Annotated in this window: 54 protein-coding genes and 1 other RNA gene (2 of these 55 cut by a window edge); 9 read left to right on the top strand and 46 right to left on the bottom strand. The window is 63.1% G+C overall.

The features are described from left to right. From OYT13_RS09165 to OYT13_RS09155, 3 genes are all read left to right on the top strand, one after another. On the top strand, positions 1-96 hold the 3' portion of the coding sequence (locus tag OYT13_RS09165; protein ID WP_157211311.1) for a hypothetical protein. It extends 48 nt beyond the left edge of the window; 96 of the gene's 144 nt are visible here — the last part of the coding sequence; its start codon lies beyond the left edge, outside the window; its stop codon occupies positions 94-96. Between the two features lie 91 nt (positions 97-187). Next, positions 188-1042, top strand: a complete 855-nt coding sequence (folD, locus tag OYT13_RS09160; protein ID WP_017231574.1) for a bifunctional methylenetetrahydrofolate dehydrogenase/methenyltetrahydrofolate cyclohydrolase FolD — start codon at positions 188-190, stop codon at positions 1040-1042. A gap of 235 nt (positions 1043-1277) precedes the next feature. After that, positions 1278-3356 carry a M3 family metallopeptidase gene (locus OYT13_RS09155; protein WP_268567614.1) on the top strand — a complete coding sequence of 693 codons (2079 nt, stop codon included), beginning with the start codon at positions 1278-1280 and terminating at the stop codon, positions 3354-3356. A gap of 81 nt (positions 3357-3437) precedes the next feature. Here the strand turns inward: OYT13_RS09155 and OYT13_RS09150 are convergent, their stop codons facing one another. The 17 genes from OYT13_RS09150 to ndk form a co-directional block, all read right to left on the bottom strand. After that, the gene (locus OYT13_RS09150; RefSeq protein WP_017231572.1) at positions 3438-4115 is read right to left on the bottom strand and encodes a DUF4189 domain-containing protein; all 678 of its coding nucleotides are present in this window, start codon (positions 4113-4115) and stop codon (positions 3438-3440) included. Between the two features lie 234 nt (positions 4116-4349). Further along, complete coding sequence (locus OYT13_RS09145; protein ID WP_017231571.1) at positions 4350-4886, bottom strand: phosphoribosyltransferase; 537 nt, start codon at positions 4884-4886, stop codon at positions 4350-4352. 27 nt (positions 4887-4913) lie between these two features. After that, the gene (locus OYT13_RS09140; protein ID WP_017231570.1) at positions 4914-6254 is read right to left on the bottom strand and encodes an adenylosuccinate synthase; all 1341 of its coding nucleotides are present in this window, start codon (positions 6252-6254) and stop codon (positions 4914-4916) included. 74 nt (positions 6255-6328) lie between these two features. Further along, a complete protein-coding gene (locus OYT13_RS09135) occupies positions 6329-7489 on the bottom strand; it encodes an ATP phosphoribosyltransferase regulatory subunit (RefSeq protein ID WP_017231569.1) in 1161 nt (386 codons plus the stop codon). A gap of 38 nt (positions 7490-7527) precedes the next feature. Next, entirely contained in the window at positions 7528-7683 is a 156-nt protein-coding gene (locus tag OYT13_RS09130; protein WP_150553354.1) for a DUF2065 domain-containing protein, read from the bottom strand. 107 nt (positions 7684-7790) lie between these two features. Next, positions 7791-8693, bottom strand: a complete 903-nt coding sequence (hflC, locus tag OYT13_RS09125) for a protease modulator HflC (RefSeq protein ID WP_017231567.1) — start codon at positions 8691-8693, stop codon at positions 7791-7793. A 12-nt stretch (positions 8694-8705) separates the two neighbouring features. Next, entirely contained in the window at positions 8706-10058 is a 1353-nt protein-coding gene (hflK, locus tag OYT13_RS09120) for an FtsH protease activity modulator HflK (protein ID WP_026131523.1), read from the bottom strand. A 221-nt stretch (positions 10059-10279) separates the two neighbouring features. Beyond that, positions 10280-11449: a GTPase HflX gene (gene hflX, locus OYT13_RS09115; RefSeq protein WP_268567613.1), complete on the bottom strand. Its 1170-nt coding sequence runs from the start codon at positions 11447-11449 to the stop codon at positions 10280-10282. Between the two features lie 99 nt (positions 11450-11548). Beyond that, the gene (gene hfq, locus OYT13_RS09110; protein ID WP_010807283.1) at positions 11549-11785 is read right to left on the bottom strand and encodes an RNA chaperone Hfq; all 237 of its coding nucleotides are present in this window, start codon (positions 11783-11785) and stop codon (positions 11549-11551) included. A 126-nt stretch (positions 11786-11911) separates the two neighbouring features. After that, positions 11912-13249 (bottom strand): ribosome biogenesis GTPase Der, encoded by a 1338-nt coding sequence (gene der / locus OYT13_RS09105; protein ID WP_017231564.1) that lies wholly within the window; start codon positions 13247-13249, stop codon positions 11912-11914. Between the two features lie 77 nt (positions 13250-13326). Continuing rightward, positions 13327-14502 (bottom strand): outer membrane protein assembly factor BamB, encoded by a 1176-nt coding sequence (gene bamB / locus OYT13_RS09100; RefSeq protein ID WP_026131521.1) that lies wholly within the window; start codon positions 14500-14502, stop codon positions 13327-13329. A gap of 98 nt (positions 14503-14600) precedes the next feature. After that, on the bottom strand, positions 14601-15230 hold the full coding sequence (locus OYT13_RS09095; protein ID WP_268567612.1) for a tetratricopeptide repeat protein: 630 nt from the start codon (positions 15228-15230) through the stop codon (positions 14601-14603). Positions 15231-15262: 32 nt separating this feature from the next. Then, complete coding sequence (hisS, locus tag OYT13_RS09090) at positions 15263-16639, bottom strand: histidine--tRNA ligase (protein WP_130025657.1); 1377 nt, start codon at positions 16637-16639, stop codon at positions 15263-15265. Positions 16640-16660: 21 nt separating this feature from the next. After that, positions 16661-17941 (bottom strand): flavodoxin-dependent (E)-4-hydroxy-3-methylbut-2-enyl-diphosphate synthase, encoded by a 1281-nt coding sequence (gene ispG / locus OYT13_RS09085; protein WP_039829649.1) that lies wholly within the window; start codon positions 17939-17941, stop codon positions 16661-16663. A gap of 18 nt (positions 17942-17959) precedes the next feature. Then, the gene (locus OYT13_RS09080; RefSeq protein ID WP_261938741.1) at positions 17960-18988 is read right to left on the bottom strand and encodes a RodZ domain-containing protein; all 1029 of its coding nucleotides are present in this window, start codon (positions 18986-18988) and stop codon (positions 17960-17962) included. Between the two features lie 261 nt (positions 18989-19249). Continuing rightward, on the bottom strand, positions 19250-20371 hold the full coding sequence (gene rlmN / locus OYT13_RS09075) for a 23S rRNA (adenine(2503)-C(2))-methyltransferase RlmN (RefSeq protein WP_261938742.1): 1122 nt from the start codon (positions 20369-20371) through the stop codon (positions 19250-19252). Positions 20372-20430: 59 nt separating this feature from the next. Further along, positions 20431-20856, bottom strand: coding sequence for a nucleoside-diphosphate kinase (ndk, locus tag OYT13_RS09070; protein WP_017231638.1), 426 nt, complete (start codon positions 20854-20856; stop codon positions 20431-20433). A gap of 444 nt (positions 20857-21300) precedes the next feature. Here ndk and OYT13_RS09065 point away from each other — a divergent pair, with 444 nt between their 5' ends. After that, positions 21301-21966, top strand: a complete 666-nt coding sequence (locus OYT13_RS09065; protein ID WP_369751541.1) for a Bax inhibitor-1/YccA family protein — start codon at positions 21301-21303, stop codon at positions 21964-21966. Positions 21967-22197: 231 nt separating this feature from the next. Here the strand turns inward: OYT13_RS09065 and rlmD are convergent, their stop codons facing one another. From rlmD to OYT13_RS09005, 12 genes are all read right to left on the bottom strand, one after another. Further along, complete coding sequence (gene rlmD / locus OYT13_RS09060; protein WP_410007599.1) at positions 22198-23658, bottom strand: 23S rRNA (uracil(1939)-C(5))-methyltransferase RlmD; 1461 nt, start codon at positions 23656-23658, stop codon at positions 22198-22200. 188 nt (positions 23659-23846) lie between these two features. Continuing rightward, on the bottom strand, positions 23847-24623 hold the full coding sequence (locus tag OYT13_RS09055; protein ID WP_017231641.1) for a 3'-5' exonuclease: 777 nt from the start codon (positions 24621-24623) through the stop codon (positions 23847-23849). A 114-nt stretch (positions 24624-24737) separates the two neighbouring features. Then, on the bottom strand, positions 24738-25823 hold the full coding sequence (gene rpoS / locus OYT13_RS09050) for an RNA polymerase sigma factor RpoS (protein WP_017231642.1): 1086 nt from the start codon (positions 25821-25823) through the stop codon (positions 24738-24740). A gap of 15 nt (positions 25824-25838) precedes the next feature. Beyond that, entirely contained in the window at positions 25839-26612 is a 774-nt protein-coding gene (locus tag OYT13_RS09045) for a peptidoglycan DD-metalloendopeptidase family protein (protein WP_083902151.1), read from the bottom strand. A gap of 86 nt (positions 26613-26698) precedes the next feature. Further along, complete coding sequence (locus OYT13_RS09040) at positions 26699-27847, bottom strand: protein-L-isoaspartate(D-aspartate) O-methyltransferase (protein WP_261938743.1); 1149 nt, start codon at positions 27845-27847, stop codon at positions 26699-26701. Then, positions 27844-28605: a 5'/3'-nucleotidase SurE gene (surE, locus tag OYT13_RS09035; protein ID WP_017231423.1), complete on the bottom strand. Its 762-nt coding sequence runs from the start codon at positions 28603-28605 to the stop codon at positions 27844-27846. Before surE ends, OYT13_RS09040 begins: the two co-directional genes overlap by 4 nt. Positions 28606-28769: 164 nt before the next feature. After that, on the bottom strand, positions 28770-29588 hold the full coding sequence (locus tag OYT13_RS09030) for an ABC transporter permease (protein WP_017231422.1): 819 nt from the start codon (positions 29586-29588) through the stop codon (positions 28770-28772). A gap of 21 nt (positions 29589-29609) precedes the next feature. Further along, positions 29610-29744, bottom strand: coding sequence for a hypothetical protein (locus OYT13_RS09025; RefSeq protein ID WP_268567611.1), 135 nt, complete (start codon positions 29742-29744; stop codon positions 29610-29612). 6 nt (positions 29745-29750) lie between these two features. Then, positions 29751-30563: an ABC transporter ATP-binding protein gene (locus OYT13_RS09020; protein ID WP_026131493.1), complete on the bottom strand. Its 813-nt coding sequence runs from the start codon at positions 30561-30563 to the stop codon at positions 29751-29753. Then, entirely contained in the window at positions 30563-31594 is a 1032-nt protein-coding gene (locus OYT13_RS09015) for an ABC transporter substrate-binding protein (protein ID WP_017231419.1), read from the bottom strand. Before OYT13_RS09015 ends, OYT13_RS09020 begins: the two co-directional genes overlap by 1 nt. Positions 31595-31698: 104 nt before the next feature. Continuing rightward, a complete protein-coding gene (locus OYT13_RS09010) occupies positions 31699-32901 on the bottom strand; it encodes a CaiB/BaiF CoA transferase family protein (protein ID WP_261939883.1) in 1203 nt (400 codons plus the stop codon). 327 nt (positions 32902-33228) lie between these two features. Further along, complete coding sequence (locus OYT13_RS09005) at positions 33229-34026, bottom strand: helix-turn-helix transcriptional regulator (protein WP_268567610.1); 798 nt, start codon at positions 34024-34026, stop codon at positions 33229-33231. A 132-nt stretch (positions 34027-34158) separates the two neighbouring features. Here OYT13_RS09005 and OYT13_RS09000 point away from each other — a divergent pair, with 132 nt between their 5' ends. Continuing rightward, positions 34159-34788 carry a hypothetical protein gene (locus OYT13_RS09000; RefSeq protein ID WP_157211301.1) on the top strand — a complete coding sequence of 210 codons (630 nt, stop codon included), beginning with the start codon at positions 34159-34161 and terminating at the stop codon, positions 34786-34788. A gap of 138 nt (positions 34789-34926) precedes the next feature. On the opposite strand, the gene OYT13_RS08995 is transcribed toward OYT13_RS09000, so the two are convergent. From OYT13_RS08995 to ffs, 12 genes are all read right to left on the bottom strand, one after another. Next, positions 34927-36258 carry a hypothetical protein gene (locus OYT13_RS08995; protein ID WP_026131491.1) on the bottom strand — a complete coding sequence of 444 codons (1332 nt, stop codon included), beginning with the start codon at positions 36256-36258 and terminating at the stop codon, positions 34927-34929. 362 nt (positions 36259-36620) lie between these two features. Continuing rightward, positions 36621-37382, bottom strand: coding sequence for a hypothetical protein (locus OYT13_RS08990; protein ID WP_268567609.1), 762 nt, complete (start codon positions 37380-37382; stop codon positions 36621-36623). A gap of 12 nt (positions 37383-37394) precedes the next feature. Next, positions 37395-38105: a C39 family peptidase gene (locus OYT13_RS08985; protein WP_051060032.1), complete on the bottom strand. Its 711-nt coding sequence runs from the start codon at positions 38103-38105 to the stop codon at positions 37395-37397. Positions 38106-38157: 52 nt separating this feature from the next. Beyond that, positions 38158-39540 (bottom strand): hypothetical protein, encoded by a 1383-nt coding sequence (locus OYT13_RS08980; RefSeq protein ID WP_268567608.1) that lies wholly within the window; start codon positions 39538-39540, stop codon positions 38158-38160. 30 nt (positions 39541-39570) lie between these two features. Further along, the gene (locus tag OYT13_RS08975) at positions 39571-40221 is read right to left on the bottom strand and encodes a hypothetical protein (RefSeq protein WP_017231411.1); all 651 of its coding nucleotides are present in this window, start codon (positions 40219-40221) and stop codon (positions 39571-39573) included. Further along, a complete protein-coding gene (locus OYT13_RS08970; protein WP_268567607.1) occupies positions 40218-40730 on the bottom strand; it encodes a hypothetical protein in 513 nt (170 codons plus the stop codon). Before OYT13_RS08970 ends, OYT13_RS08975 begins: the two co-directional genes overlap by 4 nt. Positions 40731-40735: 5 nt before the next feature. Continuing rightward, positions 40736-41308, bottom strand: a complete 573-nt coding sequence (locus OYT13_RS08965) for a hypothetical protein (protein ID WP_017231409.1) — start codon at positions 41306-41308, stop codon at positions 40736-40738. Positions 41309-42060: 752 nt separating this feature from the next. Beyond that, the gene (locus tag OYT13_RS08960; protein WP_017231407.1) at positions 42061-43419 is read right to left on the bottom strand and encodes a sigma-54 dependent transcriptional regulator; all 1359 of its coding nucleotides are present in this window, start codon (positions 43417-43419) and stop codon (positions 42061-42063) included. Between the two features lie 249 nt (positions 43420-43668). Then, positions 43669-44265, bottom strand: coding sequence for a recombination mediator RecR (recR, locus tag OYT13_RS08955; RefSeq protein WP_017231406.1), 597 nt, complete (start codon positions 44263-44265; stop codon positions 43669-43671). A gap of 35 nt (positions 44266-44300) precedes the next feature. Beyond that, a complete protein-coding gene (locus OYT13_RS08950) occupies positions 44301-44627 on the bottom strand; it encodes a YbaB/EbfC family nucleoid-associated protein (RefSeq protein WP_017231405.1) in 327 nt (108 codons plus the stop codon). Between the two features lie 148 nt (positions 44628-44775). Further along, on the bottom strand, positions 44776-46737 hold the full coding sequence (dnaX, locus tag OYT13_RS08945; RefSeq protein ID WP_268567606.1) for a DNA polymerase III subunit gamma/tau: 1962 nt from the start codon (positions 46735-46737) through the stop codon (positions 44776-44778). A gap of 323 nt (positions 46738-47060) precedes the next feature. Beyond that, positions 47061-47159, bottom strand: an RNA gene (ffs, locus tag OYT13_RS08940) — signal recognition particle sRNA small type. Positions 47160-47451: 292 nt separating this feature from the next. Here ffs and trxA point away from each other — a divergent pair. The 3 genes from trxA (at position 47452) to OYT13_RS08925 (ending at position 50408) form a co-directional block, all read left to right on the top strand. Continuing rightward, on the top strand, positions 47452-47778 hold the full coding sequence (trxA, locus tag OYT13_RS08935; RefSeq protein ID WP_010807316.1) for a thioredoxin TrxA: 327 nt from the start codon (positions 47452-47454) through the stop codon (positions 47776-47778). Positions 47779-47971: 193 nt separating this feature from the next. After that, positions 47972-49234: a transcription termination factor Rho gene (rho, locus tag OYT13_RS08930; protein ID WP_026132103.1), complete on the top strand. Its 1263-nt coding sequence runs from the start codon at positions 47972-47974 to the stop codon at positions 49232-49234. Positions 49235-49406: 172 nt separating this feature from the next. After that, on the top strand, positions 49407-50408 hold the full coding sequence (locus OYT13_RS08925) for a tetratricopeptide repeat protein (RefSeq protein WP_150563010.1): 1002 nt from the start codon (positions 49407-49409) through the stop codon (positions 50406-50408). Positions 50409-50607: 199 nt separating this feature from the next. On the opposite strand, the gene OYT13_RS08920 is transcribed toward OYT13_RS08925, so the two are convergent. Next, positions 50608-51663, bottom strand: a complete 1056-nt coding sequence (locus OYT13_RS08920) for an extracellular solute-binding protein (RefSeq protein WP_442796467.1) — start codon at positions 51661-51663, stop codon at positions 50608-50610. A 597-nt stretch (positions 51664-52260) separates the two neighbouring features. On the opposite strand from OYT13_RS08920, the gene OYT13_RS08915 reads away from it, so the two are divergent. Then, entirely contained in the window at positions 52261-53211 is a 951-nt protein-coding gene (locus OYT13_RS08915; RefSeq protein WP_268567868.1) for a patatin-like phospholipase family protein, read from the top strand. Between the two features lie 141 nt (positions 53212-53352). Here OYT13_RS08915 and OYT13_RS08910 read toward each other — a convergent pair whose 3' ends face one another. From OYT13_RS08910 to OYT13_RS08895, 4 genes are all read right to left on the bottom strand, one after another. Next, positions 53353-54060 carry a C40 family peptidase gene (locus OYT13_RS08910; RefSeq protein WP_150551515.1) on the bottom strand — a complete coding sequence of 236 codons (708 nt, stop codon included), beginning with the start codon at positions 54058-54060 and terminating at the stop codon, positions 53353-53355. Between the two features lie 311 nt (positions 54061-54371). Then, the gene (locus tag OYT13_RS08905) at positions 54372-55967 is read right to left on the bottom strand and encodes an ABC transporter ATP-binding protein (protein ID WP_268567605.1); all 1596 of its coding nucleotides are present in this window, start codon (positions 55965-55967) and stop codon (positions 54372-54374) included. Continuing rightward, positions 55964-57058, bottom strand: coding sequence for an ABC transporter permease (locus OYT13_RS08900; RefSeq protein WP_026132100.1), 1095 nt, complete (start codon positions 57056-57058; stop codon positions 55964-55966). Before OYT13_RS08900 ends, OYT13_RS08905 begins: the two co-directional genes overlap by 4 nt. 1 nt (position 57059) lies before the next feature. After that, a protein-coding gene (locus OYT13_RS08895) for a microcin C ABC transporter permease YejB (protein ID WP_017234711.1) crosses the window boundary here: on the bottom strand, positions 57060-57334 show its final stretch. Its footprint extends 781 nt past the window's final position; the window shows 275 of its 1056 coding nt (coding positions 782-1056); the start codon falls outside the window, past its right edge; its stop codon occupies positions 57060-57062.

Genomic DNA, 57334 nt, shown 5'->3' with positions numbered 1-57334 from the left:
AAGGAGACGCGGCGAGCAGCGTCAGCCGTGCAGCGCCGTAGCTCGCTCGAAGCCGCCGCCGCGCCCCCTCCCGCGCGTTGCGGCGCGCCGCTATAATACGGTCTTTGCGCCTGTCACCTGCCTGACCGGCGCGGCCGTATCCGGCCCCTCGGGCCAGCCCCCATCCTTCCTACGATATCCACGCATCATGACCGCCACCCTCATCGACGGCAACGCCCTCGCCAAACGTATTCGCGCCGAAGTTGCCACCCGTGCCGCCGTTCTGACCGCCCGCGGCCACCAACCCGGGCTTGCCGTGGTGCTGGTCGGCGAGGATTCGGCCAGTCAGGTCTACGTGCGCAACAAGGTCAAGGCCTGCGAAGACAACGGCCTGTATTCCTCGCTCGACCGCTATCCGGCCGATCTGACGGAAAGCGCCCTGCTTGCCCGCATCGATGAACTCAACCGCGATCCTAAGATCAACGGCATCCTCGTTCAACTGCCCCTGCCTAAGCACATCGACAGCCACAAGGTGCTCGAAGCCATTGCGCCGGAAAAGGACGTCGACGGTTTTCACGTGTCGAATGCGGGCGCCCTGATGACGGGGGCACCGCTGTTCCGCCCGTGCACGCCCTATGGCTGCATGAAGATGCTCGAGTCCGTCGATTTCCCGCTGCGCGGGGCGGTGGCCGTGGTAATCGGCGCGTCGAACATCGTTGGCAAGCCGATGGCGATGATGCTGCTCCAGGCAGGCGCCACCGTCACGATCTGCAACAGCAAGACGCGAGATCTGGCCGCGCACACCCGCAACGCTGACGTCATTGTCGCGGCCGTGGGCAAGCGCAATATCGTCACGGCCGATATGGTCAAACCGGGTGCGGCAGTCATCGACGTCGGCATGAACCGTGACGACGCGGGCAAGTTGTGCGGCGACGTCGATTTCAACGGCGTCAAGGATGTGGCCGGCTATATCACGCCGGTACCGGGCGGCGTGGGACCGATGACGATCACCATGCTCCTCGTCAACACGCTTGAGGCCGCCGAGCGCGCCCTCGACGCCTGATCGTCAGCACCGCGCGTCACGCCGGGCGTGCTCGACCTCTCGGTCGCGCGCGCCCTTGTTGCTTTTGGGCCCGTGGTCGAATCGCCGGCGTAAGCCGTTGAATGCCGGCCGGGCGTCGCACTCCAGGGATTCCGCCGCCAACACGCCCAATCGGACCGGTTGAAAAAAACGACTGGAAAATTGCCCGGGATGCCCCCACACTCTTCGTAAGCCCCTCCCCGTGGACAACGAACGCATGAATACGCCACAAACCAACCCTCTGCTCGATATCCAGGGACTTCCCCGTTTTGCCGAGATCCGCCCCGAACACGTAACGCCCGCCGTCGACGTGCTCCTGGCACAAGCGCGTGCGGCTGTGGACAAGGCTGCAGATCCCTCCACGCCGCCGACGTGGGCCAACATTCTCGACGCCGTAGAAGACGGCACCGAAGGTTTGGGCCGGGCCTGGGAAATCGTTGGACACCTGAACGCCGTCGCCGACACCCCGGCGCTTCGCGCGGCATACGGCGATAACCTGCCGCGCGTCACCGAATTCTCCGCCAGCGTCGGCCAGAATCTGGCGCTGTTCGAAAAGTACAAGGCCATTGCAGCCGGCCAGGAATTCGCAGACCTCTCTCCGGCTCGCAAGAAAATTCTCGACAACGAGATGCGCGGCTTCCGATTGGGCGGCGCCGAACTTCCTGAAGACCAGAAACCGCGATTCGCCGACATTCAGGAAGCACAGGCGGACCTCGCCAAGCGCTTCTCGGATCACGTGCTCGACGCGACCAACAAATTCTCGCTTGTCGTGACCGACGAGCAGGACCTCGCCGGCCTGCCCGACGACGACAAGGCCGCGGCACGTGCCGCCGCACAGCGAGACGGCCTGGACGGCTGGAAATTCACGCTACATTTCCCCTCGTACTTCCCGGTGCTGCAATACGCCGACAATCGCGCGCTTCGCGAAACGCTGTACCGGGCCAACGTGACCCGGGCTTCCGAACTCGGCCCGCAATTCGGCAACGGCGAGGCGGACTGGGACAACACCGAGATCGTTGTCGAGCAACTCGCGCTGCGCCGCGAGGAAGCACACATGCTCGGCTTCAAGAACTACGCCGAGGTATCGCTCGAGCCCAAAATGGCGGAATCGCCCGCGCAAGTCCTCGAGTTCCTCGAAGACCTCGCCCGCCGCGCGCGTCCGTACGCCGAGCAAGACTGGGCCGAACTGCAAGCGTTTGCCGCCGAGTCGCTGGGCATCGAGAAGCTGCAACCCTGGGACACGACCTACGCATCGGAGAAGCTGCGCCAGCAACGCTACGATTTCTCGGAGTCGGAAGTCCGTCAGTATTTTCCGTTGCCCAAGGTGCTCGACGGTCTGTTTCGCGTGGCCGGCACGTTGTTCGGCGTGACGATTCGCCCGCAGGATGCCGAAACGTGGCATCCGGATGTTCGCTTCTTCCGCATCGAGCGCGATGGCGAACTCGTGGCGCAGTTCTACATCGATCTGTTCGCCCGCGAAGGCAAGCGCGGCGGTGCCTGGATGGACAGTGCCCGCACACGCAAGCGCCTGCGCAACGGCACGCTGCAAACGCCGGTGGCGTACCTCGTGTGCAACTTCCCTGCCCCCGTCGGCGACAAGCCGGCGTTGCTGCCGCATGACGACGTCATCACGCTGTTCCACGAGTTCGGGCACGGCCTGCATCACATGCTCACGCAAGTGGAAGATGCCGGCGTGGCGGGCATCAATGGCGTCGAGTGGGATGCTGTCGAGTTGCCGTCCCAGTTCATGGAGAACTTCTGTTGGGAGTGGGATGTGCTTGAGCACATGACCGCTCATGTGGAGACGGGTGCCCCGCTGCCGCGAGCCCTGTTCGACAAGATGCTGGCCGCCCGCAACTTCCAAAGCGGTTTGATGATGCTGCGTCAGTTGGTCTTCTCCGACTTCGACATGCACCTGCATTACGATTTCGATCCGCACGGCAACGAGTCGGTGCTGTCGCTTTCGCAACGCATCAACGATCGATTGCACGTTACGCCTCAGGCGGATTTTTCGCGTTGGCCGAATACTTTCAGCCACATCTTTGCAGGCGGCTACGCGGCCGGATATTACAGCTACAAGTGGGCGGAGGTGCTGTCGGCGGATGTGTATGCGGCGTTTGAAGAGGCGGCGAAGGTCAGCGGCTCAGTCCTCGATACCGCCACCGGCGCCCGCTACCGCGATGAAATTCTCGCGGTGGGCGGCAGTCGCGAAGCAATGGCGTCGTTCATTGCGTTCCGGGGTCGCGCACCGGAAGTCGATGCCTTGCTGCGCCACAGTGGCATGTCGGCAAGCTGACGCACCGCATCAAGTCAGCGAGGAATGAACAACGGGCGCCTCTGTGCGCCCGTTGTTTATCGTGATACAGGATGCACACCATCATTCATCTTCGTCACAGCCGTTCGGTCGCCAAACATATTGGCTCGTTCCCTTATCGAGACAGTGAGCCGCCTGGAAGCGAATGATGCATCCGTTTTCATACGTTCGCACGCATGCACCTTCGACGCATCGCGTCTGCATGCGAACCACCTGCCCGGTAGGAATCCGGCAGGGTGCGGGCGACACTGACGCCGCCTGTGGTGTCGGCAAACGCCTCCCCGGGCGCTGACCGCTATCGAACCAAACCTGTGCGCTATCGAGCGAACATTGCCCTGCGCGCTGACACACGGCGAAGGCGTCCTGAACGGCAGACGTCTGCGTGTCACCCAGCGCAATGCCGATCTCTCCATTGACTGCACGCACGACCGCCCAGTAAGCCGGCCCATTACCGGACATCAACACGTCGCATCGCCCGCCCCGGCGACCGGAAGCCAGTTGGGCTCGGCAACGATCCAGCGCGGCGACCTTGGCCTTTGCCATCGACGTCTGGTCGGTCACCGACACATACCGAATCCCGCTCGCGGTCCGCACCCCGGCCACCGCCGACGCCGCGACACTCGGCGTGCTGGCGATCGCCAGCACGCTCGCGAGGCCTACTGTGCAAATCAAGGGATAGGAACGCCACCACTGATTCATGACGTGACCGCCGCCGCGCGATTTCCAAAAGTTGAGATTCATACGGCATCAGATCACATCGCCCAAACCGACGAAGCCTCAAGCAGAAGGGAAATCAGTCGCCATATGGCATCGCCGTAAGCCCGTTCGATCGCCCCGCGATCAAGTGACATCGCACCAACGACGCACGCTCAAAACAAAACAGGCGGCGCATCTCACGATGTCACCGCCTGCTTTGTCGGGGCTCCCCCCTTGCCGAACGCCGCCTAGCGGCATGTTCAGCCATCCCGTCGTCGCTCAGGTGCCGCGCTTGATCCACGCCGACAAATTGTGCGGACGCAGCGTGTCGTACTCTTCGAACGGCTGGTGAATCCACGGATTCGTCGGCAGGAAATCGACCGCGTAATCGGGCGCCACTTTCGAACACGCCTTGTGCCACAGCACCGCCGAGCGCACGTCTGTCACCTTTGGGAAACGCTCCTTGAGGTGCTTGCCAACGCGCTCGAGCGTCACGCCCGAATCGACCAGGTCGTCGACCAGCAGCACGCGACCTTCCAGCTCGCCGCGCGTGATGGTGATGAAGTGAGCGATGTCGAGGTCACCGCGAACGGTCCCTTCGGCTTCACGATAGGAACTGGTCGCCAGAATCGCGAGCGGCACGTCGTAGATGCGCGCGAGTTGATCGCCCACACGCAAGCCACCCCGGGCCAGGCACAGGATCTTGTCGAACTTCCAGTTCGATTCGTAGACCTTGAGCGCAAGTCGCTCGATGAGCCGATGATACTCGTCCCACGAGACCCAAAGGTTCTTGTCGTCGTTTTGGGGTAGATTCATGGTGTGCTGTGCCAACGCTACGGTGCTTCAGTGCTTGAACGGGTGACGCAACAAGATGGTTTCGTCACGATCCGGGCCGGTCGACACCATGTCGATCGGAATACCGCTCACCTCTTCAATGCGCTTCAGATAGTTCTGCGCCTGAGCCGGCAATTGGTCCCATGCCGTCACGCCCACCGTGCTCTGCGACCAGCCGGGGAAGTCTTCGTACACCGGCTCGCATCGCGCCACATCCACCGCACCACGGGGCAGGATGTCGACCGTCTTGTCGCCAATCTTGTAGCCGACACACAGACGCACCGTGTCGAGACCGTCGAGCACGTCGAGCTTGGTCATGCACAGGCCGGTCACGCCGTTGATCTGAATCGAGCGCTTGAGTGCTGCGGCATCCATCCAGCCGGTACGGCGCGGGCGGCCCGTCACCGAACCGAATTCCTTGCCGACCGTGGCCAGTTGCAGGCCGATCGCTTCCTGACGGGCGGGGTTGTCCGCATCGTACAGTTCGCTCGGGAACGGCCCCGCACCCACGCGAGTGCAATAGGCCTTGGTGATGCCCAGCACGTAATGGAGTTGTTGCGGACCGACGCCCGCGCCAGCCGAAGCGGCACCCGCGACGCAATTGCTGCTGGTCACAAACGGATACGTACCGTGATCGATGTCGAGCAACGTGCCCTGGGCGCCTTCGAACAACAGGTTCTGGCCTTCTCGGTTGGCCGCGTAGAGCATCTGCGACACGTCGGCGATCATCGGCTGCAGACGCGCAGCGTAGCTCAGCATCGTATCCAGCGTTTCCTGGAAGTCGACGGCCTTCGCGCCCAAATACTGTGTCAGGACGAAGTTGTGATAATCGAGGGTTTCACGCAGACGCTCGGCGAAAGTCTCCGGATCGAAGAGATCCTGCACGCGCAGCGCACGGCGGCCGACCTTGTCTTCGTAAGCCGGGCCGATGCCGCGACCGGTCGTACCGATCTTGCCGGCGCCGCGACGGGCTTCACGCGCCTGATCGATGGCGACGTGATACGGCAGAATCAGCGTACAGGCTTCGGAAATGCGCAAACGACCGCACACATTCAGGCCCGCGCTTTCCAACTCCTCGATTTCCTTGAACAGCGCTTCCGGCGAGAGCACCACGCCGTTGCCGATGTAGCAGGTGACGTCCTTGTGCATGATGCCCGAGGGAATCAGGCGCAGAATTGTCTTCTTGCCACCAATGATGAGCGTATGTCCGGCATTGTGGCCACCTTGAAAACGCACCACGCCTTGCGCGTGATCGGTCAGCCAGTCGACGACCTTACCCTTACCTTCGTCGCCCCATTGAGTTCCGATAACGACGACGTTGCGCCCCTGATTCAAAGCATTGCCGGACATAACAATAGTTGGTTTGGTTAAAAACGTATTCTACCCGTGTTGGCGTAGGCTAGTGCCGCTTTTTTCAGCGACGTTCACCGGGGTGTCACAACCCATTGGCCCGCTTTTTCGACAAGGACGCGGTCGCCCGTGAACTCCTCGAAATCCTGATCGTGGCCCGGCAGCATGCGAATAACGACTTCACCCGCGTTGCGCAGGCTGTCGATCTTCGCGCGCAGCCCCGGCACATCGTCAGCCGGCGCCAAAATCGCGTTACTCCGCGCTTCGACCGGGGAAATCGCAGCCAACTCACGCAAATCCAGCGAAAAGCCCGTTGCCGGACGGTCTCGACCAAACGCCTGGCCCACCTTGTCGTAACGGCCGCCGCGCGCAATCGCATTGGGGATGCCGTCGACATAGGCCGCGAACATCACGCCGCTGTGGTACTGATAGCCACGCAGATCGGCCAGGTCGATCGACAATACGGCCGGCCCGTCCTTGCTTTGCGCCGCCGCCAGATAGGCCAGATCGTCGAGTGCCGCCCTCACGCCGGGCAGGTCCGGCAACGCCTTGCGGGCACGAGCGAGCGTCTCGGCCGGTTCGCCATACAGCGTGGTCAGCGCCAGCAAGGCATCGCGCAGGCTCGCCGGAAGATCGCGGGTCAACGCCTCGAGCTGCGGCACGTCCTTCGTGGCCAATGCCCCGAACAACTCGCTCTCGACGGCCTCAGCGGCCGGCACGCCCTCGATGAGCGCTTCGAGCACACCGGCGTGGCACAAATCGATGCGGATCTGCTTCAGACCGGCAAGCTGGAGACAGTAAAGCAGCAGTTCCTGGATCTCGAGATCGGCTTCGAGCCCGCTGTGCCCAAAGATCTCGGCACCGATCTGGAATGGCTCGCGCGTCGCCAGCAGATTACGCGGACGCGTAAATAGCACGCTTCCGGCATAGCACAGCCGCGTCACGCCCTTCCGATTGAGCAAATGAGCGTCGATACGGGCAATCTGCGGGGTAATGTCCGCACGCAGGCCCATGGTGCGCCCGGAAAGCTGATCGACGAGCTTGAACGTGCGCAGATCGAGGTCATGGCCGGTGCCGGTCAGCAGCGACTCGACGTACTCGAGCATCGGCGGCATCACGAGTTCGTAGCCGTAGGTACGGAAACGGTCCAGCATCAGCCGGCGCAGATCTTCAATCTTGCGCGCCTCGGAAGGCAGCACGTCGGCGATATTTTCGGGGAGTAGCCAGTTCGGCATGGGTATTTCGGTATTCAGGCGGCGCGAGAAAGCGCCTTTTAGTGGTCGGCCAGCAGCATCAGAATCAGCCCCAGCGAGACGGCGGCCAAACCGAAAAAGCGAATCTGGCCGGACGGCATTTCCGTTATTTTACGAAAACTTTGCCGCCACCGGTCTGGTGCGACAAACGGAAACATTCCCTCGACAATCAGCATGAGGGCCAAAGCGAGAAGAATCGTGCTGGTGCTCACAGGGGACTCGGCCAAAATGCCACCGCCCGCGATTGACGCGGGCGGTGGCAGCTACTCGGATGTCAAGGACGCTATTTTCGCGCTTTTCCGGCCGGCGCGCCAGCCGCACCGCCGGAACCACGCATGAATCGGAAGAAATCGCTGTTCGGATCGGCAATGATCACGTCGCGCTTGTCACGGAAGGTCGCCTTGTACGCTTCGAGGCTCTGATAGAACTGAGCGAACTGCGGATCGCGACCGAACGCCTGCGCGTAGATACCGGCAGCCGTCGCATCGCCCTCCCCCTTGACCTGCTGCGCCTTGGCATAGGCCTCCGCCACGACCACGTCGCGCTGGCGGTCGGCATCGGCGCGAATCTGCTCGGCCTCGGCCGCGCCGGTCGAACGCAATTCGTTCGCCACGCGCTTGCGCTCCGCCGCCATCCGGCTATAGACCGAATCGCTGATACCCGCGGCCAGATCGACCCGGCGCATCCGCACATCGACAATTTCGATGCCGACTTGCGCAGCGTCCTCGCCGACCTTCTGCTTCACCCACTGCATGACCTGATCGCGCTGCGACGACACGACCTCGGTCACGGTGCGCTTGGTGAACGCTTCCTGCAACGCCGAGCGAATCTGCTGCGTCAGACGATCCTGCGCGAGGCGGCTATCTCCCTTGAAGCTGACATAGAACTTGCGCGGATCGACAATACGCCACTTCACGTACGAGTCGACGATCAGGTTCTTCTTCTCGGCCGTGATGAAGCGTTCCGGCTCGGGATTGTCGATGGTCATGATGCGCTTGTCCAGATACAACACGGTCTGGAGCGGCGGCGGCAATTTGAATTTCAGGCCGGGCTGACTATAGACGTCCTTGATCTCGCCCAGCGAGAACACCACGGCATAACGGCGCTGATCCACCACGAACATGGTCGAGGCAAGCACGATCAACAAAACGATCAGCGCGACAATAACGGTTCCAATACGGTTCATGCGCTTATCCCCTTAGCGTGAATCGCGTTCGCGGTTGCGCAGTGCCGCGCGCGATCGATCATGGTCAACATCGCTGCCGTCATCGGCGGCGGGCGCACCCGCGGCCTTCCCCGTGCTGGCGCCCGAGGCCGGTGCCGGGGCCGACGCGTCGCTACGCGAACGCTCCATGATCTTGTCCAGCGGCAGATACAACAAACTATTGTTCTTCGAATCCACCATGATCTTCGTGGTGCGCGAGTAGATCTGCTCCATCGTGTCGAGATACATCCGCTCGCGAATGACGCCCGGCGCCTTCGCATACGCTTCCTGCACCGACTTGAAGCGATCGGCATCGCCCTGTGCCTGCGACACTACGCGCGCCTTGTACCCGGCCGCCTCTTCCGTCAGACGCGACGCCGTGCCCTTGGCGCGCGGAATCACGTCATTAGCGTAGGCCTGCGCCTCATTCTTGGCACGCTCCAGATCCTGGCCCGCCTTCACCGCATCGTCGAACGCAGCCTGCACCTGTTCAGGCGGCTGCACGCTTTGCATCGTCACGCTCGTGACCAGGATGCCGGTCTTGTAACCGTCGAGAATGCGTTGAATCGAGGTGACGAGTTCATTGGCGATTTCTTCGCGGCCAGCGTAGAGCACGAAATCCATGTTGCTCTTGCCGACAATCTCGCGCACGGCCGTTTGCGCGGCCAGATTCACCGACGATTCGGCATCCACGTTATTGAACAGGAACTCGGTGGCGTCCTTGATGCGGTACTGCACGGCAAAGCGCACGTCGATGATGTTCTCATCGCCGGTGAGCATCGACGAGTCCTTCAGATCGGTGTCGCGAATGGTGTTCGAGCGGCCGATTTCGACCGAACGGATCTGCGACATGTTGACGATCTCGACCGCCTGGAACGGATACGGCAGGCGCCATTGGATACCCGACGTCGTGGTGTACTTGTACTTGCCGAATTGGGTGACGACGCCGACCTGCCCTTCCTGGACGATGAAGACGCCCGTTGCCAGCCAGATCAGGAATGCCAGCGCGACGACCACGCCGACGCCGATACCCGAGCCACGCGAGCCCCCGGCGCCGCTACTCGAGCCACCGTTACCGCTCCCGCCGCCCTTGCGGCCGAAGATACGGTTAAGACGCCGATTGAAATCGCGCCAAAGTTCGTCGAGATCGGGCGGGCCGTCCTGCTGCGGACCTTGCGGTCCGCGCTGCGGCTCCTTCTGATCCTGCGAATTCGGATTGTTCGAACGATCGGGGCGGTTCGGTTCCTGATTACCGGACGGCGTATCGCCGCCGCCGTCCCGCCCCCAGCGCGGGTCGTTCAGGGAGAAGATCAAGCCAACTCGTCGCATCAAAGCTTTTGGAAGCATAGGTAGAAGCGTGGTGACTGAAGCGGTCTTGGCGTTGCGACCGGCGCGCCCACTTCGGAGTGCGCATGCTGCCGGTTCGCGCGTGGTTCCCGAATCTGGTATGCCGATCGACGGCCTTGACCGGCCTCCGTCTGGTCTCTTGCCAGGTCGTCGCCCTCGTTGGGCCGTGCTGCCGGAAATCCCCGTGGCAAGCTCCGCCCTACATGGTGCGACGTCTCGTGTTATCTGTCTTCTGCGCGCGGCGCATCGGTCCAACGGTCGATAAGCCGGACATCGGGCGCTTCTTGCAGCGATTGTAACCCACCCGTGCCGGCCACAACCGCCTCGCTGATGGCCTCGCGCAGCAGGTCGAGCCCTTCGCCGGTGCGCGCGCTCAAAAAGACTCGCGTGATGCGCCCGGCTTCATCCCGTTCGATTCTCGGGCCTTGCGCGGCCAGTTCCGGCACCGCATCGATCTTGTTCCAGACGAGAATCTGCGGGATCTCCGCCGCATCGATCTCCGCCAAAACGGCGTTGACCTCGGCCATCTGCTCCTGACGCACCTGACTTGAGGCGTCCACCACATGCAACAGCATGTTGGCGTGCACCGTTTCCTCAAGCGTCGCCCGGAATGCCGCCACCAACTGGTGCGGCAGCTCGCGGATGAATCCGACAGTGTCAGACAGCACGATGTTCCCGACTTCGCCAAGATAAACGCGACGCGACGTCGTATCGAGCGTGGCAAACAGCTGATCTGCGGCGTAGGCGTTGGCTTTCGTCATCGCGTTGAAAAGCGTGGATTTGCCTGCGTTCGTGTAGCCCACGAGCGAAATCGACATGGTGCCGCTGCGCTGACGCGCACGTCGCTGGGTGTCGTGCTGGCGCTGAAGCCGTTCGAGACGCGCAGAAAGCGACTTCACGCGCTCGCCGAGCAGGCGACGATCGGTTTCCAACTGCGTTTCACCCGGCCCGCGCAGACCGATACCGCCCTTCTGACGTTCCAGGTGAGTCCAGGCGCGCACGAGGCGCGTGGACAAATACTGCAACTGTGCGAGTTCGACCTGCAGCTTGCCCTCATGACTCTTGGCGCGTTGGGCAAAGATATCGAGGATCAGGCTGGTACGATCGACCACACGGCACTGCAGCAGGTGTTCGAGGTTACGCTGCTGACCGGGGGTCAGGGCGTGATTGAAAATCACCAGTTCGACATCGTACTCGTGGATCGCGGCACGCAGTTCTTCGGCTTTGCCACTGCCGATGAACAGCTTCGCGTCCGGGCTACGGCGACGGCCGGTAACGGTCACGACAGGCGTGGCGCCTGCGGATTGCGTCAGAAGGTCGAGTTCTTGGAGACTGGCTTCGAAATCGAGTTTGCCGAAATCGATGCCGACGAGCGCGGCGTTGATGGTCAAGCTACGCGGGGAGTGGGTATTGGGGCTGTTGGACAAGAGCGGGCGATGGGGAAGAGAAATTCGCCCGGCCGGAGTGACTCCCGGTCGGGCGAGCCTGAATCAGGACTGCTCGGCTTCCGGATGGAAATTCACCGGACGCGCAGGCACGACCGTCGAAATGGCGTGCTTATAAACCATTTGGGTGACCGTGTTGCGCAGCAGGACGACATACTGGTCAAACGACTCGATGTTTCCCTGCAGCTTGATACCGTTGACCAGATAGATCGAGACGGGAACATGCTCCTTACGCAAGGCGTTCAGAAACGGGTCTTGTAGAAGTTGCCCTTTGTTGCTCATATATAACTCCGTTGTATTTTTAGCAAATGACCGTAAGTCAAGGCGTGTGCGCGCTTCCCGCCTTGACTTCCACACTATAGCTGATTTTGCTAGCGTCGCCAGCAAAACCCCGCCCGGGTTTGGCTTTCATTCGCCCTTGGCGTAAGGGTTCGCGCTGTTGCGAAACTCTATGCGTAATGGAGTGCCCTTCAACTTAAAAGTTTCCCGGAAACGATTCTCCAGATAGCGGCGATAGCTGTCGGTCACGCCATCGAGACTATTCCCGTGGATGACGATGATCGGCGGATTCGAGCCCCCTTGGTGCGCGTAGCGCAACTTCGGACGCGAGAACCCGGAACGCCGGGGCTGCTGGTGCTCCACCGCCTCGTTGAGGGCGCGCGTGAGCTTCGGCGTCGGCAACTTGGTCATGGCCGCCGCGTACGCATCGTCCACCGAGCGCATCAGCGGGCCAATGCCCGTGGACTTCGTCGCCGAGATAAAGTGAAAATTCGCAAAGCCAAGGAATTTGAGTTTTCGCTCAAGCTCCTGCTTGATCTGGTCGCGCGAATACTCGTCCAGCCCGTCCCACTTGTTCACGCCGACGACCACCGCACGTCCCGACTCGACGATGAAGCCGGCAATGTGCGCATCCTGATCGGAGATGTCCTGACGGGCATCGAGCATGAGGATCACCACGTTCGCATCGGCAATCGATTGCAGTGTTTTCACGACCGAAAACTTTTCAACCGCTTCGAACACCTTGCCACGACGACGCAGCCCGGCCGTATCGATCAACGTGTAGTTTCGCCCCTGACGCTCGAATTCGATGTGGATCGAATCGCGCGTGGTCCCCGGCATGTCGAACGCGATCACGCGCTCTTCGCCGAGCAGCGTGTTGACCAGTGTCGACTTGCCAACGTTAGGACGCCCGACGATCGCGATCTTCACTCGCCCGTCGTCGCGCGTGCTGTCCTCGTTCTCGTCCTGATTGGCATAGAACGGCGCGATGGCTTCGTCGATGACTTCCTTGACGCCGTCGCCGTGTGCCGCCGAGATCGCCAGCGGATCGCCCAGGCCGAGTTCGTAGAAGTCATTCGCGACCGCACTGTACTTCATGCCCTCGGCCTTGTTGACCACGAGCATGATCTTGCGTCCCGTCTTGCGCAGATAGTCCGCGATGATCTGGTCTTGTGGCGTCAGGCCCTGACGCCCGTCCACGATATAGATCACCACGTCGGCCTCGACCACGGCCTGGCGCGTCTGCTTGGCCATTTCGTGGAAAATGCCGTCCTTGGCCACGGGTTCGAAGCCACCGGTGTCGATCACCAGGTACGGATGCTCGCCAACGCGCCCCTCGCCATAGTGACGGTCGCGCGTGAGCCCGGGCATGTCGGCGACGAGCGCGTCGCGCGAGCGGGTCAAACGGTTGAATAGCGTCGATTTGCCGACGTTGGGGCGCCCTACGAGCGCGATCACGGGTTTCATGAATAAGCCTAAAAACGAAGACGGCCGGCGCGCTGCCGGCCGTTCCCGGAAAATGCCCGGGTGCTGCCGGTCACCGGTTAATCCGGACGGAAGCCGTAAATGTTGCCGTCGCGCGTTTGCACGACCAGCGTCTGGCCGGCGAGAATCGGCTGTGCGCTGATCGCACCACTGAGCTTGACGCGGGCGAGCAGTTCGCCGTTCTCACGCGACAGGAAATGCAAATAGCCCTGCTTGTCGCCCACCACCACGACACGGCCGAGCGCCAACGGCGCCGACAAGTCGCGGTACTTGAGCTTGTCGTTCTGCCACAGTGTACTGCCATCGGCAGCGTTGAAAGCGTAGACGGCGCCGTCGGTGTTGACCGCCGCCACGACACGCTCGTCCTGCGTCACACCATTCGGCGACGAAAAATCACGCGCCCACAGGCCATTGCCGGTCTGCACATCGGCGCATCCCACCCGGCCCTGGAACGTGGCGCCGCACACCTGGCGGCCGAAGACGACCGGCGTGCCCGTAACGTCGTTCACACGCTCCACCTCGGTCACGCCCTTCGGGTACGACAGCGGCGTGACCCAAAGCGGGTTGCCGGTGTTGGCATCGAGCGCCACCAGCTTGCCCCCCGGGAAGCCCGTCACGACCGCACGATCGCCCAAAAACGTCATGCCAGTCCCGGTGCGCAGTGTGAGCGTCGACGTCGGCTGCGAGTACGACCAGCGCACCGAACCGGTGGCGGCGTCAAACGCCGTCACCCGGTTGTTGATCGCGCGCACGACGACCAGACCCCGACCGACCAGCGGCGCCGTGAGCACTTCGCTACCGGCGTTCGCCTTCCAGGACGACTTGCCGTCGTGATCGAACGCGATCACGTCGCCCTTGTGCGTGGCGACGACCGTCGTCTCGCCATCGCTGCCCGGACCGGCGGTGATGTTCGTATCCGCCTTGGCCGACCAAGTCGACGCACCCGTGTCGGCATCCACGCGCACGATGCTGCCGTTGGCGCCCGCCGCGAACACGGCGTTGCCCACGGCGACCGGTGCGAAGCTATAGGCGCCGGACTTACCGACGCTCGCCGTCCATATCTGCTTGACGTTCAGCGCCTGCTTGATCTCCGTGAGCGGCGTCGGCTCGTGCGCCGGCTTGCTGCCAAAGAGTCCACACCCTCCCAGCGTACCCAGCACGGCCAGCATCGTCACGGCGCTGCCCGCGCGCTTGAAAATGCCACGGCGCGTCGAGACGGACTGTGACGTGGCCATCGTTTGCGGCATCGATCGACGGAAGTCGTTAAAGATCATCATGTACCCGATTTTGCGTTATGGGAGGGTAATACTTGCCAACGGAATGCCGACGCGCGTCAGGCCCCCAGCGCGTCGAGCTTGAACTGAACGAACTGGCGCATGCCCGAGTCCTGCTTATCGAGCTTGTCGAGTGCCAGCTTGTATGCGGCCCGCGCGTCGGCCATCTTGCTCTGTGCGACGAGCACGTCGCCACGGCGATCGGCAAACAGCCCGGCATACGGTGCCGGCGGATTGTCGAGCAGCTTGAGCGCCTCGTCGTACGCCTTCTCGTCGAGCAGCACGCCGGCCAGACGCAGCTTGGCGAGTTGCTTGTACTCGTCGTCTTTCGCGTTCGACACAGCCCATTGCAGTTGCGCTTTCGCGAGCGCCACGTCGCCCGCGTCCGCCTGCGACTTGGCCGCCAGTAGCGCCGTCATCTGGGCGTAAGGCGTGCCGCTGAACTTGCTTTCCATGTCCGACGCGATACGCGCCACCTTCGCCTTGTCCTTGGCGTCGATCGCGGTTTCCAGCTCGCCGTAAAGCACACCGGCCTCGACAGTCTGCTTGCGGTCGTAATAACGCCACAGGTTCCAGCCACCATAGGCCAGCATGATGACGACCAGCATCCAGACAACGTAATTGCCGTACTGCTTCCACCAGGCCTTTACGTTCTCGATCTGTTCCTGTTCCTCGTGATAGCTGCTCATTCGCCGGGGTTCTCCGTGTCTGGCGTCTTGGGTTAGTGAAGCGTCGTGTTCGCCGTGCCGTCATCGGCCAGGCTTTCGTTCACGCTTTCGTCGGCACTGGCGACGATGGCGTCGATCAGGTGTTCCGCGAGGGCCTCGAACGCCACGCTCGTCTGGTTGTTCGCCGGATCGGCGGCACGCAGATGCTTGACGACGACGGTACCCGACGCTACTTCGTTTTCACCGACGATGATGGCGAAGTTCGCGCCGCTCGCATCCGCTCGCTTCATTTGCGACTTGAAGCTGCTGCCCTTGCCGTCCGGGCTGCAATGGAACACGACGTTCAACCCGGCGTCGCGCATGCGTTCGGCCGCGATCAAGGCCGGCGCAACCGCCGCCTCACCCTGGTGCACGACGTAGACGTCGGCCCCTTCGGCCTGCGGCACGAGGTCGTCTTCGCGCAACAATTCGAGAATGCGCTCAACGCCCATCGCCCAGCCGCACGCCGGCGTGGCGTCGCCACCCAGTTGCTCGACCAGCGGATCGTAGCGGCCGCCACCGGCGACCGTACCCTGCGCGCCGAGCTTGTCGGTCACCCATTCGAACACGGTCAGGTTGTAGTAATCCAGACCGCGCACCAGACGCGGATTGATCGTGAACGGAATGTTGTTCGCCTTGAGCAGCGACTGCACGCCTTCGAAGTGCTTGATCGAGTCCTCGCCGAGATAATCGATGAGTTTCGGCGCCCCTTCGACCATCGCCTGCATCGCCGGGTTCTTCGTATCGAGCACGCGCAACGGATTCGTGTAGAGACGGCGCTTGCCGTCTTCGTCGAGCAGGTCGACGTGCTTCTCGAGATAGGCAATCAGATCGGCGCGATGACGCGCACGCTCTTCGCCCTGGCCCAGCGAGTTCAGTTGCAACTGGATGCCGGTCAGGCCGAGATCGTCCCACAGGCGCTGGCACATCAGGATGATTTCGACGTCCGCATCCGGGCCGGCAAGCCCCAGTGCTTCAACCCCCACCTGGTGGAACTGGCGATAGCGGCCGCGCTGCGGCTTCTCGTGGCGGAACATTGGACCGAAGTACCACAGGCGCTTCGGGCCGCTGTACAGCAAATTGTGTTCGAGCGTTGCCCGAACCGCCGCAGCCGTTCCCTCAGGGCGCATCGTGAGCTGCTCGCCGTTGAGCGAATCGGTGAAGCTGTACATCTCCTTCTCGACGATATCGGTCACTTCGCCAATACCGCGCGTGAACAACGACGTATGCTCGAGGATCGGCGTGCGGATCTGCTGATAGCCATACGCGCGCAGCATGGCGCGCACCGATTCCTCGAAAAACTCCCATAAGGCCTCATCCTGCGGGAGGATGTCATTCATGCCTTTGACCCCGGCCAGTTTGGCGGGGCGCTTCTTCTTTGCGTCAGTCATATTTTCTTGTGTCCTGCCTGCTTAGGCGGTGACCGCCCCTTCGGTCTGAGCGTAGCGGGTCTTCACGTACTCGTCGACGATCTGCTGGAACTCTTCGGCGATACGATCGCCGCGCAGCGTGCGGACCTTTTCGCCATCGACAAAGACCGGCGCGGCCGGCGATTCGCCCGACCCCGGCAAGCTGATGCCGATGTTCGCGTGCTTCGATTCCCCCGGACCATTCACGATGCAGCCCATCACCGCCACGTTCATGGTCTCGACGCCAGGATATTGAGCCTTCCATACCGGCATTTGTTCACGCAGATATGTCTGAATACTGGAAGCGAGCTCCTGGAACACCGTGCTCGTCGTGCGGCCGCAACCCGGGCAGGCGATGACCATCGGCGCGAACGCACGCAGGCCCATCGTCTGCAGAATTTCCTGCGCCACGACAACTTCCGCGGTACGCGCACCGCCCGGCTCGGGCGTAAGCGAGATGCGGATCGTATCGCCGATCCCTTCCTGCAGCAGCACCGACAGCGCCGCCGTCGACGCCACGATACCCTTCGAGCCCATGCCGGCTTCGGTCAATCCCAAATGCAGCGCGTAGTCGCACCGCTTGGCCAGTTCGCGATACACGGCGATCAGGTCCTGCACGGCGCTCACCTTACACGACAGCAAGATCTTGTCGGCCGACAGACCCACGCGCTGCGCCAACGCCGCCGACTCGAGCGCCGACGTGATGAGCGCTTCGTACATCACGCTTTGCGCGTCCCAGGGCTGGGCACGAGCAGCGTTCTCGTCCATGATGCGCGCGAGCAACGCCTGGTCCAGGCTGCCCCAATTCACGCCGATTCGCACCGGCTTGTCGTACTTGATCGCCATTTCGATCATTTGCGAGAACTGCGTATCTCGCTTGGCGCCCTGCCCGACGTTCCCCGGATTGATGCGGTACTTCGACAACGCCTCGGCGCATGCCGGGTAGTCGGCGAGCAGCTTATGGCCGTTGTAGTGGAAGTCGCCCACGAGCGGCACGGCTACGCCCATGCGATCGAGTTGATCGCGAATCGCCGGCACCGCGGCGGCCGCTTCGGGGGTGTTCACCGTGATGCGCACCAGTTCCGAGCCCGCCTGCGCGAGTTCCTTGACCTGAATGGCCGTACCGATCGCGTCTGCGGTATCGGTGTTGGTCATCGATTGCACGCGAATCGGCGAGTCGCCACCGACCGTCACGAGCTGGCCGCCCCAGCGAATGGCGACCTTACGCGACTGACGACGAGGTGCCGGACCGCCGATGATCGGCATGCATTCTACAGAAGCCATGATTACCCTCTTTCGGTCTCACTGCAGCGTCAGACGCGCCACGTTACCCGCATTGCGGGACTTGATCTCGACCGGTTGACCGTTGAATTCCAGCGATTCGACGCCCGCCACGTTGCCCACAACGATCTTGAGCGGCGCATCGCCCGTAATTTCCTGTGCGGTACCCGCGCGCATCAGCTGGGAGAACAGCACCTTGCCGCCCTTCGAACGCACTTCGACCCAGCTATCGGATTTCAGCCGCAACGAAATCTTGCCGGTCCCGGGCGCGACCGCGCTGACCGCAGATGCCGGCGCGGGCGCTGCCGCCAAAGGCGAACTCGCCCCGGCGAGCCCGGCAACCACATGCGTCGGGTCGGCCGCGGCGATCAGGCCCGGGCCCGCCGCCGTCGTGGCCGAAGCGCTGTCGACCGTGCTTTCCGTATTTCCGATGTTCGCGCTTTCCGCGCCCGGCGGCGTGCCATTGGCGTCGGTCACCACGGGCTGGCTGGCGGGCTCCGCCCCCTGCGCCGACACAGCGCTGGCCAGCTCGGCTGGCTCGACCGACCCACGGCCCGCCTTGTGGGCGTTGCCGAAGTACCACGCGGCGCCCGCGATCACGACCAGAGCCACCAATGCCCAAGGCCATTTGGCCTGCGACGCGGCGACCGGCGAGCGGAAACGCACCGGGCTCTTCGGGATGCTGGGCTGGCCCACCGGCGCCTGCGGAACGTCGACGGCAGCGGCGCGGCCGAAACTGCGCAGCGGCTCGACCATCGGCTCCGGGTCGGCCCCGAGCATACGTGCATAACTGCGCACGACCCCCAGAATGAACGGGATTTCCGGCAGCGCTTCCCACTCGCCGGTTTCCAGGCGCTTGAGCTTTTGCACCGAGATTTTCAGGCGCGCCGACACGTCTTCGATCGACATGCCGCGCTTCTCGCGCAATGCGGCCAGTTGCGCTCCCACCTGCGCTCCCAGCTCAGCCCATCCGGCGGCCGCGCCCTGTGACGCGCCCGGGCCCTGAGCCTCGGCTTGCCCGCCGGCTTGCGCCTGATTCTGGTTATCCATCGATACGCCCCCGTTCGTAAGCAGCCGCCCGCAGCGGCTGAGGATATGCTGACCACAATTCCCCACCATCACCTGCCGTGCGCGCGGCGTAAGAATCTGCTCGGCGCATCAGAAGTTTCTGCAAGGAACTGAAGGAATCGCGCAGGACACAAAACGCGCCCTGCGCAAGGAATGCTGTCGTGCGAGACAGATCCGACGAGCGACATGGCACGCGCGGGGCCGACGGCCCTCGCCACGGTCCGCGCTCGCCCATGCGCAACGTCATACGGTACGCACCTCGACCGCGATTTTCCCGAATTTGCCGCGTTGTGCAAGTCGCGTGCGATCCTGCACCTCGCCGGCGAGTTGACCGCAAGCGGCGTCGATGTCGTCGCCACGCGTCTTGCGCACGGTCGTCACGAGGCCTGCGTCGAGCAGAACTTGCGCAAAGCGCTTGATCTGCGGATCCTTCGAGCGCAACAGCCCGGACTCGGGAAACGGATTGAACGGGATCAGATTGAATTTGCACGGCACGTCGCGCGTCAGCGCAACCAGCTCGCGCGCATGCGCCTCGGTGTCGTTCACACCGTCGAGCATGCAGTACTCGAACGTGATGAAATCGCGTGGCGCCACTTCCAGGTAACGCTCGCACGCGCCCATCAGCTCGCGTAACGGATATTTCTTGTTGAGCGGCACGAGGACATCGCGCAGCGCGTCGTTCGGCGCATGCAGCGACACCGCCAACGCCACGGGCAACTCCTGGCCCAGCCGATCCATCATCGGCACGACACCCGAGGTCGACAGCGTGACACGGCGACGTGACAACCCATAGGCGTTGTCATCGAGCATCAGGCGCATCGCCCCCACAACATTCTCGAAGTTGAGCAGCGGCTCGCCCATGCCCATCATCACCACGTTGGTGATAACGCGCTCGTTCTTGCCCTCGCGTCCGAGGTCGCGGCGCAATGCGAATTCGGCCATCCACAACTGACCAATGATCTCGCCGAGCGACAGATTGCGAGAGAAACCCTGCTTGCCGGTCGAACAAAACCGGCAATTGACGGCGCAGCCCGCCTGCGAAGAGACGCAAAGCGTGCCGCGCGTTTCCTCGGGGATGTAGACCGTTTCGACGGCATCGCCGTTGCCCACGTCCAGCAGCCATTTGCGCGTGCCGTCAGCCGACAGGTGGTCGGTGATGACATCGGGCGACGCGATCGTTGCGCGTGTGCGCAACTTCTCGCGCAGCGACTTGGCCAGATCGGTCATGCCGTCGAAATCGGCGGCGCCCATCTGGTGGATCCAACGCTGGAGCTGGCGGGCACGGAACGGCTTCTCGCCGAGCGAGCCGCAATAGGCGGCCAGACCGTCCGGATCGTAATCAAGCAGATTCGTGAGGTTGGTCATGACCTGGGTCCTTCAACATCCCTTCGGTAACTTCCTGCCATGGAGCGGCTAAACGCGGCTTAGCGCGCGTAGACGTTCATGCCCGGGAAGAAGAACGACACTTCCACGGCAGCCGTTTCAGCGGCGTCCGAGCCGTGCACGGCGTTGGCGTCGATGCTATCGGCGAAGTCGGCGCGGATCGTGCCCTTCTCAGCCTTCTTCGGGTCGGTGGCACCCATCAGATCGCGATGCTTCGCCACGGCGTTCTCGCCTTCCAGAACCTGGATCATCACCGGGCCCGAGACCATGAAATCGACCAGATCCTTGAAGAACGGACGTTCCTTGTGCACGGCGTAGAATTGCTCGGCTTCGGCGCGCGACAGATGCACCAGCTTGGCAGCAGCGATCTTCAGGCCCGCGTTCTCGAAGCGGCTATAGATCTGGCCGATCACGTTCTTGGCAACGGCATCGGGCTTGATAATCGACAAAGTGCGTTCGACTGCCATGAAAAACTCCAAAAAATTAAGCAGTTATACAACCAACATGAACCCGTGATTGTAGCACGAAGGCTGTTATGATGGGGATGGAACCTACAGTGCGCATACCGCTCAAACGCAGGACGGCCGGGACGATCCGGCTTGTCGTGAAGTCAGGATCATCGCGGGATTCCGACACCTTCCCTACATAGGAGGGTTGGACAACGACGCGGCGGATTGAAATTCAGGCATTCGCCCTGACATTTTGAGAAGCGTCCGAGCGCTTTCCCCGCCATCTTTCGGTATCCTGTGGCTTCGACGACGAGCCAGACGAATGGCTGCGGGGGATCGACCGGCGACTAAAGCCGGTTGTCGTAAGCGTCAAGAGGCGCTTGCCGGCCCCGCCGGCGGGCACAATGACCACGGAGAACACAAGATATGAACCAGGATTTCCAACGTTTCGGCTACGGCGGGATGCGCGACGTCACGACCGTACAGATGCGCAACAAGGTGCTGCGCAATACGTACTGGCTGCTCGCGTTGTCGATGCTGCCGACGATTGCGGGGGCCTGGCTGGGCGTGAACTATGGCTTCGCGCTGTTCGCGGGCAGCCCGATGGTCAGCATGATCGCGTTCCTCGCGATCGCATTCGGCTTCATGTTCGCCATTGAGCGCTTCAAGAACAGCGGCGTGGGGGTGGCGTTGCTGCTGGGCTTTACGTTCTTCATGGGGTTGATGCTCACACGGTTGCTGAGCTTCGTGCTGGGATTCTCGAACGGCGCATCGCTCATCATGATGGCGTTCGGTGGCACCGCCGTGATTTTCGGCGTCATGGCAACGGTCGCCACGGTCAGCAAACGTGACTTCAGCGGGCTGGGCAAGTGGCTGTTCATGGGCGTGCTCGTGATCCTGCTGGCCTCGGTCGCCAATATCTGGCTGCAACTGCCGGCGCTGATGCTGACGGTGTCGGTGATCGCCATCGCCATCTTCTCCGCGTACATCCTGTTCGATGTGCAGCGTGTCGTGAATGGCGGCGAGACGAACTACGTCACCGCGACGCTGGCCATTTACCTTGACCTGTACAACATTTTCACCAATCTGCTGGCCATTCTCGGCGTGCTCGGCGGCAATCGCAACTGACGCGACCGACAGGTGGTGCGGCGGGCAACTCCGCACCACGCCGCGGATGCGAAAAAGCCAGTCCTTCGGGACTGGCTTTTTCTTTGCGTGACGGGATTTTGCGATGTGCGGCCCACCCGATGCGCTAGTGGGCCGGGTCGCTCAGGCCTGCACTCCGCCCGCCCGGATCCATTGGCCGCTGCAGCGCCGCGGCCGCCGCAACGGATGGCCAGCCGCCGCCATCACGCACGATCAGGCCTCGTCGTGAATCACGCCGTCGCCACCGGTAGCACCGGCAATCGCCTCAACGCCCTCAATGCCCTGATCGGCCTGATCGGCGGAAGCATCCGACGCCGACACCCGCACCGTCGGCACCCACGGCTGCCCGATGCTCTCATGCTCGAACACGGCCATCGACTCGACGTGCGACGTGTGTGGGAACATGTTCACCACCCCGGCCAGCGTCAGGCGATAGCCCGCTTCATGCACGAGCACGCCCGCGTCACGCGCCAGCGTTGCCGGACTGCAGGAAACGTAGACGATGCGCTTGGGCAGGCCGTCGTAGCCCTGCTGCGCCAATTCTGCGAGCGCCTTCGATACCGCCAGCGCCCCTTCGCGCGGCGGATCGATCAGGTAGCGGTCAAACGCACCCAATGCGCGAATATCCTCCGGCGTGATGTCGAACAGGTTCCGGCACGCGAATTCGGTCCGTTCGGCCACGCCATTACGTTGCGCATTCGCGAGCGCGCGCTCCGTGAGCGCGGTGCTGCCCTCGATCCCCATGACGGTGCCGGCGCGACGGGCCAGTGGCAGCGTGAAGTTCCCCAGGCCGCAGAACAGATCGAGCACACGCTCATGCGACGCCGGCGCCAGCAAGCGCAACGCGCGATGCACGAGCACACGGTTGATCTGATGGTTGACCTGCGTGAAGTCCGTCGGCTTGAACGGCATCCGGATCTGATATTCCGGCAGGGTGTAATGCAATTCCGGGTCCAGCGGGTAGAACGGCACCGCGGTGTCCGGCCCCTTCGGTTGAACCCAGAACTGGACGTGATTTGCCTCAGCGAAGGCGCGCAGAATGTCTTCGTCCGCAGGCGTGAGGGGCTCGAGAATACGCAGCACGAGCGCCGTCACCTCGGCGCCGATCGCCAGTTCGATCTGCGGCAGACGTTCCCGAATGGACAGCGACTCGACCAGGCGCCGCAACGGCACGAGCATGTCAGAAACGTGGCGGGGCAGCACTTCGCACGAGTCCATGTCGGCCACGTAGCTGCTCCTGCGCTCATGGAATCCGATGAGCACGCCCCCCTTTTTCGGGACGTATCGCACCGTCAGACGTGCACGGAAGCGATAGCCCCAGTCTGGCCCCTGAATGGGCCGAAGGATGGCTTCGGCCTTCACCTTGCCCAGACGCGCCAGATTGTCCTCGAGCACACGCTGCTTGATTGCGATTTGTGCACGCGGCTCGAGATGCTGCATCGAGCACCCACCGCACTTGCCGAAGTGCGGACACTGTGGCTTGGCGCGCATCGGGCTGGCGCGCAGCACATCAATGGCTTCGGCCTGCTCGAATTTGGGTTTGCGACGATAGCTGAGATAGGTGACGCGTTCGCCCGGCAGCGCGCCTTCGACAAAGATCACCTTGCCGGGCTTGTAGTCCGGTGCACCCGGCTCGCCCTCGGGCGCGGTGCGGCCGACGCCGCGCGCTTCCATGTCGAGCGATTCGATATCGATAATGCCGGGCTCGGCAGCCGGCCGGCCGCGTGAGGAATTTCGGGAGGAGCGGGTCACGTCGTTGTTCTCATGTGCGACAGCAAACCGAACATTTTAATCGATTCGCTCGCCACTGACGTACGCTCGTTCGCGCAGCGCCGACATCCCCCGGCCCCAAACTCAGGCGATCACGCCCAGGCGGCGAGATATTCCTTCCAGTGCGGCGCCGCTTCCTCTTCGAGCGAGCGTCTCACGAATTCGATCTCCTGCGCGTACTCCGCCTGACGCAAACCGCCCCGCATCAACTGAAAGCGGCAATAGACCAGATACGTGTTCACCACGTCCGTCTCGCAGTAATTGCGAATCTCCTCAAGCTTGCCCGCGCGGAACGCTTCCCAGACCTTGCTGCCGTCCATGCCGAGCTTGCCTGGAAACCCGCACAGCTTGGCCAGGTCGTCGAGCGGCGCGTTTGCACGGCCCTGATACATCGCCAGAAGATCCATCAAATCCAGATGACGTTGGTGATATCGGCTGATGTAGTTGTTCCACTTGAACTCGCGATCGTCCTCACCCATGTCCCAATAGCGCGGCGCGGCAATGCCGTGAATCATCGCGCGGTAATGCAACACGGGCAGGTCGAAGCCGCCGCCATTCCACGACACGAGTTGCGGCGCGTACTTCTCGATCGTGCGGTAGAAGCCAGAGACGAGTGCCGCCTCGCCATCATCGAGCGTACCGAGGGATTTCACACGAAAGCCGTCGCGATCGCGAAACACGCACGAGATTGCCGCAACGCGCTGCAAGTGCAACGGCAGGAAGTCGTGCCCCACCTTTTCACGGCGGGCGGCAAAGGCGGCGTCGGCCACGGCATCGTCGGACAGCCCGGCGTACGCCGGCTCGAGCTTGCGCAGGCCGTCAACGTCGGGGATCGTTTCAATATCGAAGACGAGGACAGGTGATGACATGGTCAGAATGTGAAGTGAAATTCAGTGCGCGCCGCCGCATCACGGCGACGTCATGGCATGCCGCCCCCGACGACGCGGGCGGCGGATGGCGGCGGTCGTCGAGGTCGACACCAATCAGAGCACGGCGTCCTTGCGCACCCCATTGGATGCGAAATAGCGCTTGAGCTTGACGAGCGCCTCTTGCTGGATCTGACGCACGCGCTCGCGCGTCAGTCCCATTTCGTCGGCCAGTTCTTCCAGCGTGGCGGGTTCCACGCGGTTAAGTCCGAACCGTCGCTCGATGACGTAGCGATGCTTGGTGGACAGGCGCGAGAGCCAAAGGCGCATGAGGTCTTCCAGCTCGCGATGCTGCACCTCCTGCTCCGGGGCCGCACTGTGATCGTCCGAGAGCAAATCGAGCAAGCTACTGCCCGGATCGATTTCCAGCGGCGCGTCGAGCGACGCCACGTGCTCGTTGAGCGCGAGGATGTCGATCACCTCTTCGGGCGTTTTGCCGGTCAAATCGGCGATGTCTTCGATACTTGCGTCGCGCTGCTCGCCACCATCGACATACGCCGCACTCTTTTCAAGATGACGCTTCGCGCGCAGCACCTGATTGAGTTCGCGAATCACATGCACCGGCAAGCGTACGGTGCGCGCCTGATTCATGATGGCGCGCTCGATGCTCTGGCGAATCCACCACGTGGCATAGGTTGAAAAACGGAACCCGCGACCCGGGTCGAACTTTTCAATCGCATGCATCAAGCCGAGATTACCCTCCTCGATCAGATCGAGCAGCGGCACACCGCGATTGAGATAGCCCTTGGCAATGCTCACGACGAGGCGCAGATTGCGCTCGATCATGACCTGACGGGCCGCAAACTCGCCAGCCTGGGCACGCGTGGAGTAATCGAATTCTTCCGCGGGCGTGAGCAGCGGTTTGACGCTGATACGGTTGAGATAGTGCTGGACGGTATCCGCCGTAAGTTCGGCCTGCAGCACCGTGCCGAAGTCCTCGGCCTCGGGCTTGCGCTTGCGGCCGGCGGCACCGGCTTCGGCCGCGTCGGACGACGACGCGTCGTCGCCCTCCTCCGCCTCGCGCTCGTCGAAAGCGTCGTCCACGTCCTCGTCCTGCCGGGATTGCCGATCGTCGATTTCCTGATCGGGCTCCGGGGCAGCGAGGTCTTCCTCTTGCGAAGTGCGACGCTTTCTCTTGAGCATTCGACCCTGCCTAGTTTATTGAGGCGGCAAATACTTCATCGGATCTACAGGCTTGCCGTCGCGACGTACCTCGAAATGCAGCATGACACGATCCGCATCCGAGTTGCCCATTTCGGCAATTTTCTGACCCCGCGTGACGGAGTCGCCTTCCTTGACCAACAGTGTGCGGTTGTGCGCATACGCCGTCAAGAAGGTAGCGTCATGTTTGATGATGACGAGGTTGCCATAGCCGCGCAGGCCAGCCCCCGAATACACGACCTTGCCCGCTCCCGCCGCATAGACAGGCTCGCCTACGGTCCCGCCAATGTTCAGGCCCTTGTTCTTCGAATCGTCGAAGCGGCCAACGACATTGCCCTTGGCTGGCCACGACAATTGCAACTCGCCACTCGACACGGCGGACGGTGCAGACGGTGCGGCCGTCGCCGACGCGCTGGCCGGCGGCGTCACGACCGCCGGCGGCACCGAGGCCACATTGTTGCTGGCGAGCGGCGCCGGCAACGGCGTGCCGGCATCCCCGGCGGGTGGCTTCACACGCAAGACCTGGCCAACCTCGATCTGATCCGCATTCTGGATATTGTTCCAGCGCGCGATATCGCGATAGTTCTGACCGTTCTCCAGCGCGATGCGATAGAGGCGATCGCCGGGCTTGACGCGGTAATACCCGGCCGGCACCGGCGTGTTGTCGATGACAGGCGCTGCGCCTGGCGCACTACCGTCGGTCGCCACACCGCCTACGGTACGGTCGACGACCGGCGCCCCGACTTGTCGCGATGCGCACGCTGCCAGCATGCTCAGCAACAGGACGCTGGCGACGCGTTGTTGGAAACCCGCTCGCAAATTCACTCAAATCCTCCGCAGAATAAGGCCCGTCGGGCTTAGATGATGCCCGATTTTAAGGGGACGAATAACACCCTATCAAGCTGGGTTTCGCGCCACTGGCGCGTACCGGTGCGCTCGATGAGGGTCAAAATCTGTTGCTCACCGCCCACGGGCGCGATGAGGCGTGCGCCAACGGCGAGTTGATCGATCAGCGCGTCCGGAATTTCCAGTCCGGCAGCGGCAATCACAATGCCGTCGAACGGCGCGACCGTCGGCAGCCCTAGCCGCCCGTCTCCGTAATGCAGGCGAATATTCGGCACCCGCAGCGGTCGCAAGTTGGCCTTGGCACGCTCATGGAGCGGACGCACGCGTTCGATCGAGTACACGTCGCGCGCCACACACGACAGGACCGCCGCCTGGTAGCCGCATCCCGTGCCGATTTCCAGCACCTTCTCCAGCGGACGCCCGCCAGCAAGCAGCAGCTCGATCATGCGCCCGACGACCGATGGCTTGGAAATCGTCTGCCCGTGTCCGATCGGCAGCGCCGCGTCTTCATAGGCCTGATTGGCGAGCGCCGCGTCGACAAATCCGTGACGCGGCACCGTGGCCAGCGCCGCCAGCACGCCCGGGTGTTTGACGCCGGATGCGGCCACGCGTTCAGCCATCCGCGCGCGCACCCGCTCGGAGGTCAGTCCGATGCCATCCGGCGAAATCCCGAGCGCCGAGGCGCTCGCGCGTCCCGTGCCACCCGCCGAAACCTTCGTTGCCGTCACCCCGCGCACCGCGCCCCTGGCACCGACGGCCGCGCCCGGCTGGGCATGCCCCGTCCCCGCTGTTTTGACGGTGGGCCGCGGCGCACCTTTCGCAGCATGCGGCGCGGGCTGCGCGTGGGGGGCGGACGCGGGTCGCGCCAGTCCTTTCGGTACGACCGCGTGCGGCGTCTGTGCGCCGCCGGGACGCGCTGACGCGCCGGCCATTGGCGTCGCGGCAGCCCGCAGGCCGCCGTGGGTATTCGGAGAAAGATTGCCGCCAGTCGGCGTCTTTCCGTTCCCTTGACTTGCGGGCGCCGCGGCGCGCGTCATCGCGGCAGGCGGCGCGCCGGCGGGACTGGCCCGCGACGCCTTGTCGAGCACCGGCGCCTGACGTTGCCGACGGCTCATCACATCGGCCAAGGGGAGAGGAAAACGCTTTGGCGGTGTCGTCATCGTTGGGTCACCCCTGCGCTGGCCAGCCAGTCGTGCACGACGCCAAGCCGTGCGGTATGCGTGAGATCCAGTTGCAAGGGAGTGACCGAGACGTAATCGTGCGCCACGGCGTGAAAATCGGTGCCTTCGCTGCTGTCGCGCGCGTCGCCAGCCGGCCCGATCCAGTAAATCGTTTCGCCACGCGGATTCTCCTGACGGATCACCGGCTGCGATTGATGCCGTTTCCCAAGTCGCGTCGCCACTGCGCCCTTAAGGTGGTCGTACGGCGAATTGGGGATATTGACGTTCAACAGGAAGGGCGCTCCCAGCGGGCGCTCCATATACCGCTCGACGACCTCGCGCGCCACGCGCGCGGCGCTATCGAGGTGATCCCAGCCTTTATGGACTTGCGAGAAGGCGAACGAGGGAATCCCGAAGAGAAACCCTTCGGTGGCCGCCGCCACTGTGCCGGAGTAGAGCGTGTCTTCGCCCATGTTCTGGCCGTTGTTGATGCCGGACACAACGATATCGGGCCTTTCGTCGAGCAGCCCGGTCAGCGCTATGTGCACGCAATCGGTCGGGGTGCCGTTGATGAACGTGAAGCCGTTGCCGCCTTTGAACACCGACAGCGGCCGTTGCAGGGTCAGAGAATTGGACGCACCGCTACAGTTCTGTTCGGGCGCCACTACGGTAATGTCGCCAAGCGGTGCCAGCGCTTCGTAAAGCGCGGCCAGGCCAGGCGCCTGATACCCATCGTCGTTGCTGAGCAGGATTCGCATGCGGCAATTGTAACCGAGGAAAGGTGCCCGGATATGACGCCATCACAGCATCACGCCTGTCGTTGCGGCGATTCGGTGGCAACACAACGGCCACGGATCTGCCACAAATTTGCCGCCATGCCGTCACGACCGCCGGCGACATCGGCGTCGCCAGCGGCCGTACCTCACATCTTCTCGGTCTCGCCGGCCTGCGGCTGCCAGACGAGCAAACGCCGTTCGACCACACCGACGAGCCCGTCGAGCACGAGGGCAAACGCCGTCAGGATCAAGACGCCGGCAATCACGGCGTTGATGTCAAACGTGCCTTCCGCTTGCAGAATCAGGTAGCCCACGCCGCGCGCCGACCCCAGATACTCCCCGACCACTGCCCCGACGAACGCGAGTCCGACCGAGTTGTGCAGGCTGGAGAACACCCAGCTCGTGGCGCTCGGCAGATACACGCGACGCAGCAACTGCCGCTGATTCGCGCCCAGCATGCGGGCATTCGCCAGCACGACCGGACTGACTTCCTTTACGCCTTGGTACACGTTGAAGAACACGATGAAGAACACCAGCGTTACACCCAGCGCGACTTTCGACCAGATGCCAAGCCCGAACCACACGCCGAAGATCGGCGCGAGAATCACGCGAGGCATCGAGTTGGCCGCCTTGATGTACGGATCGAACAGCGCGCCCGCGCTCGGCGAGAGCGCCAGCCACAGTCCCACCGCCAGCCCGAACACCGTGCCGATGACAAAGGCGAGCACGGTCTCGAGCAGCGTGACGCCGAGATGCAGATAGATCTCCCCGCCGGCGAACCACTGCCAGATCTGGAGCAATACCTTCTGCGGCTCGCCAAAGAAGAAAGCCGCCTTGTCGGGGCTGTCGAAGTAGAACGCGGGGAGCAGCGTCGGGCTCGTGAGGACATACCAGACGAGAAAAGCCACTACCAGCAGCAGCCATTGCCACAACCGCAAGTGCCGCATGATCGAACGATTACGCATGACGAACAAATTCCGGGAATATCAGACGAGCGATCGGACAAGCCAATCGAACCCACCAAAGCCATCCGGCAAATCGAACCCATCCAGCCCGTCGAGCCAGTCCAGCCATTGCACCCAGCCGCACCCGCCGAACAGAAAGTCGGTGATTTGCCACATGACGTGTCAGACTGCCTTCAACTGTTGCGCATAGCCCTTGAGCACTTCCTCTCGCAGCACGTCCCAGATCTGAGCGTGCAGCTCGGTGAAGCGCGAATGCGTGCGGATTTCCGCCACATCGCGCGGACGCGGCAGATCGATGCGGAACTCCCCGATCGGGTGCGTGCCCGGCCCAGCCGAGAGCACCACGACACGGTCCGATAGCGCTATCGCCTCGTCCAGATCGTGCGTGATGAACAGCACCGCCCGGCGCTTGGCCGCCCACAGGTCGAGCAACTCGTTTTCCATGAGCTGACGCGTCTGGATGTCAAGCGCCGAGAACGGCTCGTCCATCAGAATGATGTCCGGATCGAGAATCAGCGTCTGCGCCATGGCCACGCGCTTGCGCATGCCGCCCGAGAGCTGGTGCGGGTAGCGATCGCCGAACCCGCCCAACCCCACGCGCTTGAGCCACTCGTGTCCGCGTGCCTTCGCTTCCTCGGCCGATACGCCACGGAACTCCAGCCCCGCGGTCACGTTGTCGATGGCGTTGCGCCAGGGCATCAGCGCTTCGGCCTGGAACATATAGCCGGCGCGCGAATTGATGCCCTTGAGCGCCTCGCCGAACACCTTGACGGTACCGGACGACGGCGCCAGCAGCCCGGCAGCGACGTTGAGCAACGTCGACTTGCCGCAACCGGTGGGGCCGACGACCGAGACAAACTCGCCCGGCGCAATGTCGAGCGAGGTGTCGGCCACGGCCGTGTAACGCTTCGCGCGATCGTCTCGCGCGACGAACGTACACGTAATGCTGTCGAAACTCAGAGCCGGCGCTGTCATCATTTGTACTTGGCGTCGGCCTTCTTCGTGAATTCGTTCGTGAACGTCTTCGCCAGATCGATCGGCTTGCCCTTGACGGATTCGTCGAACGCCTGCAACGTGCGCAACGCCGTGGCCGGGCCGTCGGCGGGAATCAGGCCGTCCGGGGACATGGCCTCTTTCACGCGGCCCCAGGCATCGAGGTACAAGGCGCGGTCGCCCAGCAGATAGGCGTCGGGTACCGTCTTGATGATGTCCGCCGGCCCAGCCGTCTGAAGCCAGCGCAACGCACGGACCATCGCATTGGTCAGCGCCTGCGTCGTATTCGGATTCTTCTGAATAAACGATTCGTTCGTGTACAGGCACCCCGCTGGCATGTGGCCGCCGAACACCGACACCGTCTCCTTGAGCGTACGCGTGTCCGAGATCACGCGGATCTCCTTGTCGCGCTCGAGCATGGTGATCACCGGATCGAGGTTGACGATGGCGTCGATATTGCCCGAGCGAATCGCGGCGAGCGCACCGGACGACGCGCCGACACCGACGAACGCTACCTCGTTGGGCTTGACGCCGCCTTTGGCCAGCACGAAGTTCGCCATGATGTTGGTGGACGAGCCGGGCGCCGTCACGCCAATCTTCTTGCCACGCAGGTCGGCCAGCGACTTGTAATTCGGCATTGTCTTGTTCGACACGCCGAAGACGATCTGCGGGGCGCGCCCCTGCAGCACGAACGCGCGGATGAACTGGTTTTTCGCCTGCAACAGGATCGTATGTTCGTAAGCGCCCGACACCACGTCGGCGCTACCGCCCACGAGGGCTTGCAACGCCTTCGAGCCACCGGCGAAATCCGAGATTTCGACGTCGAGACCCTCGTCCTTGAAGTAATTCAGGCGTTCGGCAATCGTGAGCGGCAGGTAATAGAACAGATTCTTGCCGCCGACGGCGATCGCGACCTTGGTCTTCTCGAGTTTGCCTTGCGCGAAGCTGGGGCGAATGCCTGCGCCGATCAAGCCGGCCGCGGCCAGCGTCGTGACGAACTGACGTCGTTGCATGAGGTTTGTCTCCGTGGTTGCAGCGTTTTTTCTTGGTGTAACGTGCTTATTCGCGAGCCGCAGACGGTGCCGCGCCCCGTGGTCCTGCGCGAGATCAGCGCAGCTCAAATGACGCCGTTCTCGCGCAGTGTCTTGATTCGTTCGGCATCATAACCTAGTTGCCCGAGCACCTCTTCGGTGTGCTCGCCAAGTGCCGGGCCGAGCCATTGCGTGTGCCCCGGCGTTTGCGAAAGCTTGGGCGTGACGTTCGGCAGATCGATGGGCGTGCCGTCCGGGAACGTGTGACGCTGAATCATCTCGCGCGCGATGAACTGGGGATCCTTGAACATGTCGGCCACGGTATAGATACGGCTTGCCGGCACGTCGGCCCCTTGCAGCACGGCCAGGGCGTCGTCGATCGGACGCGTGCGCGTCCATTGGCCGATGGCATCGTCGATTTCCTGCGTGCGCGGCACGCGGCCGTCGTTGTGCGCAAGGGCGGGATCGTCCGCCAGATCGGGCCGGCCGATGGCGTGCATCAGCCGCTTGAAGATCGGATCGCTGTTGCCGCCCACCACAATCATGCCGTCGGCGCACGGATAGGTGTTCGACGGCACGATCCCCGGCAGCGACGCGCCCGTGCGCTCGCGCACCATGCCGGCCACACTGTACTCGGGCACCACGCTCTCCATGAGGTTGAAAACGGCCTCGTAAAGGGCGACGTCGACCACCTGCCCCCGCCCGCCGTTCACATTGCGGTGATGCAGCGCCATCATCGCGCCAATCACGCCGTGCAGCGCCGCGATGGAGTCGCCAATGGAAATGCCGATGCGCGGCGGTGGCAGGTCCGGATATCCGGTGATATGGCGCAGTCCGCCCATCGACTCGGCAATCGCGCCGAAGCCGGGCCGGTCACGGTACGGCCCGGTCTGCCCGTAGCCCGACAGGCGCACCATCACGAGCCCCGGATTGTCGGCCGAGAGTTGCTCGTACCCCAATCCGAATCGCTCGAGCAGCCCGGGACGGAAATTCTCGACCACGATGTCGGCCTGCGCGGCGAGCTTGCGCACGATCTCCTGCCCCTCGGCAGACTTGAGGTTGATCGTCACCGATTTCTTGTTACGCGCCTGCACGGCCCACCAGAGCGACGTGCCGCCCGCGTCGGGGTGCAGCTTGCGCCACTTGCGCAACGGATCGCCGTGCTGCGGATCCTCGATCTTGATGACTTCGGCGCCGAACTCTCCCAGCATGCGCGCGGCAAACGGACCCGCGATGAGCGTGCCGAGTTCGAGCACCTTCACGCCGGCGAGCGCGCCGCGCGCCGGCAAACCCGCGGCGCCGCCCCCCTGCGACGAGGTGGCGTCGGAAGACGGGCCGGCAGCGGATGCCGTAGACACCGGGGCGGGACCTTGCGGCAATACAGATTCGAACGGCTTGGACGACTTGGACAACGCGTGGACTCCTGTGCCTCGTCGACGGACATCGCCGTCGACTTCGAGACGCCGCCGTCAGCGGCGCCTGTCGCAATGGGTGGCAAACGAAGCTCGTATAGTAATTCGACAGTCCGCGATCGGCCAACCATCGCGCAGCGATTCCCGGAAAGTTCTGAGTTGAATGATCGCGAAATCCGATCGGGCAAGCCGGGGGGCCGCTCGTCAGGTCTCGAACAGATGACGCGCCCCGCGCTGCGCCGCGATGTAGATCGCCTCGCCACGATTGCGGGCGCCGAGCCGCCGATACAGGGCAGACACGTGGGTCTTGGCGGTTCCCTCGGAGATCACCAGTTGCTGGCAGATCGTTTTGATGGATAAACCGCGCGATAGGAGTGCCAGAATTTCGTACTGCCGCGCGGAGATTCCGAGCAGCGCCGACTCGGCCAGTTGCGTCGCCTTGTCGCCGCCCATCGGGAACACCGGCAGACGCGAGAGCGGCAGCGCTTCGCCCAGTGCCTCCTGGCGCCAAAGCACGAGCAATGCCGAGATGGCCTCGTCGGGAACGAATCGACCGCCCGTGAACGCCAGATCGAAGACCGCACGCGTGCGCGCGACCGAACTCGGCCATGGCAGACATGCCGCCGCACCAGCCTGCAGCCAGCGAATGATTTCATCGGGAAAACCCGCATCTCCGATGACGAGCACCGGGACGGGCGGCGCACAGTCGGCGGCCGTCGCACACAGACCATCGATGTCTGGCGTACGGGCCACCGACTCGGCAAGCACGAGCGCGCGACGCGACGGCAACTCGCGCAACCAAAGCCAGTCCTGCGCCGTCACCTCGTCGACGTGACGCAAAACTGGCGGCGTCGCGTTCGCGTCGGTCTGCAGTGCGACCTGCAGGCCGCTCAGCCAACTGGCAGCCTCACCCACGACCAGCACACGCATGGTTTCCCCCGTCGTTCCGGTCAGCCCCCCCCGGGCCGCCGCCCCGCTTGTTATCAAGCCCGATGTGCTCATGAGTTGCCCGCCTGTCGCATGCTCGACACATGCCCAGGCGGCTACGAAAACCGAAGAAACCCTCCAGCCTTCGTCATGAGGCAAACATCAGGCGTCACCTCGCTTGTAGCGCAATTTACGCACGAAACCCGCATGGCACCGGGTCCCGAACTCACGAACGCCGCTCCATGTTGCCTTCGCGCGACAAACCGCAATCTGCGTAAATTATTTACTCAATTTTCTAACATTCCGCTATTACTTTTTTCCCTTCCTTTTCTCGAATCGCGCCATAAAATACAACGTGTGCTGGGAGGACAGTCGTTGGAGGCCGGGGGGCATACCATGAACAAGAAGATCAGCGTCAAGATGACGTGCGTTGCTATGGGTTGTCTGGTGGCGGCGTGCGTTGCCGTCTCCGCGCAAGCCCAGGCGGTCGATATGCGCGGCGTTCCGGTCGCGGTCAGCGACGCCTTGCTCGCCAGCACGCGTGCGGCGAACCTGCAGCACAGCATCGTCGCCAACGTGCCGGGCATTGCGCCCGTCGCCATTGCTCCGGCCCACACCGTGGCGCAAACGGCGAACAATGTACGCCTCTGGGACGAAGTCGTCCCTCCCGCGCCACTGCCCAAACCCACGCAGGCATCGATTTCCTTGCCGAATGGGCCGCGCATGATCGCTGCGATTTCGCACGTTTCACCCCCTGCCCTGTCCGCGGGAATGCAGCCGACCCGTCTGTCCGTCAACGCAGGGGTTGGCGCTATGCCCCCCCGCCCGTCGCGCTAACCGAAGGTCGCGACGGGCCGCGCCCGTCGCTATTGCATCCGCCTTCCCTGACCTTGATTCCATGCGCGTCGTCGGTGCCGGCGACGCGCAAACCCCGTTCCTGCTGCCTTCTTCCACACCTACGCGATGCCCCCGTCATCAGAACGTGTACGGGAAGCGCAAACCGATCACGTAGTTCGGCGCGTCCGGCGACATCCCCGCATTGACGTAACCGTTGACCGTCCAGTGCTTGTTGATCGCATAGTTGATGCCGAAATTGAGCGACGCCGCGTTCGTCGAGCTGCCCGCCACCGTGGTGTAGGCGCCGCCTGGACTGGCCGTCTTCGTCGCGCGCGAGATCGCCGTCGAATACGAGATCGACAGCGCCGTCTTGTCGTTGAGCGCCAATGCCATGCCCGCGCCCACCTGAATGATGTCGCCGAGCTTGACCTTCGCGGGTTGCGTCGTGCCTTCGACAGCGGACACGTCGTCGAACGTGCGGGCCACGTTGTAGGTGTACGCCACGTTCGCGAACAAGACGATCGGATCGTAGGTGCGCAGGAACGACAGGCCGGCCGTGAACGCCCAGATGCCGTTGCCCGTCGGCAGTCGCGACGGCGTCGTCAGGTTGTTATTGGTCGGATCGGGCGTGCCGAGCTTGATGCCAAACGGTGACGTACCGGTCGGCGCGGTCACGCGAAACGAGGCCACGATATCGGGCCAGTTCGCGTTCTCCTTGACGAGTTGGTAGTACAGGGACGCATTCACGTCGCCGATGTTCGCCGAGTTCTTGCTGATGTCGCTCACCGACGATGCCGCACCGCCCACCCCGCCCGAGATGAAGTCCGAATTGCGGTAGAGATACGGCACGTCGAACGCCACGCTCAACCGGTCATTGATCCCGTAGCGCGTGTTGACGTCGAACGTCCAGACGTTGGCCTTGGTCTCGCCGAGATTCAACTGGCCGAGAAAGATGGCATCGAGGGCGAGAAAGCCGCTCAGCACGAGTTGACGCCGGTCGTAGTAGCTGTAGCTGATCCCCGTATCGATGGTCAGCTTGTGGTCGAACAGCGGCGCGTGCTGGGCCTGCACAACTGCCTCTTCGGCCGGCGTGCGCTGCGATTCGCTCGTGCTCTTTTGCATCTGCTGGGTCTCGCCGATCGGCGTGGCCGATGAGGGCCCCGACGCGCCGGCGGCCCCACCGCCCGGCGTACCCGCCGAACCGGCGGCCGATCCGTCACCGGGCGAGACCTGCGCGATCTGCGCAGTATCCCAGGCGGTCAGACCGCGTCCGCGTTGCGCCATCTCGATATCCGTGAGGCGCTGCTTGAGAGAAGAAATTTCCCGCTGCTGCCGGTCGACCATGTCCATCAACATTTGCAGACGGTCGTCCGGCGATGGGTTCGTATGCTCCTGAGCCTGGGCCGATAGCGTGAAAAGCAGTACCCCCAACGGAATAGCGGCAACGGGAAAAAAGCGATGAGTGTTCATGATCCCCCCCGGGTAAAGGTGCGGACAGGCGTCCGCGCGCAATCCAACAAACACGTATTGCCAACAACGGTTGTCCTTGCTGCTCGACTGCGGGGTGATGCGTGCGAAACCCGTTCCGATCTCGGTGGACGTGCAATGCCCGGGCTCTGCCGACATCACCTTCTTGTTCACCGCAAGCGACCTGCGGCGACGCCCCACTTCTCGTTATCCTGGCGTCCGGCCAAGGGTTGCAACGTTGCCGGACACGGTTGCCGGCGTCACCCTGCGCATCCAAGGCAGCGCGGCGCCGTCACTTCACTTGCTCTTGCCTTACCCTTCACTTGCGCTTCACGTCGTCGACCTGGATTGACGATCCTCGACCGTCATCGGCGGATCGCGGCGATGTTTGCCAACGCGCTCTGAATGCCGGCCTGATGCAGTGCGGCCGACGTAAGCGGACTCGTCTGCAGATTCAGTTGCATCGTGTTCATGACCTGCTGGGCGTTACCCGCCACCTGCACGACCTGCATGATCTGGTTCATCGCCGCACCGGCCCCGCCGCCCACGCTCTGGCCGAGATTGCCGTTCGGCGTATTCAACGTGATCTGCATGCCGGCCGACGTAATGGCCACGCTGGCGCTCAGACTGCCCACCGTGGTCTGCGAACTGTTCGCGCCCTGCCCGCCGACCGGCACCAGCGACGCGATCGTTACCCCAGGACCGAACTGAATGATGGCTTTGTTCAGGGCGTTGTTCGCATCGCCGGCCACCTGCGTGATCTGCGCAACGCCATTGATCAGTACGCTCGACGCGCCCGACACTGACTGCGTAAGCGGCCCGGTCGCGTTGACCAGACCGGGGATAATGCCGGTCGCGGCACCGGTCTGCACCTGGAAGCCACCGCCGTTTTGATTCACACCCAGCACGCCGGTGGCCATCAGGCTCGCACCGGTCGGCATCTGCCATTGCGACTGCATGACGAGCTGAAAGCCCGTGATCATGTTCTGTTGTGCGTACTTGCCGGTCGCGTGCGCGAGCACTTCATCGCTCACAGGCGTCCAGCTCTCGGGCACCACGCTCGATGCGAATGCCGGCACGGCACTTGCAAGCAGCGGGATTGCCAGCATCGGGACAAATCGGTTCATGATGGTCTGGTCTCAAAACAGATCCGCCCGGATGATGCCGAAGTCCACCATCGGGGCCGGAGATGTCCCGGTCGCCAAGGCGCTGTCGCGCAACTTGACTGCCAGGGATTCGTTTCCTTTGAGCAGCGGTGAATCCTCCAAAAACGGCTTGCCGACGACCGCCAACACCAAGCCGTTCCATTGCTTGGCAAAATCGGCCTGCTCGATAATGCGATTGCCTAGCGCCGGATCGGACACGAACACCCGTCCGTCCTTCGCTGCCTTGATGACTACAAAGTGTTGATAGCCGTTGACGTCGATCAGCGCGATGACCGGGATGCGCAAGTCGTAAAGCGCGTTCACGTCAACTTTGAATCCTCGCCCCTCGAGTCCAAGTGTCTCCACGAATTTCTTCATGTCGAGCATCGAGAAGCCATTCTTGATGACCGTTTCCGGGTTGGAGAACGCCATCATTCGCTGGATCATTTCCGGCTCGGGTATGTCGATCCCGTAGCCGTATCGCAGCAGCGTTGCCAAGGCTGCGGATCCACAGCTGAAGTCGTATTCCTGCTGGACCAGATTCACGTAGTGCATCGACTTGAACGAGCGCATCTTCTTGACCGCCGGTACACCAGTCGAAGATTCGAGGTTCACCGATGCATACTGCGCGTGCCCGGCCACGCTTGCGCACGCCAGAGCGCAAACAGTAGCGATCCTCACTGCGGCACGACGCGCATCATTCATGTCACACCTCATGAAAAAACCGGTCCGGGAATCCCCGGACCGGTTCGGTACTTCACTTGATTGCCGAGACGGCAAGGCTGTTGCTCTGCACGTTGCCGATACCCGAAGCCACGTTCACACCGATGTTGCCGCTGGCGAACGCGAGTGCGCCGTTACCCAGCGAAGCATTGGCGATGAAGTCGCCCGAAGCGTGCATCGAAGCCGACTGGTCGGTTTGCGCCGTCGAGTTAGCCGCACCGCCTGAGTACCAGCCGTGCCCACTTTGCGAGACGGCGGCGGCCAGACCGTTTTGTTGCACGTTGCCCACGCCGGCAGCCACGTTCACACCCACATTGCCAGTCGCACCGGCGAGGGCGTTGTCCCCCACGCTGGAAGTGACATAGAACTGCGAGATGCTGGCCGAGCCCTTCGACGACTGGTTCGCGAACACCTGTGCCGAGGCATACACCGGCTGGGCGTTGAGCGAAGCGATCGCAACGTTGTTGGCCTGCGCGTTGTCGGCACCTGCCGCCACGTTCACACCGATGTTGCCGTTGGCGTTAGCCAATGCGCCATGACCCAGCGTGGCACCCATCGTCTGGAGCTGCGCCGTGTTGATGTGATACGTGATCGCGCCATGCACCCACGTGGTCGACTTCATGTACGTGTCGGAGAAGCCCCACAGTGCCCCCGCGGCGATCGATTCGCTATGGACCGAAGCCTGACCGTGGTTGAACAAGCCGTGGAACCCTGCGTCGAAGCTCTTCTGCGTGTTCAGGAAGCCCGCCGCGAGGAAGCCGGCGGCCTCCTGCGATTGCTGCTGGTAGGCGTAGCCGCCCCATGCGGCGCCTTGGCCCGCACCGAAGTTGCCGAAGAGGTAGCCGCCGTACACCCCACCTCCACCCGGCAGCCAGAAGTGACCGCCACCGATGGCGCCGAAGCCACCCGCAATGTTCGAATACTCATACCCACCACCGGCGATGAAACTGCCCGAGCCGGAGTGTGACTGACCCGCGATATACCCGGCACCGGCCTGGAAGGACTGGCTGGTGTTCAGGTGACCATTGGCCTCGGCATTCACCCACGACGTCGTGTTGTCGAACGACGTCCTGGTCGAGCCAGCGAGCAGGTATGAGCTCCCTTGGTTCGAGACCGTCGTGGTCTTGGAATGCACGCCGTACGTCACGTCGCCCGTCACGTAGCTGCCAAGCAGCGGGCCCGTCAGGTGCACGCCGTGCGCGTCGACCATCTGGCTGCTTTGCACGACAGCGTTGCCGGTGTTGTCCACCGTGACGCAGCCGCGAATGCCGACCAGACCGAAAATGCCGACCAGGTTCAGAACGTTGGTTTCGTTGCCGATGAACGAGAAGCTGTATTGCTGGTGATGAGACGGATACGCCATGGCGGAACCCGTTGCTACCAGCAGTGCGGCCGCTGCAATTGCTTTCGTTTTCATGACCATCTCCTTGACGAGAGAGTTACCCAGTTAAAAAGATGTGCCCGCCGGGGGACGGAGCACAAAAACATTTGCGGTTACATTGCCTATCCCAGCCGACTGGTTCACTTGAACCACACCGTTCGCACCGCGGAAGGCGTCACCGGAAATCGACGCCGTGCGGAACAGATCGTTGAGGTTGTCGTGCCCAGCCGGGCCACCCTTAGCGATCGCAGCGGATAGTGCCGTATCCGATACGCTCGCCACTCCAGCCGCATCGCCCGTCACAATGACCGTGGCGTTGCGTTGAAGATTGCCGGCACCGCTCGACTGGTTGACTTGCGTCAGCCCCGAGGTGCCCGAAAATGCGTTGCCTTGAATTGCGGCGCTGGCCGCGCCGGTCGTCGTGGTGACGAGCGCCTGCTGATTCGTGCTCGACGCGCCGACGCTCACCCCACCGCCATTGGCGATGACCGCGCTGTTGGCCTGGGCGTTGTTCACGCCGGCCGCTTGATTGACACCAAGGGCCCCGGTCACCCCCACCGCCACACCGTTATCGATGGTGGCGTGCGTGCCGGCGAGTTCGCCGTTCACGATCCACACGTCTTGTGCCGACGACACCCCTGCGACAGCGCTCAGGGCGGTGGCTGCCGCCAGAGCGATGGCGCGATGGGCACGATGCGACAGGCGATGCGCGCTCATTTCGCCGCTCCTGCCGCACCAATGCTCGTGAGCGGTGCCAGTGCCGAGTTGATCACTGACGGTACGAGCGTACCGATGCTGCCGATACCACTGCCACCGCCGACGCCCGCGCTGAAGCCGCCGCCCACGCCGTTCGAGGTGTTGAGGGCGTTGCCACCGCGGGCATTGCCCACCAGCACCCCCATCACCGGGTCGATGCCGGAGCGCACGGCCCCCGTGACGAGACCGACCGAGGCGCGGCCCGTCAACTCACTATCCATGACCTGATTGACAGCCCCCATGGCGGTGTTGAACGGCCCCGTCGGGAATGCCGGTACGGCGATGCCAATCGGATTCTGCTCACGGGGCAAGCCGCGATAGGCGACTTCCGGGCCGATGTTGCGTTCGATCACCAGGTCCCCGGGCGTCGCCGGTTCGGCGTGCGCGCGGCCGGGGAGCAGCGCCGGGGTCAGCGCCACCATCATCGTGGCGAGGACACTGCCGGCATGCAACAGGGAGAATTGAGTCATCTGATTCACCGCGTGGAGTAAGTCACACGCGTCACCTGAACGTTGTTCACGCCGCTAGACAGTTGTTGCGGACGCGGCATCGGCGTCACGGCGCCGGGCAGTTCGTCCCACAACGTCACGCCGTTGGCGAGCGTCATTCCAGGTGACTGGACCATCGCGCCGCCTTGCAGATTGCGGCCGCGCTGGCTCCCGAGTTGTGCGTCATCGATACGGGCTGCCGCAAGGGGCACCCCGGTCACGCCCATGTCCTGGACGCTGGCAATGGGACTCGTGTCGTCGCCACCGGCAGCGGCCGGTGCTTCGTCCGTCGTCGTGCGGGCCGCGACCGGGACCAGGTCGGAGACCGGTGCCACCATGGCAGGGTCAGCATCCGTGACCCGCGTCGCAGGCAGCGTCGTCGAAAACGACGTCGGCACCATTGAGCCCGTCAGCATCGCCACATGCATAAGCGGCGAGCGCGAGAATTCATGCGCTTGCGCCGGTGCAGCGCACAGACCGAACGTCGCGGCAATGGCAGCGGCCAGCGCGCCTGCGCCTTGTCGTACTCGGTACTGAATGTCGGTGGTGAGAATTCGCATCGCTGTGCCCTCCTTGCCCGGCTCAATAAAGCGACTTCCGTGCCACCCGACTTAAGTGATTGAAAACATTGACGTTAGATTTTTCGACTTGGCCGAACGCCCGGGCCAATGCGCGAAAACGTTTCAGCATTGATACGCAGGCCATGCCGGGCCGCCGGTGCCACATCACCGACGCATTCCACAAACATTCCGAACTGCGAACGATATCGGCGTCGCCAGCGACGCTTGCCTTGGAGCCCCGGTTGACAAGGGCTTCCGGTGACAGAATTGCGGCAGTTTTATCCGCCTGCGACGTAACGACACAGCGTCGTCACAGATGCCCGCGCGAGGCGCGACGCCGTACGGTGCCGTGGATGTTTCATCTTTGATCGGTCTGCGCGGCCACCGGCCACGCCCATTTTCGGCGGCGGCAAAGCGCGTTCCCCCCGACCGCAGGCAGGACTTCGCGAGGTCGGGAAAGCGCAGGTGACGACGCACCGCAGACGCACACGTACGACGCTGCGGGACGCGTTCTCTGGAAAGGCGAGACAACGCAATGCGTATGGAAGACGTTCGAGAGGACTGCGGGAAGGTTCGCCGGATTCGCCCGTCGTTATTGGCGATGGCAGAAGTCGCGGATTGCGAGGACAGCGGTGAAAACACGGCGTAAAGCGGTCAGACTTGCGGGCTCAACTCGACGATATTCAGGAGCCCAAAAAGAAACGACCGCCCTGCTCATCACAGGACGGCCGCCCTCTCTTCGCCAGAAGACATCAGGCCGGCACGCCCGATTCGTCACCACGCATTCCATACCGGCACATGAGGCGGTACAGGGTAATGCGCGAAATGCCCAGCTCTGCCGCCACGTCCGTGAGCCGATGACAGTGGCGCAGCAATGCCTGCTCGATGGCCGTTCGTTCGGCCTCCGCGCGAATTTCCTCGAGCGTTCGCACGAGGGTCGGCACCCACGGCGTCAAGTCGAGATCCTTGGCCGAAATCATGCGGCCGTCGGCCATGACAATGGCGCGGCGCACGCGGTTGATCAGCTCGCGAACGTTGCCCGGCCAGTGATATTCATACATCGCCTGTACCGCGCACTGGGTGAAGCCGCGGATTTTGCGATGATTGTCGCCCTTGAAGCGTTGCAGAATATGGTGCGCGAGGATCTCGATGTCCTGCCCGCGCGCACGCAGCGGCGGTTCGTCCACCCGCAGTACGCAAAGGCGATGGAACAGATCCATGCGGAACCGCCCTTCTTTGACGGCTTCCTCCAAATCGACGTGCGTCGCCGAAATGATGCGCACGTTGACCGGAATCACTTCATGTCCGCCGAGACGCTCGATGGCGCCCTGCTGCAGGAAGCGCAACAGGCTCGCCTGGCTTTCGATCGGCAGGTCGCCGATTTCGTCGAGCAGCAGCGTGCCGCCATTGGCGGCCTCGACGCGGCCGATCTTGCGCGCATTGGCGCCGGTGAAGGCGCCGCGTTCGTAGCCGAAGAGTTCGGATTGCATCAAGTGCGGCGGAATTGCCCCGCAATTGATCGCGACGAACGGCCCCTTGGCACGCGACGAGCGCTCGTGAATCGCCACGGCACTCAGTTCCTTGCCCGTGCCCGACTCGCCCGAGATAAACACCGGGGCTTCGGTATTGGCCACTTTGCGGATCGTGCGGAAGAGTTGCTGCATCGCCTCGCACGTGCCGACCATCTCCTGATCGCCGCCGACTTGCGGCGTGACGAACGGCACCTCCGAGAGCGATGCCATGCCCCAGGCATGTCCGATCGAATGGGCGAGTTGGTCGTTCGTACAGGGAACGTTGACGTAATCGAAGCAATAGTCGCGGATCAGCCGGCGAATCGCTTTCGTCGTGAGTTGTTCGGGATTCGTCGCGGCAACCCAGCCGACCGTGGCGGGTTGCATGCAGGACTCGAATGCGCCCATCTCGCGGTCGCTATAGCCGCTCGCCAGATCGATGAGTGCTGCGCTGGTCGTCCCCGGATTCAGAATGCGACTGACGTCGCTGGCGCTCTTGGCCGGCAAGACTTGCCAGCCTTGCTCTCCCAGGAAAGACAACAGACCGTCGTTGTGCTTTCGGGAGGCGTAAATCAGGGTGCGCCCGGTATCGTTAGCCATACCTTAACTCCCTGCCTAAGCAGTGCCCGTGCGCAGTTATTGGGTCATCGACCGGATCTACGCGACGGGAATACGGCCCCGCGCCGCTCGTGAACTTTTTGAATTCCCCGTGCTGGTGGGTCATCAAGTCGGCAGGTTCAGTCTAGAAGACCGGGATGGGTGCAGAAATACCGAATAACAGCTAATCCGATTGGATGAGAGGAGCAGTACCTACGCGCAGCGTTGGAGCGCGACACGCGCGCGTCATGCTCAGAGCGTATGTCTGTCGAGCACGGCACGCGCGATCGTACCGGCGTCCACATACTCGAGTTCGCCACCGACGGGCACCCCCCGGGCCAGCCGACTCACGCGCAAACCGCGTGCCTTGAGCATCTGTCCGAGATAGTGCGCGGTGGCCTCGCCTTCGTTGGTGAAGTTGGTGGCGAGCACCACTTCCTTGACCACGCCGTCCGTGGCGCGGCGAATCAGTTGCTCGAAGTGAATCTCGCCGGGCCCCACGCCGTCGAGCGGCGAGAGATGCCCCATGAGCACGAAATACAGCCCTTTGAAGGTCAGCGTCTGCTCCAGCATGTTCTGGTCGGCAGGCGTTTCCACCACGCACAGCAGGCTCGTGTCGCGCTCGGGATCGAGACACGTCTCGCAAATCTCGACTTCGGTAAATGTATTGCAGCGCGCGCAATGGCGAATCTGCTCGGCGGCATGCACCAGCGCCTCGCCCAGCCGCACCGCGCCTTTGCGGTCGCGTTGCAGCAGATGGTAAGCGATGCGTTGCGCGGACTTCGGGCCGACCCCCGGCAACGCGCGCAGGGCATCGGCGAGTTCCTGCAGGCTCGAGAGCTGGGACATGCGTCGTGTGTCTCTTTAAACTGGCGGAGGACCGCTCAGAACGGCATCTTGAAGCCCGGCGGCAGCGGCAGACCGGCGGTCAGGCCGCCCATCTTCTCCTGCGCCGTCGCTTCAGCCTTGCGCACCGCGTCGTTGAACGCCGCCGCCACGAGGTCTTCGAGCATGTCCTTGTCGTCCGCCAGCAGGCTCGGGTCGATGGTCACGCGACGCACGTCGTTCTTGCACGTCATCACGACCTTGACCAGCCCCGCCCCCGACTGACCCTCGACTTCGATCAGGGCAAGCTGCTCCTGCGCCTTCTTCATGTTTTCCTGCATTTGCTGGGCCTGCTTCATCAGACCTGCAATGTTTCCCTTCAGCATGGTGACTCCTGAATAAATCGTATGAGGTGGGTCAGATGCCGCGCGTCCAATGCTGTACGCGCCGAGCATCGCGGTGTGTCGTCGTGTGTAACGCGCGTTTGAGGATTTTCTTCGAAAACCCGGCACCGAATTGCTACAGCGAACGGCCTTATTGTAACGGGCGAACGCTGCCCGGCAGAATCTGGGCGTCGAATTCGTCGATCAGTTCGCGCACGAGCGGATCGTCCGCGATCGCCTGTTCCGCCGCGCTCTGGCGCGCCGCCGCCGCTTGCGCGGCGAGCGAAGCCGCTGTCGTCCCCACCTGCCCCAGCTCGACATGCAATTGCACCTCGGCGCCGAAGTGCTCAGACAGCGTCTGACGCAGCTTGTCGGTGGTGGCCGCATCGGCCAACTGCCGGAGCGGCACGCGCAAATGCAACGCGCGACCGGCGACTTCGGTCAACTCGCTTTGAAATGCCAGTTGTTGGGCAAGACCGCGTGCCGGGAGACCGGCGGCCAATGCCGGCCATTCGCCGGTAAAGACCGGTGCGACACCGTCGGATTCACGATAGACGCAAGCACGCGGGGTCGCCGCAGACGCTGCCGCTAACGCACCGGCAGCCCCTGCAGGCTCGGGCTCCGGGTCGGCACCGGCTGGCGCCTCGTCGGAGGCGCGCGACGCGCTTCCGCGATTGGCGCCTGCGCCGCCGGCAGCGCGTCCTGCCGTGCCCTTGCGTCCAGCATTGAGGGCGGCAAGGGCCGCGCGGGCGGGCGACATCGGGGCGCCATCGGCCGGCGCACTGCTTCGCGCCGACGGGGCACGGCGTGCCTCGGGTTGGGCGGCCGGCGCGGCAGGCGGCGAGACCGCCGACGATGCCACGGAAGCGGCTGACGCGGGCGAAGCCGATGAAGCCGATGCTGCAGACGATGGGGACGCACGCCCCGTTTCCGCCATCGGGGTCCGCGACGGCGCGGCCGCTGGGGTCACAGCCCGCGCGGCACCCGCCGTCTGCGGCGTTGGCGGTTCCGCCAGCGTGCCGCCCGCGAGCAACGGCGTGAACGCCGCCATTCGCAGCAGCGCCATCGAAAAACCGGTGTATTCGTCCGGCGCAAGTCCCAGATCGCCACGCGCACGCGTGGCGATCTGGTAATACAGTTGGACGGCTTCAGGCGACAACGCCTGCGCCAGACGTCTCACGTCCGCCGCTTCCGGCCATTCGTCCGACACGGCCTGGGGGGCGTATTGCGCCAGAGCAATCTTGTGCAGCAAGCTGCCGAGATCCTGCAATCCCGCCGCAAACGAGAAACTGCGCTCGGCCATTTCGTCGGCAACGGCCAGCAGGTCGGTGCGCGATTCGTCGTTAAGGGCGTCGAGCAGACGCACGAGCACGCTCTGATCGATGGCCCCGAGCATGCCGCGTACGGCCGTCTCGGTCAGCGGACCCGCGGCATAGGCGATGGCCTGATCGGTGAGCGACAAGGCGTCGCGCATGCTGCCGCCCGCCGCCTTGGCGAGCAGACGCAACGCCTGCGTCTCGTTCTCGATGCCTTCCTCGCCGAGGATGGTCGTGAGGTGCGACACGATGTGCCCGGCCGGCATCTGCTTGAGATTGAATTGCAGGCAGCGCGAGAGCACAGTGACCGGAATCTTCTGCGGATCGGTCGTCGCCAGGATGAATTTGACGTGCGCGGGCGGTTCTTCCAGCGTCTTGAGCATCGCGTTGAACGCGTGCCCCGTCAGCATGTGCACTTCGTCGATCATATAGACCTTGAAGCGCGCATCCGCTGGCGCGTAGACGGCTTTTTCCAGCAGCGACGTCATTTCGTCGACGCCGCGATTCGATGCCGCGTCCATTTCCACGTAGTCGACGAAGCGCCCTTCGTCGATGGCCCGGCAGGCCTTGCACACGCCACACGGCTCGGCCGTGATGCCCGTCTCACAATTGAGCGCCTTGGCCAGAATGCGCGAGAGCGTCGTCTTGCCCACGCCACGCGTGCCGGTAAACAAGTAGGCGTGATGCAAACGCTGTTGCTCGAGCGCGTGCGTCAACGCACGCACGACATGCTCCTGGCCCACCAGGGTCGAGAAGCCTTTGGGGCGCCATTTGCGCGCGAGTACTTGATAGGTCATGCCAAATTGTAACAGTTCGGCGTTGAGCGTCCGCACCGATGTCAACGCCCAATCGGGCGTTGTCAGCCCGGGAAATCCGTCAGGCTATCGGTGCGATAGAAAAAAATGTTGCGCGATTCTACCAAGCGGCCCCGGCGCACGCGATACGCGTTGAAATAGCACCGACGGGACGCGGACGGTGACCGTCAGCGGGCATCGACGAACCACGGCGGCGCCATGTCCATTCACCATGGAAACGACCGATCGCAACGACACGCGGCATGTGAAAGCGGAGGCGGAATGTGCGCGAAATGCGCGGAGAACATCGATAAAACAAGGAGGTAGGTGACGAGCCTGACCCTCGGCACTGGCAGAAAACGGTTGTGGCTGCTTCGTTCCCGACCTGACCAGATTGGCCGCGCCACCATGCGAGGAGGCCCGTCAGGAACAGATTCTACCAGAGTCGGCGTGCCAACAGAAGCCCGACGCGCGAGATTGTGGGGCGCAGGCGCTCCCAACGGCAACCTCGCGGCGCGCTCAGGCACGACGCGCAAGCGTTTGCGATTTCCGCTAAGATGAGCACAAACTGCATTGGCGAACGCTATTGAAGCACGCGATTGCAGCCTCCATATGGAGAATGCACGCCCGGGAAAGCCGGGTGACATCTCCGGCGTCGGCGAAAGCGCGCTGTTTTCACCGGACGTTTCCGAATAGTCAGACGAGGCAACAATACTCATGAGCGAACAAATCAAGCACATTTCCGACGCCAGCTTCGACGCGGACGTTTTGAATTCCGACAAGCCGGTGCTTCTCGACTTCTGGGCGGAATGGTGCGGTCCGTGCAAGATGATCGCCCCGATCCTGGAAGACGTGGCCAAGGAATACGGCGACAAGGTGCAAATCGCCAAGATGAACGTGGACGACAATCAGGCCACGCCGGCCAAGTTCGGCATCCGCGGCATCCCCACCCTGATCCTGTTCAAGAACGGCGCCGTCGCGGGCCAGAAGGTCGGCGCCCTTGCGAAGGGTCAACTGACCGCCTTCCTCGACCAGCATCTGTAATCCCCAGCCAATGACGGCAGGTGCCGGGGCCTTTGTCGCCGCAGTGCGACAGCCCGGCGCCGGACAAGCGGTGCGGTGCTTGCGCGCGGCGCTGCTTGCTATATAATCCGGCAACAAGCATCTCAAAGTTCTTCGAGCGTTCGCTCACTTTTCCCTGATCCTTCACTTGTCGTCCGTCGGACGGCACCTCCGTATGCATTTATCCGAACTAAAGTCCCAGCACGTCTCCGAACTGCTTGAAATGGCGAACGGTCTCGATATCGAGAACGCAAACCGCCTTCGCAAGCAGGAGCTGATGTTCGCCATTCTGAAGAAGCGCGCAAAGACCGGCGAAACCATCTACGGCGACGGTACGCTCGAGGTGCTGCCGGATGGCTTCGGTTTCCTGCGCTCGCCCGAGACGTCGTATCTGGCCAGCACGGACGATATCTATATCAGCCCGTCGCAGATCCGCCGCTTCAACCTGCATACCGGCGACACGATCGAAGGGGAAGTGCGTACGCCGAAGGACGGCGAGCGCTACTTCGCGCTGGTGAAGGTCGACAAGGTCAACGACCATCCGCCCGAGGCCTCGAAACATAAGATCATGTTCGAGAACCTCACGCCGCTGCACCCGAACAAGCCGCTCCTGCTCGAGCGCGACATTCGCGGTGAAGAGAACGTGACGGGCCGCATCATCGACATGATTGCGCCGATCGGCAAGGGCCAGCGCGGTCTGCTCGTGGCCTCGCCGAAGTCGGGCAAGACCGTGATGCTGCAGCACATCGCTCACGCGATTGCCACCAACCATCCGGAAGCCAAGCTTTTCGTGCTGCTCATCGATGAGCGCCCGGAAGAAGTGACGGAAATGCAGCGTTCGGTGAAAGGCGAAGTGGTCGCTTCGACATTCGACGAGCCGGCCACGCGTCACGTGCAGGTCGCCGAAATGGTGATCGAGAAGGCCAAACGCCTGATCGAAATGAAACAGGACGTGATCATTCTGCTCGACTCGATCACGCGTCTGGCCCGCGCTTACAACACCGTGATCCCGGCCTCGGGCAAGGTGCTCACCGGCGGTGTGGATGCCAACGCGCTGCAGCGCCCGAAGCGTTTCTTCGGCGCCGCACGTAACGTCGAAGAAGGCGGCTCGCTCACGATTATCGCCACCGCACTGATCGAGACCGGCAGCCGCATGGACGACGTGATCTACGAAGAATTCAAGGGCACGGGCAACATGGAAGTGCACCTTGAGCGTCGTCTCGCGGAAAAGCGCGTCTACCCGGCCATCAACCTGAACAAGTCGGGCACGCGTCGCGAAGAGTTGCTCATCAAGCCGGAAATCCTGCAAAAGATCTGGGTGCTGCGCAAGCTCATCTACGATATGGATGAGGCTGAAGCCATGGAATTCCTGCTTGGCAAGATCAAGCAGACGAAGAACAACGCCGAGTTCTTCGACCTGATGCGCCGCGGCGGCTGATTTCGCCCCCTGCGCGTCATGAGAGAAAGCCGCGACCCGCGTGTCGCGGCTTTTTCATTGCGCCACCCCGCCGCTGCGCGGGCTGTCACGATGACTGTTATATGATGGAACGGCACCGCGCACCGGCCGCCAACATACGTCCCCCAACGCGGTTCCCGAAGGAGAGATTGCAATGTCCGAGCAAGACGATTTGATGGCGGAAGCCTTTGCCCACCTCGAAGCCGGCGACCCCGAGTCGGCGTTGGAGATCGGCAAGCGGCTCGAGTCGATGCAGTACTCGGGCGCCTATGAGGTGCAGGCAATGGCCTACGCCGATATGGACGACATGGAACAGGCCGTGACCATTCTGGAAGCCGGTGTCGCGCATGCGCCGGGCGTCTGGCTGCTCTGGCAACTGCTCGGCAACTACCGCTCCGATCTGGGGCGCTTCCCGGCCGCCATCGAGGCATATGAGGCAGCGGGCAATTGCGCGCCGGACGAAGACGTCGTCATCGTCGACTTCAATCACGCCAACGCCCTCACCCGCCACGGCGATTTCACGTCGGCACAAACGCGTCTCGACCGTGTGCTTGAGAGCCCGCACCTCGCACAGGCCGGACGTGCCTTCATCGAAAACGCCATTGCACTGCGCATGCACCTGTTCAACGCCCAAGGCGAGCCGAAGGCCGCCATTGCAACCTACGAATCGCTGCACCAGCACGCGCGTGACGACGAAGGCAGCAACGTGGCCATGGCTGACGTGCTCGCCGAGCTATCACTCGCGTACAAGCAGTCAGGCGATAACGATAAGGCGCTCGCGTCGGCGCTGGAGGCCGTGCAGCTCTACAAGTGGAGCGACACGGCCCTGTGGGCCCTGCGTGCCGCACGCGACGCGCAATCGGATGTGGCCCACGTGATGCATCTGATCGTGGAAGGGCAATGGTACGAGCCTCTGGAGGATGAGGATCCCGATGGCCCGCCGCCCGCGTTCGTCACCACCTACGACGTGGTGGCCGAAGATGAAGCCGAAGCCCTGCGTCTGGTCGCGGAATGCGAGCCGCCGCAAGTGCGCGACTCGCTGCGTATCGCCGAGACGCATCCGGTCGATCACGACGAGGAGTCGCCTATGCCCTACAAGGGAGTGTATGCCACGGGCGACTACCATATGTATCAGCCGGGCGATGATATCGACTGAGCGCACTGCCAAGCGCATCGCCTGAGCCCACGGATCCCGCGGGTCGATCCACTGAATCGACCGGATTGTCGGGCATCGCTCAGGTCATCAGCGACCGTTAGCGACAAAGGGCACCGGGATTTCCCGGTGCCCTTTGTCGATTGACAGCATCCACGCCGATGATCGCGGGGGCATCGCGCCCCCGCGATCAGGCGTCGGTTTATTTATAGCCCGCTCGATCGAGAATACGCTGCGCTTCCGGCAGGCTTTTCGCGATGGTGCCGATGGGCACGTCTTCCGCCTTGAATGAGCCCAGCGCGGCGAGTGCGGGGTTGTCGACGCGAGTCGTCGGCACGGCGGGCCACTCGTTGTTGCCGTTCGCGAAGTACCGCTGCGCGTCGTCGCTCGCGAGATATTCCAGGAACTTCACGGCGTTGGCATGGTTCGGTGCATGCTTGGCAATGCCCGCCCCCGCCACATTCACGTGGGTGCCCTTGCCCGCCTGATCCGGCCAGATCAACCCCACCTTGGCCATCAGCGCTTTGTCCTCAGGCCTCTCCGAACGCGCCATGCGCACGTAATAGTAAGAGTTCGCGAGCGCCACGCTGCACTCCCCTGTCGCCACCGCCTTGATCTGGTCGGTATCTCCCCCGCGCGGTGCACGCGCAAAGTTCGCCACCATGCCTTCGGCCCATTTCTGCGTCGCCGGCGCGCCTTCACGCGCGATCAGCGCGCCCACCAGCGAGAGCATGTACGGATGCGAGCCCGACCGGGTGCAGACTTGACCCTTGTGCGACGGATCGGCCAGCGAGGTGTAGGTCTGCACCGTCTTCGGGTCGACCTTGTCCTTGTTGTAGACAATCACGCGCGCCCGCGTCGAAAAGCCGTACCAGTCCGTGCCGGCCGTCGTGCCCGCGGCGTGCAGCTTGGCTGGAATGCGCGCATCGAGCGTCGTCGACCGGGTCGGCTGGAACAGCCCTGCCTCGTCGGCCTTCGCCAGACGCGCCGCGTCGACCATCAGAATGACGTCCGCCGGACTCTTCGCCCCCTCGCTCTTCAACCGCTCCAGTAGCGCCGCGTCGTCCGCTTCGATCCGATTGATCTTGATGCCGGTCTGTCGTGTGAACTCACCGAAAAGCTGTTCGTCGGTCTGGTAATGACGCGCCGAATACAAGTTCAGCACGCCACCGGTGTCGGCCTGCGCGCCGAGTGTCGCGCCCATCAACGTGCCGAGTACCGTCAGTCGCGCCAGTTTGCCGATCGTCTTCGCCTTCATGGGCCATTCCCCCGCTGTCGTGGTTTCGTAGAGAGGAACAGGATAATGAATCATGCCCAATATTGCAAATGATTCCCATTATCATTAATTCACATCTTCATTATGGGAACCGTGCAGGGGGATGCGCGGAGGGGCGGTGGTGCGGTCGGCGAATCGCCAAGGCCGCCGCGCCTGCGAAGCAGAAGGCACCCGAACTTGGCGCGCTCCGTCGGTTGCGGCTGATAAGACGAAGCACCCCGTCAAAGGTTCCGGTCAGGTGCGCGCCTCTCGACGATGTCCTCGAAAAGTGAACCGAATTGCGCCCGGGCGGCTCCAACCGCCGTAAAATTGCGCGTCGACGCGCGTCAGTCGCCTGCCATCCCCCTCTGATCGAAGGCGCCACGCGCGTTTGTCCTGCCCTGCCGGAGTTTCCCTTTGTTGTCGTCGATTCGAAAACTACGCCGCCCTGTCACACCGACAGCCCACGGCGCCCCCGCCCTTGCGCGGCCCCACTCGCACTCGCTTTTGCTTCCTCTTTTGCGTCCCTTCCTGCCCTTCCTCGCCAGCGCGCGCGTCCCGCTCGCCGCCTCACCCCGCACGGCCTTGAGCGCACTCGCCATGGCCGCCGTGTTGGCCGGGTGCGCGAGCGCGCCGGGGGGCAATGCGCCCGTGACCTCTGCCGACAGCACGTCGTCGACCGCGCAGACACCGACGGTACCCGCCACCCCGGCGGCGCCGCCGAAGGTGGTCCGTCCGCTGAAGATCGGGCTTGCGCTCGGCGGCGGCGCTGCGCGCGGATTCGCGCATGTGGGCGTCATCAAGGCGCTGGAGGCCCGTGGCATACACGCGGATATCGTGGTCGGCACCAGTGCGGGGAGCGTCGTCGGCGCGATGTACGCCTCCGGTCTGAACGGCTTCCAGCTCAACCGCCTGGCGTCGACGATGGATGAAGCATCCATCAGCGACTGGACGATGCCATTCCGCTCTCGCGGCATGCTGCGCGGCGAAGCCCTCCAGTCCTACGTCAACAAGATCCTCAAGGATCGCCCGATCGAGCAGATGCCGCGCCAGTTGGGCATCGTGGCCACCGACTTGCAGAGCGGCGCACCGATCCTTTTCCGCCGCGGCAATACCGGACAGGCCGTACGCGCGTCGAGCAGCGTGCCAGGCGTGTTCGAGCCCGTGCATATCGGCACGCGCGATTACGTCGATGGCGGCCTGGTCGCGCCGGTGCCCGCCGAATACGCCCGTCAGATGGGGGCCGACTTCGTGATTGCCGTCGACATTTCGGCCAACCCGACCGCACAGGCCACGCAAGGCCAGTTCGACATCCTCATGCAGACGTTCACGATCATGGGACAGTCGATCAAGCAGTACGAGTTGGAGAAGAATGCGGACGTGGTGATTCGTCCGTCGCTGGCAAAGATGGGGGCCTCGGACTTCCAGGGCCGCAATCGCGCCATCCTGGCTGGCGAAGAAGCGGTTGCCGCGATGTGGCCGCAGATCCAGCGCAAGCTGGCTGAAGCGCAGACGGAAGCCACGCGCGGCATGCCGCAAGCCTCGCGCTGAGCGAAGCCGCACCGGGCACGCCAAGCGCTCTGACGAGCGCCGCAATCCAACCCCTGAAAAACGAAATGCCGCCCACTGGGCGGCATTTCGTTTTGTCGTCTCGTCTGGATATCCGCCAACAACGCCGCGGACATCAAACGCTTACATCGGGTGGTCGTTCTTGAAGAGCTGCTCGACGCGCGTCAGTTCGGCGCTGGCCTTGAGCGTTTCGACACGGCGGGCGCCGTTGTAGCGGGCCGACCAGTACGACTCACGCAGGTCTTCCACACGAATCTTGCCGCCGGTGGCCGGCGCATGCACGAACTTGTCGCCGCCAATATAGATGCCGACGTGCGAGAAGCTTCTACGCATCGTATTGAAGAACACCAGATCGCCCGGCTTCAGATCGGTCTTGGCGATACGCTCGCCCACCTGGCTCATTTCTTCCGCGCGGCGCGGCAGCATGAAGTTGAGCGTGTCCTGGAACACGTAACGCACGAAGCCGCTGCAATCCAGACCGCTGTCCGGCGTATTGCCACCGTACTTGTAGCGCACGCCGATGTAGTTCAACGCGCCCAACACCACGTCCGAGGCCTTGTCGGTCACGTTCGAGAGCAGCTTCTGCGCACGTTGCACACGCGATTCTTCGACAGGCGCTTGCGGCACATCGGATGCCGCGACGGTGGTCGCCGCGCTCTGGGCAGCGCTGAAACTACCGCCGGCCTGGAGGGTGGCAGCGGCCGCTCGGGCGGCCGCGGTCGGACCGTTGTTGTAGTCGTCGGCCTGCGCCGACAACGAGGCGGTAACGAGGCCAGCGGCAGTGAACGCGAGAAGGAGTGTCTTGCGGATGCGCGGAGGGATCGTCTGCATTAGTCGCCGGGTTGAGTGTGTCGGATGGCCGATGAGTAGCTCGTCAGGTGCAACAGGATGCTGCCGTGTCGAACGCCTTCGAGTTACGCCCGGCTGACCCACCGCCGAACCTGTCGTCTTGACTGACTGTTAACTCGTTGAATATTCAACTTAATTGGTACGCGATAGTAATGTGAACGTCACATGATGTCAAAAGGTAATAGAAAAAAACAATCAGTGCAATCGGAAAATTTTCATTAGCAATCAAGCCCTTGCGATTTAGCCGATGTTCCGCGACGTTGCATGATATTTCACCGGGGCGTCATGAGGCCCTACCCCATGGCCGCCGCGATCAGCGTTCTCGTGTAATCGTTTTGCGGATCGAAAAATACCGACTCCGTGTCCCCCTGCTCGACCAGTCGCCCGTCCTTGAAGACCAGAACACGATGTGCCATCGCACGCATGACGGCCAGATCGTGACTGATGAAGAGGTAGCTCAGGTTGTACTTGATCTGCAACTGCGCGAGCAAATGGAGCACTTGCTGTTGAATGGACACGTCGAGCGCGCTGGTCGGTTCGTCGAGCACGATCACCTGCGGATCGACCACGAGCGCGCGCGCAATCGCAATGCGCTGACGTTGACCGCCCGAGAACTCGTGCGGATAGCGCGACATGGCACGCGCATCGATTCCCACCTCGCGCAACACGTCCGCCACACGGGCTCGTCGCTCGTCTTCCGTCTGTTGCGGCCGATGCAGCGCGAGCCCCTCGCCCACGATCTCTTCGATCGTCATGCGCGGCGACAACGAGCCGAACGGGTCCTGGAACACGATCTGCATGCGAGAGCGCAGCGTGCGCTGCGCCTTGCCACGATAGGCGGCGAGCGGCTCGCCCTGGAATTCGACCTGCCCGGCACTCGTGCGCTGAAGTCCCAGCAACGCCATCGCGAGCGTCGATTTGCCGGAGCCCGACTCGCCCACCACGCCCAACGTCTCGCCCTGGCGCAATGCCAGATCGACCGGATGCACCGCGCGGAATCGTCCGCGTTGAAACCAGCCGCGCATGCCGGGCTGCGAGGTCGGGTAGTCGACCGCGATCCCGCGCGCCTCGAGCAACACCGGCGCAATGGGCAACACCGGATGAATCTCCCGCTGCGGACGACTATCGAGCAGCTTGCGCGTGTACGGATGTTGCGGATCGGTGAAGAGCGTCTCGGTGTCCGCACATTCGACGAGAACGCCTTTCTCCATCACCGCGACGCGTTGCGCGAAACGCCGCACCAGATTCAGATCGTGCGTGATGAGCAGCACCGCCATGCCACGCGTCTCGGCGGCTTCGCGTTGCAGCGCGAGCAATAGTTCAACGATCTGGGCACGAATGGTGACGTCGAGCGCCGTGGTCGGCTCGTCGGCCAGCAGCAACTTGGGCCGGCACGCGAGCGCCATGGCGATCATGGCACGCTGGCGTTGCCCGCCTGACAGCTCGTGCGGGAAGTGCGACACACGGCGCTCTGGCTCGGGAATGCCCGTGCGGCGCAGCAGCTCCACCGCGCGCGCCTTCGCCTCCTTGGCAAAAAGCCCTTCGTGCAGCTCAAGCGCCTCGGCAATCTGGTCGCCGATCGAATAAAGCGGATTGAGCGCGGTCATCGGCTCCTGAAAAATCATGGCGACGTCGTTGCCGCGGATACCTCGCATCTCGCGCTCGCTCATGCCGGCCAGGTCGACGCCGTCGAGCATGATCCGTCCCTGTACCTGCGCGTCCTGCAGCAGGCGCAGGATGGCCAACGCCGTCACGCTCTTGCCGGAGCCCGACTCGCCGACCAGCGCGACGCGCTCGCCCCGCCCAATGGCAAGACTCACGTCCTTCACGGCTTCGGTGTCGCCGAAGTACACCGACAGGTTTTCGATACTGAGTAGCGGCGCGCTCACATTGCCCCCCCGGCGGCGGCCTGCTTGTCCGCGACACGTGTGTCGAGCGCATTGCGCAAGGCGTCGCCCATGAACGTGAGCAGCAACAGCGTGAGCACGAGCACCACGAACGTGGCCAGCGAAATCCACCATGCATCGAGATTCGCCTTGCCTTGATTGAGCAACTCGCCCAGGCTGGGCGTCGGCGGCGGCACGCCGAGGCCCAGGAAGTCGAGACTCGTCAGCGCAAGAATCGCGCCGCTCATGCGGAACGGCAGGAACGTGATGACCGGCGTCATGCTGTTGGGCAGCACGTGACGCCGGATGATCTGCCAGTTCGAGAGTCCCATCGCCCGCGCAGCGCGAACGTAATCGAGCTGACGATTGCGCAGGAACTCGGCGCGCACGTAGTCGGACAAGCCGATCCAGCCGAACAGCGAGAGCAGCACGAAAAGCAGCCACAGATGAGGCTCGAAGATCGACGCAAAAATGATGAGCAGGTACAGCTCCGGCAACGAGCCCCAGATTTCGATCAGGCGCTGCAGCGTCAGGTCGATGCGCCCACCGTAGAAACCCTGCACGGCGCCGGCCAGCACCCCGAGCAGCGTGCCGGAGACCGTCAGCGCCAGCGCGAAGATCACCGACAGGCGGAACCCATAGAGCAACCGTGAGAACACGTCTCTGCCGCGATCGTCCGTGCCCAGCCAGTTCTCCGACGACGGCGGCGCGGGATTGGGCGTGGTCGAGAAATAGTTGATGGTGTCGTAGTGGTAACGCACCGGCGGATAGATCGCGAAGTTATCGCCCGCGCGGATGCGCTTCTCGATGAACGGGTCGAGGTAATCGGTCGGCGTCGGAAAATCGCCGCCGAAGGTCAACTCGGGATAGGTCTCCACAAGTGGGAAATACCAGTGCCCTTCGTAGCGAACGACCCACGGCTTGTCGTTGGCGATCACCTCGGCAAAGAGACTGATGCCGAACAACACGACGAACACGACGAGACTCCAATACCCCAGTCGCTGATTGCGAAAGCGCCGCCAGACACGCCAACGCGGCGAACGCGATGGGGCGAACGACGACGGGCGTGGCGATGGCGTGGCGGATCGGGTCACGTCAGTGCTCCAGTCGATCGAATTGAATACGCGGGTCGACCAGGACGTAGCACAGGTCGGAGATGAGCTTGGTCACCAGGCCAATGAGCGTGAACAGATACAACGAGCCGAGCACGACCGGATAGTCGCGCCGCTGCACCGATTCGTACGAGAGACGCCCCAGCCCATCGAGCGAGAACAGCGTCTCGATCAGCAGGCTGCCCGCGAAGAACGCGCCAATGAAGGCCGATGGGAAACCAGTGATCAGCGGAATCAACGCGTTGCGAAAGATGTGCT

Source organism: Pandoraea sp. XJJ-1, assembly GCF_026802345.1.
Lineage (GTDB): Bacteria > Pseudomonadota > Gammaproteobacteria > Burkholderiales > Burkholderiaceae > Pandoraea > Pandoraea cepalis.
The sequence above is the reverse complement of the archived record's forward strand: the minus strand, read 5'-3'. Positions and strand labels throughout refer to the sequence as shown.

Bases quoted from the DNA above. Each gene is read 5' to 3' on its own strand.
- folD (WP_017231574.1), top strand. From the start codon at position 188: ATGACCGCCACCCTCATCGACGGCAACGCCCTCGCCAAACGTATTCGC.
- OYT13_RS09155 (WP_268567614.1), top strand. From the start codon at position 1,278: ATGAATACGCCACAAACCAACCCTCTGCTCGATATCCAGGGACTTCCC.
- OYT13_RS09150 (WP_017231572.1), bottom strand. From the start codon at position 4,115: ATGAATCTCAACTTTTGGAAATCGCGCGGCGGCGGTCACGTCATGAAT.
- OYT13_RS09145 (WP_017231571.1), bottom strand. From the start codon at position 4,886: ATGAATCTACCCCAAAACGACGACAAGAACCTTTGGGTCTCGTGGGAC.
- OYT13_RS09140 (WP_017231570.1), bottom strand. From the start codon at position 6,254: ATGTCCGGCAATGCTTTGAATCAGGGGCGCAACGTCGTCGTTATCGGA.
- OYT13_RS09135 (WP_017231569.1), bottom strand. From the start codon at position 7,489: ATGCCGAACTGGCTACTCCCCGAAAATATCGCCGACGTGCTGCCTTCC.
- OYT13_RS09130 (WP_150553354.1), bottom strand. From the start codon at position 7,683: ATGCTGATTGTCGAGGGAATGTTTCCGTTTGTCGCACCAGACCGGTGG.
- hflC (WP_017231567.1), bottom strand. From the start codon at position 8,693: ATGAACCGTATTGGAACCGTTATTGTCGCGCTGATCGTTTTGTTGATC.
- hflK (WP_026131523.1), bottom strand. From the start codon at position 10,058: ATGCTTCCAAAAGCTTTGATGCGACGAGTTGGCTTGATCTTCTCCCTG.
- hfq (WP_010807283.1), bottom strand. From the start codon at position 11,785: ATGAGCAACAAAGGGCAACTTCTACAAGACCCGTTTCTGAACGCCTTG.
- der (WP_017231564.1), bottom strand. From the start codon at position 13,249: ATGAAACCCGTGATCGCGCTCGTAGGGCGCCCCAACGTCGGCAAATCG.
- bamB (WP_026131521.1), bottom strand. From the start codon at position 14,502: ATGGCCACGTCACAGTCCGTCTCGACGCGCCGTGGCATTTTCAAGCGC.
- OYT13_RS09095 (WP_268567612.1), bottom strand. From the start codon at position 15,230: ATGAGCAGCTATCACGAGGAACAGGAACAGATCGAGAACGTAAAGGCC.
- hisS (WP_130025657.1), bottom strand. From the start codon at position 16,639: ATGACTGACGCAAAGAAGAAGCGCCCCGCCAAACTGGCCGGGGTCAAA.
- ispG (WP_039829649.1), bottom strand. From the start codon at position 17,941: ATGGCTTCTGTAGAATGCATGCCGATCATCGGCGGTCCGGCACCTCGT.
- OYT13_RS09080 (WP_261938741.1), bottom strand. From the start codon at position 18,988: ATGGATAACCAGAATCAGGCGCAAGCCGGCGGGCAAGCCGAGGCTCAG.
- rlmN (WP_261938742.1), bottom strand. From the start codon at position 20,371: ATGACCAACCTCACGAATCTGCTTGATTACGATCCGGACGGTCTGGCC.
- ndk (WP_017231638.1), bottom strand. From the start codon at position 20,856: ATGGCAGTCGAACGCACTTTGTCGATTATCAAGCCCGATGCCGTTGCC.
- OYT13_RS09065 (WP_369751541.1), top strand. From the start codon at position 21,301: ATGCGCGACGTCACGACCGTACAGATGCGCAACAAGGTGCTGCGCAAT.
- rlmD (WP_410007599.1), bottom strand. From the start codon at position 23,658: ATGGAAGCGCGCGGCGTCGGCCGCACCGCGCCCGAGGGCGAGCCGGGT.
- OYT13_RS09055 (WP_017231641.1), bottom strand. From the start codon at position 24,623: ATGTCATCACCTGTCCTCGTCTTCGATATTGAAACGATCCCCGACGTT.
- rpoS (WP_017231642.1), bottom strand. From the start codon at position 25,823: ATGCTCAAGAGAAAGCGTCGCACTTCGCAAGAGGAAGACCTCGCTGCC.
- OYT13_RS09045 (WP_083902151.1), bottom strand. From the start codon at position 26,612: ATGCTGGCAGCGTGCGCATCGCGACAAGTCGGGGCGCCGGTCGTCGAC.
- OYT13_RS09040 (WP_261938743.1), bottom strand. From the start codon at position 27,847: ATGACGACACCGCCAAAGCGTTTTCCTCTCCCCTTGGCCGATGTGATG.
- surE (WP_017231423.1), bottom strand. From the start codon at position 28,605: ATGCGAATCCTGCTCAGCAACGACGATGGGTATCAGGCGCCTGGCCTG.
- OYT13_RS09030 (WP_017231422.1), bottom strand. From the start codon at position 29,588: ATGCGTAATCGTTCGATCATGCGGCACTTGCGGTTGTGGCAATGGCTG.
- OYT13_RS09025 (WP_268567611.1), bottom strand. From the start codon at position 29,744: ATGTGGCAAATCACCGACTTTCTGTTCGGCGGGTGCGGCTGGGTGCAA.
- OYT13_RS09020 (WP_026131493.1), bottom strand. From the start codon at position 30,563: ATGACAGCGCCGGCTCTGAGTTTCGACAGCATTACGTGTACGTTCGTC.
- OYT13_RS09015 (WP_017231419.1), bottom strand. From the start codon at position 31,594: ATGCAACGACGTCAGTTCGTCACGACGCTGGCCGCGGCCGGCTTGATC.
- OYT13_RS09005 (WP_268567610.1), bottom strand. From the start codon at position 34,026: ATGAGCACATCGGGCTTGATAACAAGCGGGGCGGCGGCCCGGGGGGGG.
- OYT13_RS09000 (WP_157211301.1), top strand. From the start codon at position 34,159: ATGGCACCGGGTCCCGAACTCACGAACGCCGCTCCATGTTGCCTTCGC.
- OYT13_RS08995 (WP_026131491.1), bottom strand. From the start codon at position 36,258: ATGAACACTCATCGCTTTTTTCCCGTTGCCGCTATTCCGTTGGGGGTA.
- OYT13_RS08990 (WP_268567609.1), bottom strand. From the start codon at position 37,382: ATGAACCGATTTGTCCCGATGCTGGCAATCCCGCTGCTTGCAAGTGCC.
- OYT13_RS08985 (WP_051060032.1), bottom strand. From the start codon at position 38,105: ATGAATGATGCGCGTCGTGCCGCAGTGAGGATCGCTACTGTTTGCGCT.
- OYT13_RS08980 (WP_268567608.1), bottom strand. From the start codon at position 39,540: ATGAAAACGAAAGCAATTGCAGCGGCCGCACTGCTGGTAGCAACGGGT.
- OYT13_RS08975 (WP_017231411.1), bottom strand. From the start codon at position 40,221: ATGAGCGCGCATCGCCTGTCGCATCGTGCCCATCGCGCCATCGCTCTG.
- OYT13_RS08970 (WP_268567607.1), bottom strand. From the start codon at position 40,730: ATGACTCAATTCTCCCTGTTGCATGCCGGCAGTGTCCTCGCCACGATG.
- OYT13_RS08965 (WP_017231409.1), bottom strand. From the start codon at position 41,308: ATGCGAATTCTCACCACCGACATTCAGTACCGAGTACGACAAGGCGCA.
- OYT13_RS08960 (WP_017231407.1), bottom strand. From the start codon at position 43,419: ATGGCTAACGATACCGGGCGCACCCTGATTTACGCCTCCCGAAAGCAC.
- recR (WP_017231406.1), bottom strand. From the start codon at position 44,265: ATGTCCCAGCTCTCGAGCCTGCAGGAACTCGCCGATGCCCTGCGCGCG.
- OYT13_RS08950 (WP_017231405.1), bottom strand. From the start codon at position 44,627: ATGCTGAAGGGAAACATTGCAGGTCTGATGAAGCAGGCCCAGCAAATG.
- dnaX (WP_268567606.1), bottom strand. From the start codon at position 46,737: ATGACCTATCAAGTACTCGCGCGCAAATGGCGCCCCAAAGGCTTCTCG.
- trxA (WP_010807316.1), top strand. From the start codon at position 47,452: ATGAGCGAACAAATCAAGCACATTTCCGACGCCAGCTTCGACGCGGAC.
- rho (WP_026132103.1), top strand. From the start codon at position 47,972: ATGCATTTATCCGAACTAAAGTCCCAGCACGTCTCCGAACTGCTTGAA.
- OYT13_RS08925 (WP_150563010.1), top strand. From the start codon at position 49,407: ATGTCCGAGCAAGACGATTTGATGGCGGAAGCCTTTGCCCACCTCGAA.
- OYT13_RS08920 (WP_442796467.1), bottom strand. From the start codon at position 51,663: ATGAAGGCGAAGACGATCGGCAAACTGGCGCGACTGACGGTACTCGGC.
- OYT13_RS08915 (WP_268567868.1), top strand. From the start codon at position 52,261: ATGGCCGCCGTGTTGGCCGGGTGCGCGAGCGCGCCGGGGGGCAATGCG.
- OYT13_RS08910 (WP_150551515.1), bottom strand. From the start codon at position 54,060: ATGCAGACGATCCCTCCGCGCATCCGCAAGACACTCCTTCTCGCGTTC.